Source organism: Chelatococcus sp. HY11 (assembly GCF_018398335.1).
Lineage (GTDB): Bacteria > Pseudomonadota > Alphaproteobacteria > Rhizobiales > Beijerinckiaceae > Chelatococcus.
Genome location: NZ_JAHBRX010000004.1, coordinates 1 through 57,110, shown reverse-complemented (window position 1 = coordinate 57,110; position 57,110 = coordinate 1). Strand labels below are relative to the sequence as shown.

Here is a 57,110-nt window from a genome sequence, read left to right as displayed (position 1 = left end):
ATTTCAAGGTGTCCTGCACCGACGGTGGTTGGGTCCCGGAGGCGGCCGCGTGGCCCGAGGTCACCGTCGATTGCGCAGTCGGTCAAATGCGCGCCTTTGACTTCGTGGCGGATAAACCTGGCGATTGGGCAATCCACTGCCACAAATCCCATCACACGATGAACGCGATGGGGCACGAACTCAGCACCTTCATTGGCGTGGATAAGCGCGAGATTGCCAAGAAGGTCAGAAAACTCGTTCCGGATTACATGCCTATGGGCACAGCGGGCATGGCCGACATGGGCGAAATGGAAATGCCGCTTCCTGACAACACCCTGCCGATGATGACCGGATGGGGTCAGTTTGGCTCTATCGAGATGGGGGGCATGTTCTCCGTCGTGAAGGTGCGCGAGGGCCTCGCCGCCCATGACTACAAGGATCCGGGATGGTTCAAGCACCCGGAAGGAACGGTGTCCTTCGAGTGGAAGGGCGAACCGAAGAAGGCGGAGCGCGCCCCCGCGTCGACGCCCGAAAGTAAAGCTGCCGCGTTCAACGTCGTAAAGCCCGGCAGAAAATCGTCCCACGGCAACCACTGAGTAGGAGCTTTCATGAAGACCCAGATAATCATTGCAGGGTTTGCAGCGCTGTTTCTCTCGACAAGCGCATTCGCGGACCCAGGCCATTCTCATGGCGACGATCGCGCCTATGGCGAGCCCGGAAACCCGAAACAGTCCGCCCGCATCGTTCAAGTCACCATGCGGGAGTCTGACGGAAAGATGGAGTTCATACCAAACCGAATTAATATTCGGCGGGGGGAGCAGGTCAAATTCCAGCTCCGTAACAACGGTGAGACAGATCACGAGCTCGTAATCGGCACCCTTGAGGAGAATCTCAAGCACGGGATCGAGATGCAGAAAAATCCCGATATGGAGCATGACGATCCGAACGCGAAAAGACTCGCCCCCAAGAAGACCGGGGAGATCCTTTGGAAGTTTACCAAGGCGGGAGAATTCGACTTCTCCTGCCTGATCCCGGGCCACCGGGAGTCCGGGATGTTCGGGACGATCATCGTCAATTAAGCGAACCAAAAACAGGAGATAATCTCATGCGCAAACTCTTACTCGGCCTTGCGGCCGCATCCCTTTCGACTGCGGTTTACGCGCAAGCTGTGCCCACCGACGGTCAAGTCACCAAGATCGACGCTCCGCAAAATAAGCTGACGCTGAAGCACGGTCCGATCAAGAACCTCGATATGGACGGCATGACCATGGTCTTCAACGTTGCAGATCCGGCGATGCTTAAGACAATTAAAGTCGGCGACAAGGTTAAGTTTGAAGCGGACCGTGTCAACGGTCGGCTCACGGTGACGAAGATCGAAAAGGCGAAATAGCGCCGTTTGACGCAGGGGGGCACAGTCGTGTCTCCCTGCATTGCTAGCGACGTAGGAAAACTACAGGAAGTGTCGCGAACTGCGGGTTATGTCATCGGCAACGCAAGCGATGCTTACGCCATCGTCACGGCACTGAGTTCAAACACCAGAATCAAGGAGAGTTCCCAACCAATAGGGATCCCTTTCTTAAATGGGCGAGGCCCGAATGAGCGACCGCTTTGAAAGAACCTTGTGCTTCATCGACGCCATTGAAAAAGCTCAATCCACAGAAGAGGCGGAACGCTGCCTGCTAGCGTTCGCCGCAGGATTGGGCTTCACGTCCATCTTCGGCGGGATCGTTCCTTTGAGGCCGATACCGCTGGCCGAGCTACCGTCCCGCATCATATTTCAGGCGCTTCCGAACCAATGGGCAGCGCGGTACAACGCCAGTGGCTACGTATTCCGCGATCCGGTGGTCACACATTTGCTTCACCAACGCACGCCCTTCACCTGGAAAGAGGCCTACGTGGCGTCACCTCAACCCGATGACGTCTACCTTATTGGCGGCGAAGCCTCGGAGTTTGGGCTGAAAGACGGCTACGTTGTTCCGATCTATACCCTCGAAGGGAGCCTGGCAGCAGTCTCGTTCGGCGGTCCGACTACCGTCACCGACGTGGCGGAATTGGCCTCACTGCATTTTGCAGCGAGCTACGCAGTCGGAAGTCATCTTCATCGGAAAGCTACCCGCAAACGCCTTACGCAGGCTCTCACTCCCCGCGAATACGACTGCCTGCTGTGGGCTGGTGAGGGAAAGACCGACTGGGAAATCTCAATGATCTTGGGAATCTCCCGATCGACCGTATTGAAACACGTCGCATCCGCGCGCCAGAAGCTCGGAGCCGCCAACAAGGCGCATGCCATAGCCACGGCTCTGCGTATCAAGCTCCTCGGGTAGCATGGGGCCACGCTAGCCGCGCGGCCGGCTCGCTTGCGAGATCGAGGGCACGGACGGGAGATAGCAAGTGCGGCGGCGTCACCTTTCGCTTTCTCCAAATGATCGATTGAGCGAACGAAGAGTGTCGAACGCTTCTTGCACCTCCGACCCCGGCGCCGCCCTTAATACATCAATCATAGAAACGAAGTCCTCGCTCTGGTCGGCCGCCGCCGCCGCCAATATCTCACGAACGTCACAGTTCTCGCCCACCGGCGCGGGCGGCTGCGCGCCAAGAGATAGTTCTTTGCGCTTTGGCTCTGCCGGATGGGTTGGAGCGCGGCGCGGTGTCAAAAGCAACGCCGGCTCGCCATCTGGCGGCGTCGCCTTTGCCTTGGAGGCCGGCTTCGATGGTGTCCGCCGCGACTTCGGCTTTGGCTTTAGCGTGCGCGCCGGCTCTACGGATGCGGGCTCACCATTGTCTTGGGCGGGTTCCGGAGCCGGATTGATTGCCCCCTGCAACGCCTCGTCGTGCCAAGCCGGCAATCGCGGCAACTCCGGCGGAGAGCCCTTGGCGCGTTCGAAGTATCGTCTATACGGCTTATCCAGATAGTGTCGGATCTTTGTGAGTTCGAAGGACGGTGAGTTCTTGACCATCAAGATCGAGAGGCGCGGGGACATTTCCCGCAATTCGAGAGGACTGCGTAGCGGCCGCGGCGTGTAATGCGGCGCCCAGACCCGGGGCGCAAAGATGCCCTGCCCCGGCCGCTGGATCGGCGTCTTATACACCTGTGTAGTCTCCCCCAGCATCTCCGACACGAACTCGGAAGTATCGAGATCGTTGATCTGGATGAACAGCTTGATCTGAGAGCCGGACACCGTGGTGATACGCGTGTTCCTGCCATAGAGCTCGTCCAACTGCGCGAGGTCCTGCATCACGATCGCCATCCGGAAGCCGTACCCGGCGCTGATCGTGATCTTTGAGATCAGCGAATCCATCCGGCCGACGTGGTAGAATTCGTCGAGCATCAGGAGAACCTGATACGGCTCGTCCTCCCCAGGGATCTTGACCATCAAGAGATCGTGGATCTGCTGGAACAAGATGCGAATGAGCGGCCGGAAGATTGAAAGCTCGGCGATCGTGCATCCGATGAAGATGGTCATCGGCGTGCGCCGCAGCTCCCGGATGTCGAAGTCCGAGGTTTCCGTCGCGGCCGAGATGAGACCGTTGTTCCAAAGGCTCATCGCCATGTTGACGTTGAAGACCGCGCTGTTGCGCGTCTCCGGCTCGAGCGCGATGTACTGGTTGAAGCTGTCGACCACCCAGGTCGGCAGGTGCTGCCGCTCGGTGCGGACGATCGCCCGCAACACCGTCGAGATGTCCTTGCCGGTGGTCGTCATCCGGGCCACCGTGCGCATATGCTGAGCGCCCTCGACGAGCGGCGAGGAGAGCACATAGCCGATCAGCGCGGAAAGCAGCAGCCGCCCGGCACCAGCCCAGGTATCGTCGGCTTTTTCCGGAATGACGAAGGAGGCAACGACAAGACAGTCGGTCGCCATGCGCTCGTCCCGGCGCACGAAATCAAGCGGATTGTAGCGATGTGTGTCGTTCGAGCCGGGCGAGAACATGAAGACCTTGTTGCCCATCGCCATGCGATGGTTGGCGAGGGCCTCGAAGTTCTCGCGCTTGGGATCGAAGAAGACCGCCGAGCCTTGCCACAAATAGCCGTTGGGCAGAACAAAGCCCGTTCCTTTTCCGGACCGCGATGGTCCGACCACGAGGATATGCGCAGGTTCGTCGGACCGGATGGTGGCGCCACTGAGCAATCCGAGCACGATGCCCCGCTTGGCGGTCAGGCCCTGCCTTGCGGCTTCCATCAGATGGCCGAAGCGAGCGGCACCATAGGGCATTTGTCTGCGATTGATGAAAGCGAAGAGTGCCCCCGCAAGACCTAGTGCGAGCACCGCGGCGGCGGCATAGCCGGCTCGGATAAACGCCTCGGTCCGCGTCGGAGGATAGAGCAGCCTGTCGTAGAAGTGACGCCAGGCCACCAGAAAGAAATCAGCCGAACGGTCGGCATTCTGCATCGCGAACAAGGCCCACCTGCTTGCGCCCTCGCTTGGAAACCGCTGTGGCGCCCAGCGGAGCGCGACCACGACCTCGTACGCCAGGCTCCACAACAACAAGAATGCCAGAAGGACGAGGAGCCCGACGCCGATCCGGAATGCGATGATGCGGCTCATCCGTCACCCCCCGTCGCCTGTTCACGCCGCCAGTCTGCCATCCGCGCGAAATAGATCTCCGATGTGCCCCGCCAGCCGCCAACCTTGGTCTGCTGAACGACGATTGGAAGGACTGATTTGATGTAGGCAATGATCTCGTCGCGGCGCAGACCAAGGCCTGCCTGCATGACCATCAGCGCCAGCTGTTCAAAGGCGCCGGCCGAGCTGTCGGCATGGACCGTCGTGATGCTGCCGGGATGTCCCGTGTTGATCGCTCTCAGAAACGAATAGGCCTCGGCGCCGCGGATCTCGCCGAGGAAAATGCGGTCCGGACGCAGGCGCATCGAGGCCTGCAGGAGCGTTTCGACCGTAACCCGCGCTTCGCCCTGGTCCCCCTTCGAGGCCACCAATGGAAGATAGTTCTTCTGGATCGGATTGACCTCGCGCGTGTCCTCGATCGTGATGATGCGCTCGTCCGCCGGTACTTCCTTAAGGATCGCGTTCAGAAACGTTGTCTTTCCGGAGCTTGTCCCTCCCGAAAGGAGGATCGAATATCGACTGACAACGGCCAGCTTTATGAAGTCCTCGATGCGACTGGCGTCGAGATGTTCGCACAAGCGGCGATCGACGTCGGACAAGGCCCCCTCTTCCGCCATCGCGACCTTGTCGAAGGATCCCATGCGGCGATAGTCGTCGAGCCGCATCTCCTTGATGACCTGCTTGCGGATGGCAAAGGCGCCTCCCGAGGTCGTGGCGGGTGGAATAACGCCCTGAAAGCGCTCGCCAGTCGGTAATGCTGCGGACAGGAGCGGATGCTCTTCATTGATGCTTTGCCCGGAATGACCCGCGACACGCTCGGCCAGGTGGCGGATCGCGTGCTCGGTCAACGCCGGCACGTCGTAACGCTCCATCGCCGACTGTCCGAACCGTTCGATCCAGACTTCGCCCGGCCCGTTGGCACAGATCTCTACGACCTGGTCGTCCTCGAGCCAAGGCCGGATCGGCTCCAGTGCACGATCAATGAAGACCGTCAGGCTTCGCGCCACTACGCTCACGCTTCAGCTCCCTGAGGGCTTCCCTGACCGGATCCGGATACAGCGCCGAGAAATCGAGATCGCGCCGCACGAACACGATGATGCGCGTGCCCTGGTCGAGGTAGATGGTCGGTGGAATGTTGATGGAGTTGCGCAGGGCCTCCTGGGCAATGTTGGTCAAGGTCTGAGAGATGTTCTGCGCGGCGATCTGACGGGCCTGCAACGAAAGCTGGTTCTGGTTCACACCAGTTTGGGTTTGCGTCACCACGCCCGTCACGGGATCGGTGGTGGTGATGACCGTGCCGTTGCCATAGCCGTCGGTGTTTTGCCCATAGGCGCTGAGGAACTGGGCTCCGCCGCCGACCAGCGACAACACGATCGCCGAGCCGAAGCGCTCGAGATAGTGATTGTCGACGAAACCAGCGTTGCCGGCCCGGCCGAGCTCGTCCGCGCCATTCGAGCCGAGTTGGACCGAGACGCCATCGGACCGCAGCATCCGGGTCCATACGATGAAGACGCGGGTCTGGCCCTGGGCGATGCCGGAGCGATACTCGCCGATTAAGCGGCTGCCGGAGGGGATAAGCACCCGCCGGCCGTCGAACGACCAGACGTTCTCGGTCACCACGGCGCGCACCATGCCGGGTAGGTCGCTTTGTACGGCCGTTTCCAGAACCCCGCGGATCAGTGTGCCTTGGGCCACGAGCGCGTCAATGCGGTTGTTCTTTGTGGCGCGGGCCACCTCGACGCCCGCAGCAGAGACGGAGGCAAGAAAACGCCGATTGGGATCGTCCTCGTTGCCTGCCGCGCCACGGGGCCCCTCCTCGCCGTTGGCAGCGGCGGCCGCCGAGGCGTTGTCTGCGATGACCTGCGGCGCTCGCAGCCGCTCCCAACGCCGCCGTTCCTCCTCCTGACGTTGCCGCTCGAGCTCCGCGAGCCGCCTCGCCTCGTCGTCGTTGGGCGGCGCCGCCGCAAGGGGCGGTTCCGGCGCCGGCGGGGGAGGCAAGGCGAGCGGCGGTGCGACTGGAGGTGCGGGTGGTGTGGCTTCGGGGGGCGCCGACGGCACGACGATCGTGCCTTGGTCGGTTTGCGGGCGGGGCGTCGAAAGCGACGGCGCGGGAAACTGCGTGGTGGTGAATTCTTCTTTGTCCGGCGTCGTCAACGTGGGGGTCCGGCGGGCCAGCGATCCGTAGATGAGCCAGGCAGCGATCACCACCGCGCCCAGCGGGATAACAATCTTCAAGAAACCGCCGAGAGCGGTGCGCCCCCTGGCGACAGAACTGGCGGCGGCCGCCTCGAGCTCCAGTGATCGATATTCGTCGGCCGTCGGCATGCGCGCTCAACCTCCCGAAGCGATGGCCGCGCCGACGCGTTGCGGCGCATAAGGCTCGAGGCCTGTCGGCTCACGCACATTGGTCAGGCGGCGGTTGAAGATGCAGGTCGATTCCTTGCCGTTGCGCAGGGTCCATTGCGGGGAAACCTTGTCGACAACGACATACGGTCCCTCGGTTCGGAAATTGACGAGGCTTTCATTGCGATCAGCATCGACGATGTAGATCGCCGGCGTTTCACCTTCGAACCGAAACCAGGTCTTTGTCCCGTCGTCGAAGACGGCGACCGGCTTGTTGGTTGATGATCCCTTATAGCCGTAGTTGCTGTTGGCATTCGCGATGTTCAGCGCTTTTAGATTCGGATTGGCCGCGCGCTCCTTGGCTTCGGCGAGGAGGCGGGCATTGACCTCGTCGTCGGGAAAACGGAAGCGCACGGCGTAGATCTGACTCGAGGGTGGGCGCGTGTTCGAACGCAGCAGGAAGGAGTAGACCCGCTTGTCGGTGACGACGTTGAGATTGGATTGGGCGTTCTTCTCCACAGGCTTGATGAAGATGATGTCGCCTTTTCGATTCGGCTCGACACGCCAGGCAATGGAATCGCCGAGCGCCAGCGTCTCGACCTTTTCGTCAGGCTGAAGCTGAATCATCGTCGACGTGCCATAAGTCGCGTCAATCGCGGTGACATTGTCGCGGCTGTAGACGACATCGCGCACGCGCGGGTCCAGCCGGCCCGGGCGTGGCGTCGATTCTGCGAACGCCACGCCCGCTGACAGCAACAGCGTGAGAAGGGCGGAAGCGTACGGCCGCATCATGGCTGCTGTCCTGCACTGCGCGGAGTCGGCGCCGATTCCTGGTCACGCCGATATTCCAGCACCTGGAAGCCGAGCGGATTGTCGAAGCGCCATTCGTTGCGCATTGGCACAGACGTATAACGAAAGCGCACCAGCGAAACCCAATGTCTGGTCACGATGTTGGTCGCGGACTTCTCGTCGGTCGAGAAGCGGACCAGCGCGGTGCGGTTGTTCGGGAAGGTCACCGACTTGATGGTGACGCTGACCTCGGTGTTGGTCCCATAGATCTTCACCGGGTTGTTGGGATTAGCCGGCGAGTGGATCTCCGTGAGCTCGCGGGCAGCGTCTCCGGCTGCGAGAAGCTGGGCGAGATCGAAATTGTCTTTCAGTGCCTTCGGATCGTAGGTCTCGCGTGCCTTGATGTAGCGGACGACATTGAACATCGTCACCGCCTCGTCCTGCGTCAGGGGTCCCTCCGCCGTCGGCCGCTTGACCTCGACGAACCCCGTGGTTTTGTCGACGACGACCATGTAGGGCTCGTAGGTCTTGAGCGGCACGAGGAGCGCCAGGACAGCCAGCGCGGTGACGGCGACTACAGTCATCACCGTGGCGACGATCCAGGCGAGGGCGCGCGAATTGCGATTGCGCCGGGCGATATCTTGCTCCCAGGTCGCGCCGTCGGCGTAGTAGCGCGGATCCACGCGGTCGGGCTCCGCGGCGGTCTCCGTCATGGCCGCCCTCCCCCGCTCTGCGCCGGCGGTGCGCCGGAGTTGCGGAGCTGGTCAGCAAGCCGACGAAACTCTGCGGATTGCGACCAGCGCGCAGAGCGGAGGCCGACACGCGCTCTCTGCCGGGAGGCCAATTCTTCGCGCCGTGATAGCGAGGCAGGGTTGAACGGGTTGCGAAGGGCGAGGCGCGCACGGTTGGCGGCCGCTCCCATCCGGTAACCCGAAGCGGTGGCCAGCACCGCGCCCAACCGGGGTGCGAAGATCGGAACGCCGCCAGCGATCGCAGCCGCCATGTTGTTGATCTGGCTCAGCAGCAGGATGCCGATGATGGCGAGCAGCACCACCGGGCCGATCGTCGCCCAGGTCGCCGACTTGCTGTTGGCAACGCCATTCAGCGTGTCGATCGATTGCTGGATCAGCGAGACATAGAAGGCGAGAAAGGCATAGACCAGCACCTGCACGAGGAAATACTGCACGAGCGAGCTCATCCAACCGCTGAAGAAACGCGACGTGACTCCGAACAGGAGCAGGATAATGAACAACGGTGCCAGCGCGAGCAGCAGCCACATGAACATCTTCGACAGAACGATCAAGAAGATGGCAAAACCGATCAAGATCGCCATGACCACATAGAACACGGCGGCGAAGATGTAGGGGCCCCAATTGGTGATGCCGGCATTCTGCAGAAATGCCTCCGTCGCGCTATTGGTAGTGTCCCACATATTCTGCAACGCCGACTGAACCGCGTTGACCGAGGTCAGATTCGCCGAAGTACCGGTGTTGTTGGCGGACGTGACCGCGCTGAGGAGCGCGTTGCCGATGGCCGAGGGGCCGTCATTCAAGACCGTATAGACGAAGGTCTGGAATTCGCCCCAGCGCGTCGCCAGGACATAAATCATCACCGCGCGAAACAGCCGGAAGGCGTGATCCGACGGGCCGCCACTGGCTGTGCCCTGCCAGATTCCAACACCCCAGAAGATCACGTATAGCGTCAGAAGCAGGCCGGCGACGCCGGTCGTCCCACCCGATGTCGCCGCGTTCGCGAGGGCCTGATAGGCCGTCGAAACGTAATTCTGGCCCAGCTGATCGACCGATTGCAGCAGCGAGGTGATATTGAAGTTGTTGGCCATCGGACTCCTCAGATCGGCCGCATCGGGCCGCAGGAATCGACGGCATGAATCGCGGCGCGAGCGGATGGCGCTGGGGGAAGTTGCGCATAGGCGAGTGGCGCGCCTCCCTCATCGGGCGAGCACGGCGCTTTCAAGGGCTTGTAAGCGCAGCCGCCGACCGCGAGCGCAAGCAGGAGACTGGTCGTGAGAGGGAGGATAATTCTCACCGCGTTGGCGCCTTGGGTTGGGTGAACGTCATGGCCCGTGACGCCGCTTCCGCGGCGCCGTCCTGCTTTGGCGTCGTCTCGGCCGCGCTCGTCGCGGCCGGCGTTGGTGCCTTCAGCGCGAAGCGCCCGATGGCAATGCCGGCGGCAAGGGCGACAACGGCTATCGCGATGACAATGGTCTTCGTCATCAGGGCCCCCAAATGTTGTGTTGCGCCATCCCGGAGCTTTCACGAGACGCCTCAGAGGCGAGACGCCCCTTACCTTACTGGGTGAACTTCATGGCGCGCGCCGCAGCCGACTCCGCCGCGATGCGATCGAGATTGGCCTGGTTCGCCGCGGCTGCTGCGTTGTTCGCAACACCGTTCAGCTCATTGATCGTCAAACCTGTTTGAACCTGGACCTGGGTGTTCTGATCGATGCTGCCTTTCAGATCCTGCGCCTGGCCGATCTGCTGGCCTCCCTGCTTGAAAGCGCTCGAACGCTGCTGCACCGCGCTCTGTGTCGAATTGATAAGGCCGGAGAGGGTAGCGGCGACGTTCACCGAACTCTTGTAAGCCGTGTCCACGGGATGGCTCTGCCCGCTGGTGAGACCGGTGATCGTCTGTACGAGCTGCAGGCCATTGATCAGCGTCGACACGATGTTCTGCGAATTCGAGCCCATGCCGGCGAAGGACAGCGCCCCGCCCGAGATCACCGATCCGAGGGAGGGCGCCTGCGCCATGGAGAAGCCGCCGCCGAGGGCCATTTGTGCGAGGGTTCCTTGCGCCTGGGACGAGCGATCGCCCGTCACCGCTTGCAGCGTCTTCTGGGTGAACTGCATGATCTGCTGATCGGCGGTCAGGATTTTCTGGGTGCTGGTTGCGATCTCCTGGGCCTTTTGCAGGTTGGCGTTGTCGATGACCGGGACTTGCGCCCACGCTGGCGACAATTGGGCGGTCACGATGACGGCGACGAGGGCAAGGATGGTGCGCATGAAAATCCTCCCTAGCGGGTGTCGTTGTTGATCGCGGCCAGCGCCGCGGCGACGTCGGCGACAGTCAAGCCCCCGGCCGACGCGCCGTTCGCCGGCGTGCTTTGCGCCTGTGCGAGGTAAAAGATGACGTTGCCCTCAGTGTCGACGTAGCGGGCGCTGACGCATCCAGGGTCGGGGTTCGTGCCTGGTGGCGTGGTCGAGCATCCCGTCGGCGTCCGGCAAGGGTCAGTCGGCGAGCCGGTCCCGATCATGCCCACGGGACAGACCGGACCGGAGGCGGGCCGTCCCCCCGTCGCCGCCCGCATGCCCCCGGCCGCCCGGCTCATGTCGCTCGTTCTGGCGAGGTTGAGCGCGTTCAGGGCGGTGACCCAAAGGTTCGTCGAATCAATGACGCCATTCCAGGCAAGGTTGTTCTGCAGCCGCGCCGCGCTGTTCATGTCCATCGCCGCCATCACGGTCGAGCCCGTGCCGACCTGCTGGCCCGCGACCTGAAACCCAGACTGCGCGGCGCCAAGCGTCGAGCGACTGGCATCGAGACCGGCAATCACATTGCCGCTCGACTGAAACAATGTCTGGCTGTTCAGCGCGCCGCCTTGCGCCCCAGGATCGGGAGCGGCGGGCATGTCCGGCGCATAGGAGCGAATGGCCTGGCTGCCGGCGCCCGCCTGCGGCTTCACGGTCGGATCGGTGACGTTGGCCTTCTTGCCCGTGGTCACCGCGCATTTGACGCCGCTATTGGCGTCCTTGCGCTGCGTCGTCACCGGTACGAGTTTGACCGTCGTGCTGGCTGTCAACGAATGTTGGCTAAGCTGTGCTGCGTCGTCGACCGGGATGGCCGCGTGCGCCTGGGTGGCCAAAGCCGCCGCGGCCGCCGCGAGAATGATCAGGATGGTCTTCATGAAGGGTCTCTCCCCAGGAAGATCGGCAGCCACACCGCTGGATCGTCGCCAACGCGCGCCCGCAGCGCGTCGAGCTCGGCCACGGTCTCGGTACGACCGGACAGCACCTTGATGAGGTCGGGCATGCTCGACAGGTTCAGCCGGGCCACGACGCTGTCCCGGCCGTGCTTGATCAGGAAGGACCGGCTTTCGGGCACGGTGCTGCGAATCCAGTCGACCTCGCGGCCCGAAAGGCGGAAAGCCTGACGATAGCTCTCGTCATCGGCTTTGGGATTCGGAAAGAAGATGTTCGTGCTGGTCTGCTCGATCAGCGTGTTGGACGCGCGTGAGCGGACGATATCGGCCGCAGATTGCGTGCCGAAGCCGATGATGCCGTTCTGCTTGCGGATCGTCTTCAGTTTATCGCGGATGAAGAAGGCAAAGACCTCGTCGTCGAGCAACCGCCAGCCTTCATCAAGAAAGATCATCACCGGATCGCCCGTGAGCAACTCCTCGGTGCGGTGGAAGATGTACATGAGCGCGGCGGTTCGGATGACAGGATCATCGAGAACCCGCGTCATGTCGAAACCGAAGATGCTCGAAATCGAGAACTGATCCTCATCATTGTTGAACAGCCATCCCCGCTGATCCGGACGCATCCAACTTTCCAAGCGTGCGAGGAGATCCCCCTCCCCCGCCCGGATGCGACCGCGCAGCAAGGTCGAAAAAGCCTTCAGCGTCCGCCCGTCCGGCCCGGCTGAAAGCGCTGCTCCGATTGCGTTTCGGATCACCTGCTCCTCGGACGCGCTGAGATCACCGCCCTTGGCCGGGCGCAGCATGAAAGCAAACAGTTGATACAGAAACTCACGGTTCGCAGCCGAGTCGGGCAACGACAGCGGATTGAATCCGGTGGGTTCGCCGGGGACGAGCGCTTCATACTGGCCACCGAGGGCGCGAATGAAGATCTCGGCGCCACGATCCTTGTCGACGAAGACGAGCTTGGGGCGTGGCTCGATGCGTTGCGTCTGCGCCGCGATGAACGACAGGAACACGGTCTTGCCCGACCCGGTCGGCCCAACCACGGTGAAATTGCCGATGTCACGGACGTGATGATTGTAATAGTACGCCGTCTGCGACGTGGTCTCGAAGACCGAGATTGCGGGCCCCCAGTGGTTGCCGTCGGGCCGCCCGCTCGGATAGTTGTGCAGCGAGGCGAAGCCGGCGAAGTTTTTCGACGAGATCACAGCCTTGCGGGCGATATAGGCGAAATTGCCCGGCAGCTGCGACCAGAACGCCGGCTCGCAGTTTAGGTCCTCGCGCACCCAGATCACCGACCGATCGGTCAGCGCGGCGCCGACCGCCGTCACCGCCGCGCCCACCTCGGCGAGATCGCGGCCGAGGCACATCACCGTCATATGGTGCTCGCCATAGATGGCCTCGGACGCCAGCAATTCGTCCCGGGCCTCGTCAAGGTGCTCGGCGACGATCGAACCGGCCTCGTCGGACATATCGACTTGCCGCGACACGCGGTCGATCTGTTTGGCGGCGACCGGTCGATCGACGATGGCGAAGGTCTGGGTGGCTATGAATTCGTGCGGAACCCGCAGGAGATTGTCGAACGAACCGGGACCGCTTTGCGCCGGATATTCCCGGATCGAGATCATCGCGCCGAACCGCGTGTCGTCACGGCTGGCGCCGCGGACCTCGATGGCGTTGCGGCCGAAGAAGAGGCGCTTCGTGGAGAGCGCGTCGGCGAGGTCCATCCGGGGCAGGTGCATCGGCCGCGGCAGGCCGCCGTTCAGGATCTGCACGAGGAATTCCAGCGGCTCGGAGAACCAGATGCCGCCCCGCCGCACGACGCCCAGTTGGCGCGCGCCGTAGGCGGACAGGTTCTCGCGAACGGCGGTCGCCGCGTCTCGCAACTCGTTGAGGGCGGTCTGAATGGCCACCGACTCGCCCGCCTCATCCTTGCGGCCGAGCGCCTTCGTCATCACGACGTCGAAGGTCCCGGCCTGGCCTTGGAGCGGACGGCGCACTATCGTGAGATAGATGTCGTTCACGAACATCCGGCGCTTCGACAGCGAGGCGTCGTAACGCTCGTCGATCTCGCGGCACAACGCATTGTCAAAGGTCGACGCGATCCGGGGTTGCACCTCGCGCCGGACGATGTGCGCCGCGAGCGCGAAGCGCGAGTTGGCGAGCGTGCGGACGATATCGTTGCGGCCGAGCAGACGGGCGTTGACCTCGCTCATGTCGGATGTCTCGAACGAATAGCCGTCGAGCTTCAGCACCGTGAGAACCAGGCCGTCACGCGTTTTCAGGATATGGTCGTCGACGTGCCGGGTATAGGGAACGTGCGACGCAACCGGCCGCTCGCGGCGGGAGACGGCGCCGAAGGTCAGCTCGTCGAGAAGGGCGCGAGTGACCATGATCGCCTCACGGAGCGTAGCTATCAGCGCCCCAGAAGGAGCGTGCGCGTGGCGGGCATTTTGTCGAGCGGACGAACAGGATCTCGAAGATCCGATCGTCGCGGAGGGTCATCACATAGCCGAATAGATGCAGCGGGATCGCGACCAGCAGCATGAAGAGATTGTGGGTGACTAGGAAGCACACGCTCGAGACCACCCCGTTGAACATGAAATACATGTACGGCACGCCCATCAGCGTCGGCGCTCGGGTGAGCGCCTTGACCAGCGGCGTGATGAGGGGATCGTCGAGCTCGGCTTCCGTCATTGGCCGACCGCCGACTGGAAGAATTGGACGATCTGCGCCGAGCCGAACACCAGGACGATGCCGAAAATGACGCTGCCGGCGATGCCCCAGGTCAGACGACCGGACCAGGCGAACAATCCGCAGGCGATGACGGCAAGCGTCGCCAGCGCGGTGGCGATCGGGCCTGTCAAAGCCTGAACCAACTGCGTCAGCGTCGATTGCACCGGCTGCAGCGTGCCGCCGGACTGTGCAGCGGCGCCAACGGCGCTGAGCGCAAGCAAGCTGAGAGCGAGCGGAGCGCGCGAGATCCAGCGTATCATCAAGTTCTCCCTGTCAATCGACGTGCATGACGAAGCCATCATTCCACTGCCTTCCCGCGCGTTGGCGCCCCGCGTCGGCCCTAGGAGCCATCTCGACGACATCCGGCTGTGCTGACGCGCGCGGGTCGCCGCCAGGAGTCGGCCAGCTGTTGAAGTCGTTGATGACCTGGGCGACGAAGCGCACCGTCTCAGGATAGGGAGGAACGCCGCGACTCTTGGCGACGGCTTCTTCGCCGGCGTTGTAAGCGGCGAGAACAAAGAACAAATTCTTGTATTTGTCCTGGAGGCTGCGCAGGAAGCGAATGCCGCCACGCACGTTATCGGCGGGATCGCAGAGGTCGACTTTGAACCGATCCGCGGTCTGTGGAAGCAACTGCATCAGGCCGAAGGCGCCCTTTTCCGACAGCGCGATCGAGTTGTAGCGGCTTTCGTTTTTCGCCACCGATTGGACGAAGTCGGGCGAGAACTTCTCTTCCGTCGCGATGCGCGCCACCAGAGCTCGCGCTTCGTCTGGCGCCATCGCCTGTGCGTTAGCACATGCGGTGTGCCCAGGCGCGGCGGCATCGAGGCGGAAACGCGAGGGGTCGAGCGGAAGGACCCGGCCGGACGCATCGACGGTCGCGACCCGCGGCAAGGTCGCGGCATCCTGGGCGTTCGCCCCAGCGCAAGCCACCGCCATCCCCAAAGCGATTACCGCGATTCGTCTCGCCATGCCTCCAGGCCCTCACTTTTCAATAGACAATATATTAGATGTTGTTACGTTGGCAACCGGTTAGTGAGCCACGTCCCCAGCTCCGATCCGGAGGGTTGGATGAACCGCTGCTTCGCCCTGCTCGCCCTTGTCGGCCTCGTTCCTGCGGTCGCCCCACCCGCCGTAGCGCAGGACGCCTCGTTCGGCTGCAAGGTGCTGCTCTGTGCGGCGGCCAGCAATCCGAGCTGGTCCGGCATTCCCTATTGCGTCCCGGTCATGCAGGAATTGTTTCGGCGGCTGGCACGCGGCGGCGGTTGGCCGTCCTGTTCTGAAGGGCACGCCAGCAACCCCGGCTATGAGCCCTACGAACCCTGTCCCTCCGGCCTGACGCCCGTCGCGGGATCGGCGGGCAGCGAAACCCCGCCGTCGCCCAACGGAGAGCTGTGCGCAGATCTCTCCAAGCCCGAGCGCACCTGCTCTGGAAGCGATGGCGGCTGTACCACCACATATCCGACGACGCCGCGCCAGCACCGGAAGGAGCCGTATTACGTCGACATCAGCTCGGCCAATGGCGTGCAGCGGTTCTACTTCTCGCTGCAGGGCTACTAGCATGGGCGGGGCATCGCTGTTCGCCGGGATTTTGGCCCTGCCACTCACCGCAACAGTGGTGACGGCTCAACCCGCGTCGTCCTGGTTTCCAGTTCCAGCGGACGCCATCTATCTGACAGGCGACAGCTGGTCGGACGGCGATCGGACCTACCGCCTTTATGGCGTCCAGGCCTGCCTGCGTGGCACGAGCTTCACGAATGGGCATGGCCTCAAGCGTGACTGCGGTGAGGCCTCGCTTGCCATGCTGGTCGCGCTGGTGCGCGATCTGAGACCGCAGTGCTATGATGCGGCCGAGTCGCCGCAACTGCGAACCGTTTTCGTGTTCTGCCTGGCCAGCCCGAACAAAGGGGCTGCAGCGGGTTCGCGCATCGATCTCGGCACCGCTTTGATCTCGACCGGATTTGCGTTCTCGGCATTGAAGCCGGACGGACAACCGGTCCATGCGCCGTACTTCGTGGCCCAACTCGTCGCGCAGCGATCCAAGGTTGGATTGTGGGCTTTTGCCGATGTTCCCGATCCGAACGCGATCATCCTGCGCGCCCTAAGGCAGCCCCTGGCCGCGCCCGGGACCGGGAGGTCCGACGGGAAAGAAGCGACGCCATAGGCATCAACATCCAGCACGAGGAGCGAGCATGCGAACCACAAATCTTTTCATCGTCCGCGGTTTTGTGGGACAGGCGCCGAAGGCGTTCAACAAGGCCGCCAAGGTCAATGTCGCGACCGATCGCGCTTGGACCGATACCAAGGGCGAACGACACGAAGAGACCGACTGGGTGACCGTCACCGTCCTCAATGAAAAGGCTGCGGCCTGGGTCATCGCCAACGTTGCGAAGGGCGATCCCGTCTATGCCGAATGTCGGATCGCCGACGGCTCCTATAAGAAGGACGGCGAGACGGTCTATACCACCGACATCATCGCCAACGTCTTCCACAAGCTCGACCTCGGTGCACGCGACGATGCGGCGGCATGACGGCTTGCTGCTCACGATCGCGCTCCTGGCAGTCGCTATAATGACCGCGGCTGATGCGCAGCCAGCCGATCGGAAGGACGGCGTCTATGCGCCGCAGGCGCCGCTTCAATCGCGGCCATTGCGGGTCGAAGTCATCGACGGTGTGCGTTTCCGCGATATTGAGACAGACGAAGTCTACCGACTCTACGGCATTGATACCTGCGCGCCCGGCCAAACCGCACGCCTGGGCAGACAGCCCTGGCCGTGCGGGACGATGGCTATCTCGTGGCTCGTTACGGCGACGCTGAATGCCTGGCTCGCCTGCAACACATTGCGGAAGGAGGCATCAGAACACCTGGTGCGTTGCGCCACGGCTGGCCATCCCGACATCGCCGCCGACATGCTCCGGGCCGGTGTTGCCGTGGCGCTTCCCGGCACGGAGCAGGATCCGCCCGTCCGGGTATACATCCGAGCCGAGCAGGATGCGCGGAAAGCCTTTCGCGGGCTTTGGTCGAGCACGTTCCAGATGCCGTGGGAGTGGCGTGCCAACCATCCGACGGCGCTGCCACTCGCACGCTCCGAGGCAACGCCATGAGCCGCGCCGCCGTTCTCATCATCCCCGTTCTGCTGCTGTCCTCCTGCGCTGCGCCGCAGCCATGGCCGGTCTCAGACTATGGGCCCCCCGCGCGTGAGACGCTCTACACGCCCGCCGTCGTCAAGCCCGGCCGTCTCGAATATGCTCCCGACCGTTCGACATTTGCGCCGATTTTGACCGAACGCTTTCCCTACCCGACCCAGCCGGAGGCCAATGCGGCTTATCAGAGGCTCCACGCTGGCGATGCCGCCGACGGCACCCCCTCGTCGGTATGGCTGTTCGGGTGCAAGCCAGGTGCGCTGGACGCGCAAACCGCCCGTGTGACCCGCTACCGCGGTCCCGTCGTTCACTGCGCTACGGATTTTCTGGACACCAGCGGTCGCCGTCTGCGCCGCGAGGCCGTGAATTTCTATTACCACGGCGACGTATGGAACATGCAGCCAATCGACCCGCCGCGCAGCGCGGTGCCCTGGCGCAACCGCGAGCGCTCGCCCACAGATTTCTGGAAGTGGTGGCCGGGGCGCGATCGCTACGAATAGCAGGCAGCACGATGCAGGCGGCAAACCGGTTGAGTCATTATATTAGATGTTATACGCAGCGCGTGTCGCCGGCTATTCGACCCGCTGCCGCTGTATTCCTGACGATGGAGCTCGCCGGGATGATGAACACTCCAACTTGGGCGCAAACGGTGACGCCGGACCCAGGGACGTGGCGGCCAATGGCCTATGCTGATCTACAGCGGCCCTCACGCGCGACCGCTACCTACACTGATATCTGGAAGGATGCGATCGAACGCAACAATGATGGCTATCGGCAACGCGGCGATCATCGCTTCGCGGGCGGTAACGCGCCCGTCACCGAAGCTCATTTCGTCATCTGGAGCCGCGGTCGTTCCGTTGTCCTAAGTATCCTCAACACGGCGATTGGATGCACGATCAAGACCGCGGTGCCGCAGGCGCGCGCGACGGTGAAGCTCTGCCCCATACGGATCGCGATTTACGAAGGGATTCAAGTCCACACGCTGGACGGCGGTTACGCTTGCTTTCTTGAGCTCGAGCCCGGCGCATCGCCCGATCCTACGGTGTCCGCCGCCTATGCGTCATATGACGTGCCGAAACGAACGCTGAAGACGGGCATGATCGTCAACCATAAGGCTGTCGATGGCTGCTCGCTGGATGTGCCGCTGGGCCGGCGCAATGCTGATTGAGGAGACACAAGGATGCGCTCTCACATGATTTGTCTGCTCGCCGCGGCGGGGCTGCTCGCCGCGGGGGCAGCGGCCGCGGCCGAAGTGGCTTTCACCTATAAGACCTCCTACCGGAACGTGAGCCAGGATCCCGACAAGATCTGGACCGGCGATGCGCTGGCAGCCGGCTCTTCCGGCACCGTGACCATTCACGAATATGAACTGCGCACCCCGCGCGGCGACTACTTGATCTCGCAGATATGGAACGACGACTGCGCGTCGGCGACCTGCCCCACGCGCCTCGTGCGCGTGGCACCGCACCAGCCGCCGGCCATCCTAGTCGACGACATGATGCATCAGATCGTCCCTCCCGATGATCCGCGCTTCGCCGGGCTGTCGAACTCGGGCCCGCAGGCCGCGTTTGCCGAGCATCCCTTTCTCCTTAGCGACGACGGCAAGACGCTGGTCAACGGAGACTTCAAGTTCGAGATCGGGTCGGTGAAGCCATGAGCCGCCCTCGCGCTGTCCAATCGGCTGTCTTCAACGCAGGCGTCGTACTTTGCCTGTCGGCGACGCTGGCGCTCGCGGGAGAATCCGCCGCGAGCCTGACCTCGGCCGGCATTCCGGCGAACTGCGCGAATTTTGCGGCCAAGGTCTCGAGCAGCGAGGGGAATTTCGGTTCTATCAACCAGGCGGGTTGCCTTGGGGCGTTCCAGTTCTGTCCGGGCACCTTCGAACGTTATTACAACGGCAATGCTCAAAGCTTTCTCAACGACCCCTCCGCGCAGGTCGCGGCCTGGACCCGATATCAGCAGGATGAGTGGTCAAAGGCGCAGAGCAACGGCATGACCTCGCTGATCGGGCAGCAGGTATGCTACGGCGGTCGCTGCGCCACGGTCGACCAGTCTGCGATCCTCATGGCCTGCCAGTTCGGCTGCGGCCCCCGCGGAAAGCTTGCAAACTATGCCGCGGGCGGCGACTGCAACGCCCGGAACGTCAAGGACGGCAATGGCGTCAGCGTCTGCAGTTATTTGATCCGTGGCGCCGGCTATGATGCCTCCTGTTTCACGGGAGACCAGTCGGCGGTTTGCCAACAAAGCCCGACTGGGCCGGGCGATTTCCCGACCTCCACCGGCATAGCCGCCAACCCGCCGACACCGTCGACAGCTTCAATCATCGTCAGCCCCACCGACGTCTAGATTGCCTGATGATCAATTCATCTCGGACGGATCGCGGATAATGAAGGGCGAGAAGAAATTAAGCTGATCTTCCGTCGACGTGCACAGATCGCCACCCCGATAATGGGCGTGAACCAGCGCCCAGAAGACGACTTCGTCGGATCTCCCGGCGAATAGCGCCTTCTGAAGCGTGCGCCCGATCAAAGTTACGGCGCGTAGATGATCGTAACGGGCATGCAGCTCGTGAGCAACGATCTTGGTATCGGCAGTTCGTATCACAAGCACTCCTCCATTTTATCTTCATCGCGTCACGCAGCCGACGGCCAGCACGCAGTTGGTAGAACCGGATCGGTGCACCCGCGTGCCGCTTGAATCGTCGTCAACGTTTCGCGATTGAATGACATGCGCAGCGCCACGACCTCGTCTCGGCCGACCCGTTTGGGAAACCCGAGCGGTCTCACAAAAAAGCGGAGCTGCATGGCGATCACCATAAGGCGCCAGTCGATCGCGACGGTGACGGTGTCGACCCGGTTCGCCGCCCCCCATTCGACGACGCCCTGCGCGAGCTCGAGGAAAGGACTATCGCCGCGCGGCCGCATTTCGCGGTGGCCTTGCGCCACACAAAAGCGCGTCCACTCGAAGATACGCGGGCCGCGGGGCGGTGCGCGCCGGCAAAGGTCCGTCAGCACGTTCGTCAGCAGGTGCGGACGGGTGGTCGGCAGCAGGCGCTGATAACCCACAATCTCTTCGCCGCGCAGGCAGATATGATGAACAGCATATGCGTCGTCGAACTGGTCACGCTCGCAACCATCGGGTTGACGCAGCTCCTCCCAGCCCTTCTCCTCGACGAAGACGCCGTGACGGAATCGGTGGGCGCGGTTCATCAGGGCGGGGTGCCGACTGACGTCCGAACCGGGGATGACCATGAGCATGTTGAACTCCTCGGCAATGAGAACAAGGCCGAGTTGCGCATGCTATCTGCCCACATTGTATGGGTACAAAGCTCCATTGAAATCGCGATTGGAAGCTCGTGCGGGACGACCCAAGGTCAAAAGCGGGCGATATTTCGGAAGCAATGGCACAGATTATCTCGCCGCGTATGCAATGCCGTAGGCAGGAACGCGAGCGAGCTCAGGAACAGATCTTGATCTGGGTTAAAGACCTGGCGCCTTCTCCTGTCAGTCTGACCTGCGCGCCTCGCGCATCTTCGAGTCAAGGAATGTGAAGCATGGCGTCAAACAGCCACCAAGACGACATGCCAGCGTCCCGCGGTGTCGAGGATCATGAAGCTGCAAAGCCTCACGACCGCGCCGTGCAGAGCGCTCTGGTCGAAGCCCAAAAGCAAATCCTTCAGTTCCTCCAGCGGCGCCTCGGCGATCGCGACGCGGCAGACGAGGTCTTGCAGCGCTTCTCACTGCGGGCACTCGAACGCGCATCTCAGCTCCACGATGTTCGAATGGTGCGCGGCTGGTTGGGCCGCATCCTCGCGACAACGATCGTCGACTACCAACGAGAGACGGCACGCCGCCGCCGCCGCGAAATCGTAGTCGATCAGGCTGAGGTCGAGAACCACCCCGTCGATGAGGAGCTCGACGCGGCGATCTGCAACTGTCTTTATCGCCTATTGCCGACGCTGAAAGCAGAATACGCCGACATCATCTGGCGCGCCGATATTCTCGGAGAACCGAGGAACCGTTTGGCGGAGAGTTTGGGGACGTCGTTGAACAATCTGACCGTGCGATTGCATCGCGGCCGACAGGCGTTGCGCAAACGTCTCGAAGAGATGTGCCGGACGTGTCCGGTGCATGGCTTCTTGGATTGCCATTGCGAAAAAGGCGAACAAACGCAAGCGTTCGCCGATGCCAAGGCCAAGACCACCCCATAACCCGGGGCGCTCGCCGATACTTCATGGCTGCACCCATACCGACCGCCGGCTGTGTGTCTGATCTGGCGCGATCAGGATCGCTCATGCACCGGTTCCAATTGAGAGCCAAGTAGGTCGCCTGCGACCTAAATCGTCGTTCTCAAGCGGGCCATCGAGGGACGAAACGCTCGCGTCATGAGGAACGAGACCCTTGTCGCGGCCATTCTCCCAGCGCGACGATCCAGAGGCCGAGCAGATTGGCCAGCGGCACGAATGCAAGAACCGACCAGAATGGTGAGTATCCAATCCGAGCGAGAATGCGCCCAATTGGGTAAAGCACCAAGGCTGCAAACACAACGAACGCGACCCAGTGCCAAGATGACCAGTAGCCGAGCATCATATACGAGTGGTCCATTATCGGAGCGTCCTTGGGGTGGTAACCTGCACGTTCATGGGCTGTCGGGTTACTCTGTTTTCGAGGGCGACCCACATGACGTGATCACGACGCGATCTGGCCGTTCGTCAGCGCCGCTTTGTCATAGGGAAATACGACATTCGGGTCGGGGAGGTCGCGCGCACGATCCTTTCCGCCGAATTCGAAACGCGTCAGAAGATCACGGATGACGTTAAGGCGGGCCTCCGATTTGTCGTCTGCGCGGACCATAGTCCACGGCGCGAAGGGCGTATGCGTTCTGGCCAGCATTTCATTGCGGGCTGTACTATAATCATCCCAGTGCTTTGTCGCAGCGTCGTCGATGGGACTGAGCTTCCACTGCTTCAGTGGGTCATCTCGTCGCTCTTTCAGCCGACGTTTCTGTTCACTCCGCGAGATATCCAAATAGTATTTGACAATGGTGACGCCGCAATGGGCGAGCAACTGCTCGAAGAGTGGTGCTGTCGTTAGGAATTCTTCATAGTCCTCGTCGCTGCAGAAGCCCATAACCCGCTCGACCCCGGCACGGTTGTACCAGCTGCGATTGAACAGCACGATCTCTCCGCCGGCAGGCAGGTTCGGAACCCAACGTTGAAAATACCAGGATCTCTGATCTCTGTCAGACGGCTTGCCCAAGGCGACAACACGCGTGTCGCGTGGGCTGAGATGCTCGACGATCCGCTTTATCGTTCCGTCCTTGCCGGAGGCGTCTCGTCCCTCAAAGAGCAGCAGAACCTTCTTGCCGGATTTAATGACATGCTTTTGGAGCCGCGACAGGTCAACCTGGAGCTCGCGAAGTGCTTTGCTCGCGGCGTCGCGCTTGTCCTTCTTACCCATTTACGAATCCTGCCATCTAGTCTGTCATGCATTCCGCCGTTGCAGGCGCTCAATTAGGCCTGGAAGGGATTTCAGGCCAAAGGTTCATTCCGGAAAGCGGTCTCCGCCAAACGGGTGACGGAATCGAGATCGTACAGGCCGCATACGGCGCGCTGTCCGCGTTACGCGGCTAGGCAATATCAACCCCCGCCGCAGCAGCTCGATCTTTTCGGTTGAACGCGCGCGGTGGAGGCTGAGCCACCCTGATCACCAGCGGATCCTGCCGTTGCCGCAGGTTGGGCGTCGCCTTCGTGAGACGCGCATGTGTCGCGGGCATGGGCTGTCCCACCTTCCGATCTCCTGTGGTCTCCGCAACAAGAGGCGGAAGTCGACGCGGCATGCGCGGGGGATTTGGTCTCGTCGACAGATTTCATCGCGATGGCTCCTGCTCCAAAGGCATGATGATAGAGGCGTTGCTGCTGCTTGCCCTTCGTGCGCATTCGCTTCACCATCCATGAAGCTAGCCATGTCAAGATGCGGCATCTTTAATCTCGATTAAGCATCAACGACCCTAGGCCCTTTAGTTGGTGCGCTCGGCCAAGTGGCTTCGATGGCTTCGTTGCTTTGCGTATTTGCGGGTTCCGGTGCGCGGCGTAGTTGCCTGGAGCCTGGTGAGGAGACCGATCATCAGCCTGACCGCCACGACCATGGTCCGAAGTGGACGGCTGCGGCCGGCGACGCACGCTCTGCAACTTCGGCTGGAGGCCATTGCTCAACTCAGTCGAACCTACGTCCACGGTCGGCGCTCGAGCCAGCCCATCGCCGTTTCGGGGTCCACGCCGGCGACCTCGATAAGTCGATCTGGGTTCAGTATTCGCAATCGACGATAGTGGAATTGAACGATACCCTCCTTGCGCATCGCGCTGAGCACGCGGTTGACGTGGACGAACGTGAGCCCCGTTGCATCACCGATCTGTTCCTGCGTCAGCGGGAGCGTCATCTCCTCTATATGATTGCCCGGCCATTGTGCGCGGTAGCGCGTGAACAGCTCGAGGAGCAGGTGCGCAACCCGCTCGCGGGCCGACCGCCGTCCGATGCTCGTCAGATGATCGAAGGCGAGGCTGCAATCGCGTGCCAGCGACCGCACCAGCCGCTGGCAGATCTCCGGTTCTGTGCGGGTATGGGCGGTCAGGACAGGGACAGGAATGACGGCTACGGTCACCTCCGTTAAGGCCTGCGCGCCGATCGTCGCGGGCCCTCGTCTTGACGGCAGAATCCCCAGGATCGCGCCCGGCAGCGCGAACTGAACGATCTGCCGTCGACCATCCTCCAACAGCGTATAAACAGCTACCCAGCCATCGAGCAGATTGAAAACCGATTTGCCTGTCCACCCTAGGCTGAACAGGTCGCGGCCGGCTTCGATTTTGCGATCGCCCGTGTGGTAGCCGGGAAGCAGACGATGTTGCTCGGTCGGCAAAGCTCCACCGGCCGACGTGCCTGCCGGCGCGCCGTCCTGCGCCTCCTGGCGCCCGCGACGCCGTATCAACTCATCGCCCCGCGCGCAGCTTCGGCGGCTCGCGTCAGCCAACGACAATTCACGTAACACCAGTCCATTCCGCTCGCGCTCGACGGTTCCCCAATCGTCGCGGCGGAGCGACCGGGCTGTCTTTTCTGTTAAAGACGCTCGATCCAAGCTCACATTACACCTCCCGGGCGCGAAGCCCGTTGCGGCAGCTGCTCACGCAGCCCAACAAATTCTTTGGCAGAAATGTCGCTGATGACCGTTGGCCCGTGCCAAGTCACTCAGTCGGGCGTAGCCGAACTCAGCCATGTCCCCAACGAAGCAGCGGGGTACAGGATGGCCAGGAAGCCCTAGAGGTCGCAAAAGCGCGGGACGGGAGGATCGCTTCCGAGTAAGACGAGCCGCGCAAGATCCTCGCGCGAGGGCAGCAGCGCAGAGGACTCCAGCCGAATGGTCAGGACATCTTGATCCTGTGGTGGCATCGGCAGATAACACATGGCGCACATGCTCTTGCAGCAGCGCACATCATGGAACAGGCAATCACTCTTCTGCGGCGCGGAAACGAGTACCGCCGATACGCTGGCGTCGCTCTGCGGCCTGACTTGGCCGGCATGACCCGCATGAGCCTGCGCCGATGCCCCTTGCGCAAGCAAGGACAGCGTGCAGAACATCAGCAAGGCCAGGATCCTGAGCATTCGCTCGCCCCTATAGGCTTTCCGTTGGCGGCCGCGCCGCAACCGCGCGCGCAGGATGAACCTTATCCCTCTTGCGCTGTTGAAAGAAGCCGACGGCTAATCTCCATCACATTCCAGGAAAACGCGTCTTGATTCAGATCAATCACGCGAACCTATCGGCCACGGAACGGCCCTTCCCTTGAAATCCCGTGCCCTTTCATGGCGTTGGTCGCTGTTCGATCGATGTTTGATCGAGATTAAAGTGCAAATGCCCCGGCCATGATCTCTAAATGCTCTAGGACGTGTCCTGCGGATCGGAAATGCCCACGATAGACCCGACACCGGCAGAACGAACGCGATGGGTCGCGCTGCTCGTCTCGCGCAGCCGGCAGAGAACCCTCCTGTGCCCGTTCTTCGCCAAATGCGATGGCCTGCTCCTGATCGACCCGCTCTCGCCGGCTCGAGAATTTCGACCGAATCGTGAGCGAACCAGCGAATCCACCTGTGAGCTCATCCTCTCAAGCGGAGCCACCAAGCTCGTCTGCGGGTTTATCGGCAGCGCCGAGCGGGAGCGCCTCGCCGCGTCCGGCATCGACATCCGCGTTGGTTCGTGCGCGCGATCGGTGGCAAGCCTGGTGCGCGAATTCAGTGCCTTGCCATCGGTCTCTTCGGTTCGGGGGGATGATGCCTCGCCGGCCGCCGCACCTTCTCGTGGCGCGAGGGGGCTTCGATACGCAACGACGAGCACAGCCTTGAAACCGCGCCGGTCCCGACGGACCGACAGACATTAGGTCGGCCGCCGCCTGCGGCTTCCGCGCGCCGGCGTCGCCGCTTTAACCGAGATTAAAGACTGGCTCGCTGGAGGCGCTCAAACGTTCGCAGGTGAGCAGACGCGCGATTTGCCAAACCGCTCACGGCAGCGGCCCTTCGTTTCCTCGGGAAGGACTATGCCCATCGTCATTTGGCAAGGTCACTAACCCGGCGAGGCCGTGATGCAACCACACACCGACCACCTGAACCAAGAGCCACAGCGGCCGAGCCGCTTCAGCGCGGCGAACATTGCACTCTACGGCTTTCTGGCGATCGCCGCATTCTACCTGATCACGGAACATAGCGCGCATCTTCTGGGCTGGCTGCCCTTTCTTCTCATCCTTGCATGCCCGCTCCTGCATGTGTTCATGCACGGCAAACACGGCGGGCATGGCGGTGACCAAAATACCCCGACGTCGCCACCTGGCCAATCCCCGCACCAGCATTGATGATCTCAGCGGAGCGCCCCGATGCACGACAGTATTCCAGCCTACGGTCTCTGGTCCCTCGTTGTTCTGAACTCGATCGTCTTCATTTTCTTCGCGTTCAGCTTCTTCAAGCCGGCGACGCCGCGGGACTGGCGCTCCTTTGGCGCCTTCAGCGCCTTCATCATCGCGCTCTTCACCGAGATGTACGGCTTTCCCCTGACGATCTATCTGCTCTCCGGCTGGCTGCAGTCGCGCTATCCCGGCGTCGACTGGTTCTCGCATGACGCCGGCCACCTGCTCGAAGAGCTGTTCGGCTGGCGCGCTAATCCCCACTTCGGTCCCTTCCATATCCTGAGCTTCGTCTTTATCGGCGGCGGCTTCATCCTGATCTCCGCCGGATGGAAGCCGCTGTATCAGGCGCAACGGCAGCACAAGCTGGCAACGACAGGCATCTACGCGCGGATCCGGCATCCGCAATATGTCGGCTTCGTCCTGGTTATGTTCGGCTTTCTGCTGCAGTGGCCGACGCTGCTGACGCTCGCGATGTTCCCTGTCCTGGTCTTCATGTATTGGCGACTTTCCAAGCACGAAGAACGCGAATCTGTCGCCGAATTTGGCGACGCCTATGCGCGCTATATGCGAGAAGTTCCGGCGTTCATTCCGCGTCTCTCGGCGCAGCGCGCCGATGCGAGAGGATGAGCGCAATTGTCGAACCGATAATCGACTCAACCATTTATGACTTCAGCGCTGCGTCTGTTCAATCCACGTTAAAGTCTGCTGCCCGTCCACGCGCATTCTAGTCCGGGTTTGCGTCAAATCGACTGAGAAAGCGCGGCCATGGATGCCCTTGTTTTCAAATCTCTTCGTCGTCTTATCAAAACCGGAAGTCTCACGATAACGACAGCCAATGGTATCGCCCGAACATTCGGTGACGGCTGCGGCTTCGCGGTTGCGATACGGTTCAGATCTGCCACGGCGCAGCGACGGGTCCTGCTCGATCCGGAACTGCACCTTGGCGAGGCCTTCGTCGACGGCGACCTCCTTGTCGAGCAGGGCACCATCACGCAGCTGCTCGAGTTGCTCTTGTCCCAGGATCGCACCGGCGCCCCGCCGATCGCGACAAAAATGCTGTCCGGCCTGCGCTTCGCCCTTCGGCGGCTGGCGCAAAAAAACGACCGCAAGCGATCCAGGCGAAACGTCGCCCATCACTATGACCTCAGCGGGAAGCTTTACAAAATCTTTCTCGACAGCGACATGCAATATAGTTGCGCCTACTTCGAAAACGCAGACATGTCCCTGGAAGAGGCGCAGCAGGCCAAGAAGCGCCATATCGCAGCAAAGCTGCGAGCCCGTCACAATGCGCGCATTCTTGACATTGGCTGCGGCTGGGGAGGTTTGGCACTCTACCTCGCTGACACGTTCAACGCCCGCGTCACCGGAATCACCCTCTCGGCCGAGCAGCTCGAATTCGCCAAGGCCCGCGCCGCTGCTGCTCTAGATCCGGGACGTCTCGACTTTCGGTCGCAGGACTACAGGGACGTGACCGAACGCTTCGATCGCATCGTCTCCGTGGGCATGTTCGAACATGTCGGCGTGAACAACTATGACGCCTTCTTCCGAAAATGCCGCGATTTGCTGGATGAGGATGGCGTGCTTCTGCTTCACTCGATCGGCCGCTCTGATGCGCCGGGCTACACCAACCCCTGGATCGCGAAGTATATCTTTCCAGGTGGATACATCCCGGCGCTTTCCGAGGTGCTGCCGGCGATCGAGCGGGCGGGCCTCGTCGTCACCGACATTGAAATCCTCCGCCTGCATTATGCGGAAACGCTCAGACACTGGCGCGAGCGATTTCTCGCCCGCCGCACTGAAGTGGTCGACCTGTTTGATGAGCGCTTCGCCCGCTTGTGGGAGTATTATCTCGGCGTCTCCGAACTCGCCTTTCGCTATCAAGGCATGATGGTGTTCCAGATACAGATCGCCAGACGGCAGAACGCCGTACCGCTCACCCGCAACTATATTCAGCAGGAAGAACACCGCTTGCAGGGCGTCATGATCGACCAGCCGGAATGCGAACGGATAGAGGAGGCCGCCTTCGCGGCGGTCAGCTGAAAAGCCGTGCCGCCGCAATGAGCCGGTCGCGTGCGCTCGCCAATCAGAGGGTCATTCTTGCGCCGACCGGCCGCTCATAATCCGAGCCAGTCGCACAACCCGCGCGGAATGCGACGGCTGAGGAGGAAAGCTGCGGTGATCGAGAAAACAGTGATGGCGCCGAAATGCCACAGCAGGACCATCGCTCCCGTGTCCAGGCTGTGAAACAGGTTCAACATGGTTGCGGGCAGGGAAAAGGCCGACAGAGCGGCAATCGCGATGATCGGTCCTCGCCACACAATGAGGCCGACCCGGCTGACGCCAACGAGGGCGAAGAAAACCGGCACGCCGACTGCCCCGATGATCAGCGGGCATTGCGGGCTGGTCTCGAAGGCCCAGGCACGCCAACCCTCACGGAAGAGGTCGACGGCAATGCTTGCTGACTCCGAGACGAGCCATAGCCCGCAAGCAACCAGCGGAACCAGAAGCCAGAGCCACGATCGGCCTGGGGTGCCCAGTATGAGCACCGTTACGAGACCTGTGACAAAGATCATCGCGGAGGTCGCGATAGAGGCGACGAACATCGCATCCGCCAATCGGGAGGCGAGATCGGCACGAAAAGGCTGCGCAAGTGCGAGCGGGGGCAAGACGATCGCGAGAACGGCAGCCATCGAGAGCCGATGGGTGCGGATCCGCCTTTCGATTTGCCAAGGCCGTAGGTCGGCGACAAGCCTTTCGATCAACCGTTCCGTTCGAAGTCGGTGCCATGTCATGGTCAGCCTCCAGACGAGGGCCTACCCATATCTTTCGTAATCAAGCAGCACTTTGTTACTAACGCGCTCTTGAGATCTCAGTCCGGACGAATCCGAATGGCGGCGGCGATCGCGCGCTGGCGTCGCTTGTGCCCGGTCTATTGAACGTGAGCGCTTGAGAAGGTCACCGACACTGGGCGCGAACGTGCCGGAACGATAACCGTGACGGCGATTTCATACCGATCGTTGCCCGGAAGGGTGATAAATCCCCCGTAGGTGACGGTGTTCTCTATCCTCATGGGATCGAGCTCTACGGTTTGTTGGCCGACATGACCAAGGCCGCCGATCGTCGCGGATACCCGCGCATTCTCGATGCGCGCAGCCGTTTGCGCATCGAACACCGCCACGACGATGTGTTGCTGATGGCGTCCCGTTCCGGCGCCGCCGTGCATCGTGCTTTCCGAGTGAGCGGTTGGATGTCCTCGAACGACCGCCGCCGGCACGAGGCCAAGATAGACCGCCAGGCCATCCGCTTGGCGATAGCCATCATCAGCGACCGCCGTGCCGATCGCCAACATCATTGCGACGATGACGCCACCAGCGCGCCGCAGCCACGCCCGCACAACCATCTGATCTGCTCCGATCACACTCACATCGCAAACTCGCGGCGGTCCAGAATCGCGGCGTCGGGACCCACAGTCCGACCTATTGGCCGCGTTTCCGCAACCACTCGCGCATCCGATCGATTTCGGCCTGCTGGCCCGCGATCATCTGCTCAGCCATGGCCTTTACCGGCTCGTCGGATCCGAACTGAAGAACCGCCCGCGCCATGTCGATCGCGGCCTGATGGTGCGGGATCATTCCCTTTACGAAAGCCACGTCCGGGTCTTTCGCCTGCATCGCTTCCATCATCGGCATGTGCATGCCCATCATCGCCCGCATGTAGGCCTGCGAGGCCGACGGTAACGCCGCCAGGCATGCCGACATGTGCTCGCCCATCATGCCTTTCATCATCCCCATCATCGCTGCGCATTGCTGCTGTGGCACCATTGCGGCGGGCGGTGAGGCCGGGGCACCCGCATCACCGTCGTGATGCGCGTCATGCTGCGCAAGGGCGAGCGTCGGCGCGAACAGGACCGCGAATGCGAGCATCGCTTTCAACTTGAATTGCATGAACAGGCCCTCCTCATATCGTTCGTTGTGCTGTTGCGGCCGCGCAACGCCAGGTGTCATTTACCGCTGAAGCGCTGGATAGCCCGCCACCTACTTTTCAATCCTTGAAGTACGGTAGAACGCGCCACCATGGCTGAACTTAACTTCGATCAAGGATCGATCAGCTTCGGCCCTCGACAGATGAGTCCAGTTACTCAACTGAGACAAGGTGTGGGACGCGCTCGCGCGGTCCTGCGCGTACTATGTCGAGCGGACATCAGGCGACCGAGGCGGGGCTGTCATTTGGCGCGTTGCGAGTGGGGCACGAACATAGGTGAAGAGCTGGTGACGAATGACCTTTCGCCGATTCGAGGCCGGAAGAACGGCGCTTATCACGGCCCGGAAGCAGCTTCTTTGCTCCCGTTATTCTCCGGACGCCTGGAGATCTGACAATGCGCATTGTCGTTGCACTTGGAGGGAATGCGCTGCTGCAGCGGGGACAGCCTATGAGTGCCGATGCTCAGCGCGCCAATGTGCGAAAGGCCGCCCTGGCGCTCACCGATCTCGCAAGCAGCCACGACATTGTCGTCGCTCATGGAAGTGGCCCGCAAGTGGGATTGCTCGCCCTGCAAGCCGCCGCATTGAAGGAGGTTCCGCCCTACCCCCTCGACGTCATCAGCGCTGAAAGCATCGGCATGATCGGCTACATGATCGAGCAGGAGCTCGCCAACGCCCTTCCGCCGGCGACCCGGCTGGCGACCTTGCTCACACACATCGAGGTAGAGCACGACGATCCCGCGTTCGGCCGGCCCGAGAAGCCGATCGGTCCGATTTATGCGGCCCAGGAGGCCGAACGAGCCCGCGCCGAGCATGGCTGGCCCATGGTTGAAGAGACGCCAGGCCGCTGGCGACGCGTTGTCCCTTCCCCGTTGCCGAAGCGGATCGTTCAGATCGAGGTCATCCGCATGCTGGTCACGGCCAAGGTCGTCACCATCTGCGTCGGCGGCGGCGGCATTCCAGTCATCCGCAAGCCCTCCGGCGACCTTCAGGGCGTCGAGGCCGTCATCGACAAGGATCGCGCTGCCGGACTGCTGGCCGCCGACCTCGCCGCCGATGCATTTCTGATGCTGACGGATGTCGATGCCGTTTATCTCGACTGGGGCACGGCTCAACAACGTCCCGTGCGACGTGCGCGACCCGATGAACTTTCGGCCCACCAGTTCCCACCCGGCTCCATGGGGCCGAAGGTGGAGGCCGCCTGCCAGTTCGCCGTGACGCCCGGCCGGATCGCGGGCATTGGACGCCTGGAAGACGCCCGGAAGATCCTCGAGGGCAAAGCCGGGACAACCATCACACTCGGATAGACGCCTTCGCTTCCCCTTCCTTCGAGATCCTGCCAGAGGCTTCGTCGGGCGCACCGAGGCGACGGACACGCTGAACTTGATCTGGATTAAAGATTTCAGGGCGTGTGGCGGCGAGGTTCGTGACAAGGACGTTGTCGCTCCAAGTTATGATCAGTGCGGCAGAGACACCTATTGCTCGCCATGGCCACGCTCTGGCCAGGCCATCTGACGGACGAGGACGAATGAGCTCACCGCATTCCCATCACGATCACCACGACCATCAGCAGCACACTAGTGCAAAATCCGGATCCGACGCCGGTCACGGCGGCGCCAAAATCGTTGCGGCTGCCGGGTCCAGCCATTCGGACCATGCTGGTCACGACCACGGAGCCATGGTCGCAGATTTCCGCCGTCGATTCTGGGTCACCCTGATCCTGACGCCTCCGGTGCTGGTGCTTTCGCCGATGATCCGGGATTGGCTCGGTCTCACGGATGTCCTGTCCTTCCCAGGTGACGGGCTGGTCCTCTTCGCGCTGTCGACCATCGCCTATCTCTACGGCGGCTGGCCGTTCTTAACCGGCTTCTTCTCCGAGCTCCGCAAGGGACAGCCCGGGATGATGACGCTCATCGCGATGGCGATCTCGGCGGCGTATTTCTTCTCGGCGGCGGTCACATTCGGTTTCCCGGGCGAGGCGTTCTACTGGGAGCTCGTCACGCTTATCGCCATCATGCTGCTCGGCCATTGGGTCGAGATGCGCTCGGTGATGGGTGCGTCGCGCGCATTGGAGGAGCTAGTCCGGCTGTTGCCTGACCACGCCACACGCATCGATCCCGACGGCACGACGCACGATGTATCGATCACGGATTTGAAGCCGGGTGACCGCGTCATCGTCCGCCCGGGCGCCAAGGTGCCGGTTGACGGAGAAATCGTCGAGGGATCGTCAGGCTTCAACGAAGCCATGCTGACGGGCGAATCGCGTCCCGTCACCAAGACGGTCGGTGCAACGGCGATCGGCGGGGCGATCAACGGCGCCAACGCCGTGACCATCAAAGTGACCAAGACAGGTGACGCGACCTATCTCGCCCAGGTCATCGATCTGGTGAAAAAAGCCCAGGCGACGCGTTCGCGGACACAGGATATCGCCAACAGGGCGGCCGCCTGGCTGACCTACATTGCCCTGGTCGTCGGCTTCGGAACGCTGTTCGTCTGGTGGCTTTGGCTCGGCGCGCCGCTTGAGTTCGCACTGGAACGCATGGTCACCGTGATGGTCGTGGCTTGCCCGCATGCCCTTGGGCTTGCCGTGCCGCTGGTGGTCGCCGTCAGCACATCGCTGAGCGCCAGCAACGGCCTACTCATCCGCGACCGCGCCGCGTTCGAGCGGGCACGCAATCTCGACGCTGTCGTGCTGGACAAGACCGGCACGCTGACGGAAGGCCGCTTCGGGGTTAGCGACATTGTCCTACTTGCTGATGGGGACGAGAACACGGAACTCACATTTGCCGCGGCAGCGGAAAATCAATCGGAACACCCTATCGCTCACGGCATCGTCGCCGAGGCCAAGCGCAGGAACCTGACCATTCCCAAGGCCAGCGAGGTGAGCAACATCACAGGCGAAGGCATTGTCGCGAAAGTCGATGGCCAAGACATCCGTATCGTCAGCCCCGGCCATCTCGCCCGGCAGGGCAAGCCCGTCACGCACGACAAGCTCAAGCAACTCGAAGCTCAGGGCAAGACGGTGGTAGCGCTGCTGAGGGATGGCGCACCGCGGGCACTCTTCGCACTCGCCGACATCGTCCGGCCGGAATCCAAGGACGCGATCTCCGAGCTGACGCGGCTTGGCATCAAGCCGGTTATGTTGACGGGCGATGCGAAGGGCGTCGCCGAGAGCGTCTCGAAGGAACTTGGCATCGCGGAGTATTTCGCAGAGGTGCTGCCCGACCAGAAGTCCGACAAGATCAAGGAACTGCAGGCCCGCGGGCTCTCGGTTGCGATGGTCGGTGATGGCGTCAATGATGCGCCAGCGCTGGTTCAGGCGGACCTCGGCGTCGCCATCGGTGCCGGCACGGATGTTGCGGTCGAGTCCGCGGATGTCGTGCTCGTGAAGAGCGATCCGCGCGACGTCGCGGCCATTCTGGGACTGTCCCGCGCCACCTACCGCAAGATGGTGCAGAACCTCATCTGGGCGACGGGTTACAACACCGTGGCGATTCCGATGGCCGCCGGGATTACCTTCGGCACCGGCTTCCTGATGACGCCGGCCGTCGCTGCGGTCTTCATGTCCGCCAGCACCATCATTGTCGCCATCAATGCGCAGTTCCTGCGCTTTTACCGCAGGCAAGGATAATGGGCTTCTGCAAACCGGCCATCCGAAAAGGATGGCCGGGGCTGTTAATCCTCCATCGGACGCAACCGAAAGGGGACAGACCAAGGTCTGGGTCCTGAGAAGCTGGCGCGAAGAACCGGCGGCGCTGCGGCGCCCGACCGTGAACCCTAATGGTCCGTCGAGGACAAGATGCTCAGCGCGGCGTGAGATCAGGAGCGCGTGCGGCACGCGCCATGTGTGAGGAGTTTCCGATGCCAGTCACTATCCCTGCGGAACGCCAGCAAGGCGCGCCACTGGCCCAATCCGGGACGGCGGCTCTTCCTGCATTGCTCTCCCCGCGCGCCGACATGCGCGATCCGGCGCCGTCCAGCCAAGCTGCGAGCACGCTGTTCGACCCCGCCGGGATATGGGCTTATCCGATCGACGCCTGGCAGCGCTCGGTCCTGTTTTGGGACGTGCTGAGAAAGCGGGCCAACACCATGCTGGAGCACGAGGAAGCCGGCATGCCGCCGGTGCTCACCTTCCAGTACGAAATGCTGCTGGATGCGAGGCGATTCGAACGCCCAGCGAATTATGCGCTCCTCCGGATCACGACCGCCGACACCGAGCACGCGGACGCATGCGTCGACGATTCCAAGCCCCCTGTCATCATCATGGATCCGCGCGCCGGACACGGGCCGGGCATCGGCGGCTTCAAGCGCGAATCCGAAATCGGCATGGCTCTGCACGAAGGGTTTCCGGTCTACTTCGTCAGCTTCTTTCCGGCGCCGAGCCCGCATCAAAGGCTCATCGATGTCCTCCATGCGATGCACCACTTTGTCGACGAGGTGATCGCGCGACATCCCGGCAAGAAGCCCGTGCTGTACGGAAATTGCCAGGCTGGGTGGGCCGCCATGCTGGTCGCTATTCATTGCCGAGCGCCAGTCGGCCCGATCGTCCTCAACGGCTCGCCCCTCTCCTATTGGGCAGGCGAGTCCGGGGCGAATCCCATGCGGCTCGCCGGCGGCCTGCTCGGCGGGAGCTGGCTCACGCACTTCGTTGGCGATCTTGGGGATGGCCGCTTTGACGGCGCCTGGCTCGTCCAGAACTTTGAAACACTCAAACCCGAGGCGGCGATCTGGGACAAATACGCAAGTCTCTACCTAGACGTCGATCATGAAGAGAAGCGGTTCCTCGAATTCGAGCGCTGGTGGAACGCGTGGTATAGCTTCAGCCGACAAGAGATGGTCGAGATCGTCGATCATCTCTTTATTGGCAACGAGCTTGAGCAGGGCACGCTTGAGCTCGGTGACGCGGTGAGGATCGATCTGCGTAGTCTGAAGAGCCCGCTGGTGATCTTTGCCTCCTACGGCGACAACATCACGCCGCCCCATCAGGCTCTGGCCTGGCTTAAGGCCGTCTACAAGACCACAGATGCTTTGAAGGAGGCAGGCCAGAGAATTGTCTTCATGACCGATCCCCGCGTGGGGCATCTAGGTATCTTCGTTTCAGCGTCGGTCGCGCGTTTGGAACACCGCGCCATCCTGGAGAGCCTCGATGACGTCGTGAACCTTCCGCCCGGCCTCTACGAGATGAAGATCTCCAACCCGACCAACGATCCTGACTGTCGCAAACCGCAATACAGCGTTTCCTTCGAAGAGCGGCGCGTCGAAGACTTGGCCTTCGACAATCCGCGGAAAGCCTTTGAACGCGTGCGACAATTGTCGCAGGCGAACGAGACGCTCTACAGCAACTTCGTCAGCCCGTGGGTTCAGGCCATGACCACGCCGTGGTCGGCCGAGGTGCTGCGATGGCTTCATCCGATGCGGACCAGCCGTTATATGCTCTCCGAAAAGTTTTCACCGTGGATGCATGTGATCGCAAGGCTTGCCGACGAAGTTCGCGCGAAGCGGCTTCCCGCGGCCATGGACAATCCCATGCGTGCTGCGGAGCGTACCTTGAGCGAACAGATGCAAGCAGCCATCGAGATGGCCCGCGAGACGCGGGACAGCGCACAGGAGCGGGCTTTTCGTGGGCTCTACGACTACTAGGTCTTGGGTCCGGCAGTTCGATAAATCGGATCGATGTTGAATCGATGTGGCTCTGATGTCCCGCCTTTGCAGGTATGCTCATCGGACACGTCCTTTCGTAGGGTCGGGACCACCGCCAGCAAAGGGCGGCATTCCACAACAGCCTGGCCAGGACGACGCGCGACGGCTCTCGCGTCAGCGAAGCGGACTCGCTATGGCTCTGATTGCTTTGAGGTCTGACCCGAAGCGGGCGATCGCGTCTTTGTTCCTCTCAAGCTCGCCATAGGAGAGGTAGGCGAAATCCAGATCGGCGATCCGGCTGAACGCCGGCCGGCGGAGCTGGGCACGGACGTCTGCCTCACGCGCGTCCGGCGCGACCAGGAACAGACCTGCGGTCGCGTGCAGGTCGCCGCCCGACAATGCCAAGTCAAGCATGCGGACGATTCCCGAGTAGATCGATGTCGAGTGTTCGACCTCGAAGGCGGCCGCGACGCCTCCGCCTTTGGAGAGCCACAGCACGTCGATCAGCCGGATCGAGTCCGCGCCAGGCGAAGTTGCGATGGCATCGGGTAACCGCTCTAGGCACCCTTGGCCTAAGGGAACGCCCTGATGAAGCCGGCCGCGATCGTTGGCGGCGATCCACACGTCATGGCCAAGCGCAAGACCGAGATCGCGCAACCATGCCTGAATCTCCGCATGGGTGCGATCGGTCTCGCCCTGCGCTGCCACCGCCTTGTCGAGGCGGCTTGCCTCAGCGCGCGCCTGCTCCAGCTGGCCCAGCCAGTCGCGGGCGGCAGAGCCCTCTTGATCGAGCGGCGGGGCGGGGTAACGCCCCGAGCCGACGTCGAACAAGAATCCGCCGATCGCGCCTAGGTCATTGGATAGAAGGTCGCGGTAGCAGTCGTTGAGATCGAGGATACCGGCGCGCATCGCCAGGAAGTGGTCCCATGAACCGAGCTTTACCTTGGCGCCGCTCACGGCGTTGTAGCCGTTGACGATGGCAGTGTTGAACGGCGGGATCAGGGTCGGATGCAGGAAGTAGAGAAGATTGGCGGCGGCAGGTCCCAATCCCTTGATCTTGCGCTGATCGATCGCCCGGATGTGACCTATGACCTCCTCGGCGGTGTCGCAACATGAGCAGTTGTCGAGCAATCGTCCGAACGCGCGTTGGTTTTCTGGACTTTCGTAGATGTCGGGGATGCGCAGCTTCGGCTTCCACAGCCAGGCATGGTCCGCACCTTTGAATATCTGGCGTTGCTCGGCGATCGAATGAACTACCGTTTCGAGCGACGAACCTCGATAGGCGACGCCGAAACGACCTGCTTCGATTTCGGCGACCACCACCTGCAGACCGCGCCGTATCGAGCGGAAGTTCTTCAGTCGCTCGTCCCACAAGAACCACGAGCGGTAGGTTGCGCCTGGGTCATCGCGCCAGCGTCGGATCAGCTCGCGCAACAGGTCGGCGTGAGGTACGGGAACAGACGATAACAAGGCTTCGGACATGGTGTCGGACGCTCTTCCCCGGTCAGGCTAGCGCCAGACATCGATTCTTGTACCTAGCATGGCTGATCGTCGTCTGGAGCACGAACAAACGACGATGTCGGCTAAAAGCTTGATGCGGATTAAAGACTTCGTTGAATCCCAAGTCTAGCTCGAAGCTTCGGTCGCTCGTCAAGCCCTTGGCGCCCCGCTGGTCGGCTCGCGCGCGACGTCTCGTCGAAGGGCGTGGATGAAATGGTGTCGAACGCTTTGCAGCTCAATTGGCTGTTCGCCCACCTAGAAATTGCAAGAGCCGCGTCAGGCGCAGAGCGCGACCGGTGTTCTCATACAAGATCGGCTCTGTGCCATGGCTGCAACTGAACCGGAGAGCCTCGGTTGGCGCGGGCTTTCGGCGGTGCTGGTGGCAATGTTCGCGATCACGGTCGGCTATGGCGTCGCTCTGCCGATCTTGCCTTTCCTGATCGAGCAGATCGCCGGCGCGAGCACGCCACAGGCCTTGTCATGGCATACGGGGCTACTGACGGGCGCGTACATCATCGCGATCTTCATCGGCGCTCCGATCTGGGGACGGATTTCCGATCGGTGCGGGCGCAAGCCGATCATCCTGGTCGGCCTTCTGGGTTTCGCGGTGACCACCGGATTCTTTGCCGTCACGGAAAGTCTCCCGCTTCTCTATCTCGGCCGCTTTCTCGGCGGCTTATTCGCCGCCGCTATCACACCTGTCGCCTATGCGCTCATCGGCGACTATGCGCCGTCGAAAGAATGGCGCGCCCATCGCTTCGCGCTGATCAATATAGCGGGCACCGCCGGCTTCTTCATCGGGCCTCTGCTCGGTGGGCTGGCGATGCGTGTCGCTGGCAGAGTCTGGATTTTCTCACCCGATCGCTCTCTTGCGATGCCGCTGCTCTCGGCGACAGGGCTGGCCGTGATCGCAGCCGTGTCGGTGGTGATCCTGCTTCCCTCGGGCTCGCGCCGCGACAACGTCGATGTGACGCCCGACACCGCGCAGATCGAACGGCCCGCCATGCTGCGGCTCCTCGCGATCGCGCTGGTGACGGCCCTCGCAATTGGCGTCTTCGAAGTCGGACTGGCGCTGCGCGGCAAGGACCTTGGTCTCGACGCTGCGCATATCGGCATCATGTTTGCCGAGTGCAGCCTGGTGATGGCGGTCGTGCAAGCCTTGGTATTCTCGCCTCTCATCAAGCCAGAGTTCACGCGCTGGTTCATTGCGCCTGGTTTGGCGACGCTTGCCATCGGGCTGGTCGTCGTTTCGGTCGTTAACACGTCTGTTTTGATGTCGGTTGCAGTCGCACTGGTGGCAGCGAGCGCCGGCCTGCTGTCGCCGGTCGCCACCTACTGGTCTTCCTTTGGCATTCCGACAAGCCAGGGCGCACAGCTCGGTCGCATGACTGCCGCTGCCAGTCTCGGCCAGGCCCTGGGATCGGTCGCAGGCGGCGCGCTGTTCAATTTGCCGGTCCTGCCCGATGCGAGCTTTCTCCTCGCTGCATTGCTCATCCTGGCCACACTGTTGGCCTGCATACGTCTGCCCCGCCTTCTCATGCCGGAACCGACAGCAAGTCGCTAGCTGCCGTCGAGTCCCATGCGGACAAGCCTCGACCCGCGCGTCGCACCCTCGAGGCCGATCGTCACGACGGGCGCGCGAGCATAGCTTTGAAGCGGTAAAGAGCAACCGACACGAACCCCGCGCCGAGCCCTGCCATGACCAGAAGATCGCGCCAGACGACATCACCGCCAGCACCCCGGTAAAGTACCGCTTGAGCGAAGCGCACGAAATGCGTGGACGGCGAAAGGTCCATAATCAGCTGCAGGGCGCGCGGCATGCTCTCGAACGGCGTGAAGGAGCCGGACAGCAGGAACATGAGCACGAAGACCGGGATGGAGAGCAGCGCGAATTGCGGCATGGAGTTCGCGACGGTGGCGAGGAGGATGCCGAGCGACGTCACAGCGAAGAGATAGATGGCCGTTCCGGCAAGAAACAGCTCGATCGAGCCGACGATCTGTGTGCGCAGGACAACCTCGACCACGACGTGAAGCGAGAACGCGGCTGCCAGCAATATGACCAGCCCGTTTGCCCAGATCTTGCCGGCGATGATCTCACTGGCGCTCACCGGCATAACCAGAAGATGCTCGATTGTGCCATGCTCCCGTTCCCGCATCACCGCGGCGCCGACCAGAATGATGGCGAGGATGGTGACATTGTTGATGACGCCCATGCTGGCCGTGAAGCTGATGGCTTCGAGGTTCGGGTTGAACATCGCGCGGATCACCGGCTTGACCGGGGCGAGCGTCTCGACGGGGGCCTGCTTGAGGAAGCGTGTTGTCTCCTGCGCGACGATCTCCTGGATATAGGCGGTGCCGACGCCGGCCTGTGAGATGCTGGTGGCATCGACATTGACCTGAACGGTCGGGTTGCGTCCGGCGAGAAAATCGGCTTCCAGACCATGCGGAATGTCGAGAACGAACGTGAAAGCGCCCTTGTCCATCAAGCCGTCGAGGCTCGAGCGGTCGATCTCGACCGCCGGCCGAAAATAGGGAGGCCGCAGCGCGTCCTTGATCCGGCCCGAGAGGGTCGAGCGATCGCCGTCGATGACGGCCACCTTGGCGTCATTGACGTCGGTTCGCATCGCTGTCGCTTCGGAATAGACAGCGAAGGTGAAGACGTAGCCGATGAGCACCACCATCACGACATCGCGCGACAGACTGGCGAATTCCTTGACGCCGAGACGGAAGGCGTTTTCGATCCAGCGCCGCATCGCTACGCCCCCTGCTTGCGGATCAAGAGCCGCGCCAGCAGCAGGAATCCAAGCGCGAACGCCGCCAGCACCAGAAGCTCGCGGGCGAACGCTGGCGTGTCGAGGCCCTTGGCGAACACGCCGAGGCTGATGGTCTGGAACCAAAGCGGCGGGAAGGAGAGGCCCATGATGCGGCCCGGCCCCTCGAGCGAGGAGGCCGGGATCAGGAAGCCCGAATAATGCGCTGCGGTCATCGCCGTCAGGATCGCGGTGCCGAAGATCGCGGCGACCTGGGTCGAGACGAAGGCGGACACGAGAAGCCCGAATGCCGTCGCGGCGTAGACATAGACCAGGGCCGCGAGCGAGAGCGCCAGCAGCGAGCCCTTCGGCACGACGCCCAGCACGCCACCGGCGAAAGCCAGCAGGCTGAGATAGCTCAGGACGCCGATCACAACATAAGGGAGCTGCTTGCCGAGCAGATACTCGCCGACCGTCGCCGGCGACGCATAGACATTCGCGATCGACCCCATCTCCTTCTCCCGCACGACCCCGAGGGCGGTCAGCATCGCCGGGAAGATGATGAGCAGCAGCATGATCGATCCCGGCGTGATCGCGAAGACGGAACGGAAATCCTGATTGTAACGAAAGCGCGGCTCCACCCGCAGCGTCTCGGCTGGCAGTCCGTTGCCGCGATTGGCGGCGCGCGCCAGCTCGCCAGCGTAGGTCTGAAGCGTTCCAAGAATGTAGGCGCGCGCGGTCTCGGCGGGGAAGGTATTGCCGCCGTCGAGCCAGAAGCCGACCTCGGGCCTGTGGCCCTGCAAAAGGTCGCGGCCGAAGCCGGGTGGGACGTCGATGGCGAATTTCAGCTCGCCGGCGCGCAGTCGCCGGTCGATCTCGACATCGTCGTTCAGACGTGCCTGCTCGACGAAGTACCGCGAGTTCGAGAACTGGTCGAGAAACGCCCGGCTTTCCAAAGATTGGTCACGGTCGAGCGCCGCGTAACGCAAACCTTCGATATCAAACGATATCCCGTAGCCGAACGCCGCCATCAGCAGCAGCGGACCGATCAGCGCGAAGGCCAGCCGGATGCGATCCCGGCTGAGCTCGAGCGCCTCCCGGCGTGCAAACGTCCAGATCCGCTTCATCGAAGCAAGGCGCGGCGTTTGCGCCACCTCGGCATTGCTATTCAGCCTCACTAAGGTCGGCTCGACCACGCCAACCGCTTCATCATTCACGGACGGCTCGCCAGCACCCGTACCCGCCGCATCTTCCAAATAGGCGACGAAGGCATCCTCCAGGCTTGCGGCCTCACGTGCGGCCTGGAGCTCACGTGGCGCGCCGACCGCCAGCACGCGGCCCGCATGCATGAGAGAGACGCGGTCGCAGCGCTCGGCCTCGTTCATGAAATGCGTCGAGATGAAGATCGTCACCCCGTCGCGGCGCGACATCTCGAGCAGAAGGCTCCAGAAGCGGTCGCGAGCCGCCGGATCGACGCCCGAGGTGGGCTCGTCCAGGATCAGGACGTCCGGCCGGTGCAGGCATGCCGCCGCCAGTTGAAGGCGTTGGCGCATGCCCAAGGGCAAGGCGTCCGGCAGCGTCTCGGCGACCTTGCCGAGCTCGAAGCGTGACAAGGCCTCATCCACCCGCTCACGCAGCACCTTGCCGCCGATGCCGCACAGTCGTCCGTGCAGCTCGAGATTGCCGCGCACGGTCAGCTCTTCGTAAAGCGAAAAAGATTGCGAGACGTAGCCGATCCGCGTCCTCGTCGAGATGTCGCGCGCATCGACCGCCTTGCCCAGGAGCTCGGCATGACCTTCGGTCGCCGGAAGCAGCCCGGTCAACATCTTCATCGTCGTCGTCTTGCCGCAGCCATTGGAGCCGAGGAAGCCGAAGATCTCGCCGCGCTCGATGCGAAAGCTGACATGATCGACCGCGGTGAAATCGCCAAAGCGCATGGTCAGGCCTTCGGCCACGATGGCCGGCGGTCCGCCGTCGGGTTCGAGATGCGGCACGGACGGCGCCGCGCGCGCCCCGCGCCGTTCCGGACGCTGTAGCTCGATATAGGCCTGTTCGAGAGTGGTGGCGCCGGCGCGCGCAAGCAGTTCTGCCTGGCTCCCGTCCGCAATGATCGCGCCATCGTCGATTGCCACGATGCGATCAAAGGCGCCAGCCTCCTCCATGTACGCGGTCGCCACGATCACCGTCATGGTCGGCCTCTCGGCCTGGATACGTCCGATCAACGTCCAGAACTGGCGGCGGGACAACGGGTCGATGCCGGTCGTCGGTTCGTCCAGAATGAGGAGATCGGGATCATGAACCAGCGCGCAACACAGCCCGAGCTTCTGCTTCATCCCGCCGGAGAGCTTTCCCGCCGGGCGATCGGCGAACGGAAACAGCCCGGTGACCCGCATGAGCTCGTCGATGCGCCGACGCCGACTATCGTCCGGCTGGCTGTACAGCCGGGCGAAGAAGTCGATGTTCTCGTAGACCGACAAGGTCGGGTAGAGATTGCGTCCGAGCCCTTGCGGCATATAGGCGATGCGGGGCGCGGCCTCGCGGCGGTGCGCCGCCGAAGCCATGTCGCCGCCCAGCACATTGACCGAACCGCGCTGAATGCGGCGAACCCCCGCGATCAAGCCGAGCAAGGTCGACTTGCCGACCCCGTCCGGCCCGACGATGGCGAGCTTGCACCCTCGCGGAATGGTCAGAGCCAGACTGCGAAGAGCGATCACCTTTCCATAGGCATGTTGGACGCCCGACAGGCTGACGGCTGTGGCGGGCTCAGCCTCCATCGGGCAGCCTCGGCGCAAGTTCGGTTGGCCAAAGCGCGTCTGGGGTCACCGGAACATAGGCGTTGCCGGTCATCCCCGCCTTGACATAGCCCCGCTCGGAGGCGACCAGCGCCGGGTCGAGATGCAGCTTGACGCGATACATCAGCTTCTCGCGCTCATTCGCCGTCTCGACGAATTTCGGTGTGAACTGCGCGTCGGCCGAAACGAACGACACGATCGCCGGCAAGATGTAGCCGCCCGGGCCGTCCAGCAGGAGGCGCGCCTGCGCGCCAACCGCCACACGACCGGCCGAGGCCGTCGGAAGATAGATCGTCATATGGGCGTCCGAGAGGTCGAAGACCGTCAATATGCGCCCCCCGGCGCCGACGACCTCGCCGGTTCGGGCGAGACGGTACTCGACGCGACCGGATACCGGGGCCTTCAACGCCATGTCGGCAATGGCGGCTTCGATCTGGCTGACCTGCGCCTCGGCAACCTCCACCGAGGCCTTGGCGTCCTCGACGGCGGCTTTAGCGGTCTGCAGAGACGCTCTTGAAATGTCGCGTTGCGCCGTGCGGCGATCGAGCTCGGCCTGGGTCGAAGTGTTCGTTCGCATGAGGTCGACGACACGCTGGAGTTCGATTTGCGCAAGATTGAGTTCAGCCTCGCGCAGGGCAACACTCGCTTGCGCGCTGGCGACGCTCTGATGGCTGCGATGGACGGCGGCGCGCGCGGCCGTCAACTGGGCCTGGATCTCGCTCGTATCGAGCCGGGCAAGCAAGTCGCCCTTGTTGACGTTCGCGCCCTCGTTGACCAGGACTTCAGCCAGTCGCCCGGCATATTTGCTGGTGATGTCGACCCGCTCGACCTCGATCCTTCCATTCACTCGGGCCAGGCCTGCCGGAACCCGGTTCTGCGTACCGAGCCAATAGACATAGCCGCCGCCCGCGGCGGTTGCGACCAAGACGGCGATGACGACAAGAGGCGATCTGCGCACTTTATGGTCCCTTGAACAGCATGCGCCGGCTCGGCAGGGAGCCGACAGCGTTTGATCCGCATCATTCGACGAGAGCGAGCCCCGGCCGGCCCGACGCCTCGCGCGAGAGACCGGCGGTCAGCTTGGCCAGCTCATCAGGCCCCAGCGTTTCGCGCGCGAGGAGTTCGCGCGCGCTGCTATCCAGCACGGAACGGTTGCGCTCGAGGATCGCGCGTGCCTTCTGGAAGGCGCGGTCGATCAGGTCTTTCACCATGTGATCGATGGCCTCGGCCGTCTCATCACTATAGGTGCGCGGCCGCCAGACCGGGGTCTGTCCGACGAGGAAGCTGCCGGTCTCCGGTTCGTAAGCGACCTGTCCCAGCTCCTTCGACATGCCGAACCGGACCACCATGTTGCGTGCGATGTCCGTCGCCTTGACGAGATCGTCCGCCGCGCCTGTCGAAATCTCCTCGAACACCAGGCTTTCGGCGGCCCGACCGCCAAGCAGCACCGCCATGCGATCTTGCAGTTCGGATTGGCTCATCAGGAAGCGATCCTCGGTCGGCCGCTGGAGCGTGTAGCCGAGCGCAGCAATGCCGCGCGGGATGATCGAGACCTTCTGCACCACGTCGGTCTGGGGAAGCGCCATGGCGACGAGCGCATGCCCCATCTCGTGATGGGCGACGATCTGGCGCTCGCGTGGAATGAGAATCCGGCTTTTCTTCTCCAGGCCGGCGACGATGCGTTCCACGGCCTGCGTGAAATCGTCGAGCACGGTGGCGCTCGCGCCGCGGCGCGTGGCCACAAGCGCGGCCTCGTTGACCAGATTGGCGAGATCGGCGCCGGTGAAGCCGGGCGTGAGCGCCGCGACCGCCGCGACGTCGAGTTCGGGCGCCACGCTGATCTTCTTCAGATGCACGTTCAGTATGTCGATCCGGCCCTGACGATCGGGGCGGTCGACCAGAACCTGGCGATCGAAGCGACCTGCGCGCAGCAACGCGGGATCGAGAATCTCTGGCCGGTTCGTCGCGGCGAGAACGATAATGCCGACGCTCGGGTCGAAGCCATCCATCTCGGCGAGCAGCTGATTGAGCGTCTGCTCCTTCTCGTCATGTCCACCGCCCGGCATATCGACGCCGCGGGCGCGACCGAGCGCATCGAGTTCGTCGATGAAGACGATGGCCGGGGCCTGCGCGCGCGCCTGCTGGAACAGGTCGCGCACGCGCGAAGCGCCGACGCCGACGAACATCTCGACGAATTCGGAACCGGTAATCGAAAAGAAGCGAACCCCCGATTCCCCGGCGACGGCACGCGCCAGCAGCGTCTTGCCGGTTCCGGGCGGACCGACGAGAAGCAGGCCCTTGGGAATGCGCGCGCCGAGCCGGCCATAGGTTGCCGGGTCCTTTAGGAAGCCGACGACTTCGGCGAGCTCTTGCTTGGCTTCATCGACGCCCGCGACATCGGCGAAGGTCACCTTTACAGACCTCTCGCCATAGACTTTCGCCCGGCTGCGCCCGATGCCCATCAGGCCGCCATGCTGTCCGGCCATCATCGGCCGCAGCAAAAACATCCAGATCAACACGAACATCGCAGCCGGCATCAGCCAGGAGAGCAGGTTTTCGAAGAGGCCCGGCGCGGGTTTGCCCGAGAACGATATATTGCGCTTGGTCAGCAGGTCGGCGATCTGCGGATCGACGCGAGCCGTGGAGAAATGCTGGGGCGCGTCCTTCTCGACCGGCGACTTGTAAGCGCCGGTGATCTCCGTCGGTCCGACCACCAGGTCGGTGACGGCGTCCTTTTCGATCAGGCTCTGGAATTCGCTGTACGGAATGACCTTGATGTGGCCTTGACCGACAAGCAGATCCCGGATCAGCAGAACGGCGAAGAAGACGGCAATAAAGTACAGGATGTCGAACTTGAAGACCCGCTTTGTCGACGCTTTGTTCTCATTCTCCATCAGCTGCATTCCCGTACTTCTCGCGCGCGCGACGGCCAATGCGGTTCATGTCATCAGCCAGGTACGTCATGGATCGCCGCGTCTATTGAGCGTCAGGATCAACAAGGTTCTTTGCTAAAAGGCACTTGAAGCCTGCTTGGTCGCCAAAATGCGCGCCCGGGAGGGCCAGAACTTTAACTCAGATCAAGATTGAGTCCGGAAAGCTGTTGGCCGGTGCCCTTGAGTATGCCCTTTGCGCATGTCCGGAAATACCGTTCCAGCGCGCAGACCGGCTCGACACCAAGGGCAAGAACTTAATCTCGATTAAAGAATCGAGCTTCCGTGCAGGCTTTATCGGGGACCTGTCTTCGCCTTTGGGCAAGAAATCATGAGCTGACCGCGCGTCCGTCTGCACGCCGGAACGAGACTGCGAAAGAATGATGATGCCTCCTGCCCCAGCCCAGATGACTTCCGTCCCCGTCATCATTGCTCTCCCCGGCAATGAAGCATTTGCGCAAGCACTTGCGAACGCTGGCGCCGGCGAGCTGGGGGAGATCGAAACGCGCAACTTTCCGGATGGCGAGAGCTATGTGCGCCTCGCCGGCGACGTCGCAGCAAAATCGGTTCTTCTGGTCTCGACGCTCGCTCGCCCCGATGAAGGCTTTCTCCGGCTCATCTTTCTCGCTGACGCGGCCCGATCGCTCGGCGCCACCGCGGTGACGTTGATCGCTCCCTATCTGGCTTATATGCGGCAGGATCGGCGTTTCCGGCCGGGTGAGGCCATCACCTCGCGAACCTTCGCGCGCCTGATTTCGTCCAGCTTCGACCGGCTCGTCACCGTCGATCCGCACCTGCACCGCTATCCGGCGCTTTCCGCGCTCTACAAAATCCCGGCGCTGACGCTGCACGCGGCGCCGCTCCTGGCGGAGTGGATCGCCGCCTCGGTTGCCAGTCCGCTGATCATCGGTCCGGACGAGGAAAGCGAGCAATGGGTGTCTGCCATCGCCGCAAAGATCGGCGCGCCGCATGCGGTGCTGCGCAAGATCCGGCATGGCGACCGCGACGTCGAGATCGCGTTTCCCGACCTCTCTTCATGGAGCGGGCTGCAGCCCGTCCTGGTCGACGACATCGCCTCCTCCGGCAACACGCTCATCCAAGCGGCGCGCAAGCTGCCGCCGCTTGGATTCCCACGTCCCGACGTCGCTGTCGTGCACGGCATCTTCGCTGGGGATTCCTATACGCGTCTGGCGCCGCTCTGCGGCAGGATCGTGTCCACCGATTCGGTCAGTCACCCGACCAACGCGATCGGACTCTCGCAGCTGATCGCCGACGCGATCGCGGCTGCCGACGCGCCCGATCCCGAACTCGTCCGTCATCGACGCCCACCCGAGGCGGTCGACGACGTCGAACGCGCTGGTATCGATTCCTTCCCTGCGAGCGATCCTCCGCCCTGGACCGGCGGGGTCGGATGAACCGGCCAACAGCCGTGAAGCAAATCAATCCTTGAAGGCAGCAAACGCATGGCCGCGACGACGTCCTCAGCATTCGAACATTGGCGCGCCGGCTACGGCCCGATCACGCATACCGACGAGACCATCGAGCGCATTCGCTCACTCGCGCAGTCGCCAAAGCTGGACCCTGACGCGCTCTACCGCCTGCTCGCCGCCGCCGACCGGCTGGCGTCTGCCGCGATGTGGACGGTCGTTCACATGACCTATGCCAAGTGCGTCGACCTCTCCGGCGCGCCGCTGCCGGCCGAGGCTTTCAAGGCTGCTCCGGAAGGTCATACCGGCGGATCGCTAAACATGGTGCCGGCCTTTGTCGGCTATCTCACGGCGAACGCACTCTCGGCCACCACCCGCTCCTGGGTGATGGGCCAGGGCCATTGCGTCGCCGCGATCGAGGCGCTCAACGCGCTGACCGGCGATGTTTCGGATGCGCAGAAAGGGCGCTATGACCGCAGCGAGAAGGGGCTTTCCCAGCTTGCGGCCGACTTCTATTCCTACGCGATCGACGCCCAAGGCCGTCCGGCGGTGCCGATCGGCAGCCATGCCGGACCGAACACGGCCGGCGCCATCTCCGAGGGCGGGTATCTCGGCTTCGCCGAGGTCCAATATGTGCATGCCCCGCTACCGGGAGAAAGCCTGGTCGCCTTCTTGAGCGATGGCGCCTTCGAGGAGCAGCGCGGCTCTGACTGGACGCCGCGCTGGTGGCGGGCCGAGGACTGCGGTCTCGTCGTGCCGGTCATGATCCTCAACGGCCGAAGGATTGAGGAGCGGGCGCAGATTGCGCAGCAGGGCGGTGCGGCCTGGCTCGCCGATCATCTCAGGCTCAACGGCTTCGATCCGTTCGAGATCGACGGTCGCGATCCCGCGGCCTTCGTCTGGGCGATCCTGACGGCGGAGGAACGCCTTGGGCGCTTTTCCGCCGATCCCGATCGCGCCTATCCGACCCCCATGCCCTACGTCATCGCCGAGACCGTGAAGGGGTTCGGCTTCCCTGGCGCAGGCACCAATGCCGCGCACAACCTGCCTCTGGCAGCAAACCCTTCGCGAAACGAAGCTGCGCGCAGCGCCTTCAACGCCGCGGCGAAAGACCTGTTCGTCCCACCTGGCGACATCGAGGCGGCGGTCGCAGCCGTAGCGGTCCACGAGCGGCAGAACCGGCCAGCGGAGAGCCTTCACCCTCTGGCGGTCCGCCATCCGCCGGCGCCGGAACTCCCCGCCCCCCACTGGACGGAAGCCGGCTCACCGGCGGACTGCGCTATGCACGCGCTCGATCGCTGGTTTGTACGGCTCGTCGACGCCAATCCTGCTCTGCGCGTGCGTGTCGGCAACCCCGACGAGTTGAGCTCCAATCATATGGGCGCGACCCTCGAGCGCCTGCGCCATCGCGTCAATTCGCCGGAGACGGGCGTCGCCGAAGCACGCAACGGCAGCGTGATCACGGCGCTCAACGAGGAGGCGGTCGCCGCCGCGGCCCTTGCGAACAAAGGCGGGATCAACCTCATCGTCAGCTACGAAGCATTCGCGATGAAGATGCTGGGTGGCTTGCGTCAGGAGATTATCTTCGCGCGCCACCAACGCACCGTGGGCCAGAACCCAGGCTGGATTTCCGTGCCGCTCGTCGTCACCTCGCATACGTGGGAGAATTCCAAGAACGAGCAGTCGCATCAGGACCCGACCGTCGGCGAGGCTCTGCTCGGCGAGATGTCGGACACAGCGCGTGTGCTGTTTCCCGTTGACGCCAACAGCGCCGTCGCCACCATGGCTTCGGTGTTCGAAGGGCGCGGCCAGGTCGCCTGCGTGATCGTCTCCAAGCGCGACATGCCGCACCGCTTCGACGGCGCGGCCGCCGTCCGTTTTGTCGCCGACGGCGCTGCCCACATCGCAGGACAGGTTGACGGCGCCGAGTTGCAGATCGTTGCGATCGGGGCCTACCAGCTCGAAGAGGCGCTCAAGGCGGCGCACCGCCTGAAAGAGCATGGACGGCGGGTGGTGGTGACGGCGATCAGCGAGCCCGGTCGCTTCCGGATCCCGCGCGATCCGATCGAGGCGCGTTTTGTGGCGTCCGACGAGGAGCTCGTGCGCCTCTTCCCGGTCGATGTCCCGCGCCTGATCGTCTCGCACACACGGCCCGAGCCGATGCTCGGCCTGCTGCGACGGCTCGACAGCGGTCCGAAACACACTGTGGCCCGCGGCTATATCAGCCGGGGCGGCACGCTGGATACCGCGGGCCTGCTGTTCGCCAATCGCTGCAGTTGGGCGCATCTGATCGATGCCGCCGCACCTTTGGCCGGATGGTCGCGCAACGAATTCCTGACAGTCGCCGAACGCAATGCCATCGATGGGAAAGGCTCGCCCGCCGATCTCATCCCTCCTACCAAATGAAGGACGCCATGCTGACACTTACTTCCCTCGGCGGCGCAGGCACCGTCACCGGCTCGAAACATCTGCTCGCCAACGGCGACAAACGCATCCTGATCGACTGCGGACTGTTTCAGGGCCTCAAAAATCTGCGCGAGCTGAACTGGGAGCCGCTGCCGATCGACCCATCGAGCATCGACGCCGTTATCCTGACGCACGCCCATCTCGACCATTCTGGGTATCTTCCCAAGCTTGTGCGCGACGGCTTCAAAGGAACGATCTATTCGACGGGGGCGACCCGGGACGTCGCGGAGCTTATCCTCAAGGACAGTGGTCACCTGCAGGAAAAGGATGCGGAGTACGCCAACCGAAAGGGCTTTTCGAAGCACAAGCCGGCGCTCGCCCTCTACGGCATCCGTGACGCTGAGCGCAGCCTCGAATTCTTCTCGACCGTCCCCTTCGACAAAACGGTCAAGCTCTCGTTCGGCGCGACGCTGACTTTCCGCCATGCCGGTCACATCCTTGGGGCCGCCACCGCCGAGATCGAATGGGGCGGACGCCGTGTCGCCTTCTCCGGCGATCTCGGCCGCTATGACGATCCGGTTCTTCCCGATCCCGTGCCGGTGCCGGAGGCGGACTATGTGTTGGTCGAATCGACCTACGGCAACCGTGTGCACGATCCTGCCGATCCCACCGAAGCGCTCGGCGCCGTCGTCGAGCGAACGGTCGCGCGCGGCGGGACGGTCGTCGTTCCCGCCTTCGCCGTGGGCCGCGCGCAATCGCTCCTTTACCATCTCTGGAAGCTCAAAAGGGCTGGGCGCCTGGCGAAGGTGCCTGTCTATCTTGACAGTCCGATGGCAATCGACGCCACCGACCTCCTCCACGCCCATCGCGGGGACCACCGTCTGACGCCGGAGCAATGCAAGGAAGTCTGCGCGATTGCGACCTACACCCGCGACGTCGACGGCTCGAAGGGCATCACGGCAAGCCCCTACCCCAAGGTGGTGATCTCGGCGAGCGGCATGGCGACCGGCGGGCGCGTCCTCCACCACCTGAAGGCGTTCGCTCCACACGCCCGCAACACGATCCTGTTCTCCGGTTTCCAGGCAGCCGGCACCCGCGGCCGGGCCATGCTGCAAGGCGCGCAGGAGACCAAGATCCACGGCGAATGGATTCCGGTTCGCGCTGCGGTCGAGGAACTGTCGATGCTGTCAGCCCATGCCGATTCGAACGAGCTGATGCGATGGCTTTCGGGCTTCCGGCGACCGCCGTCACGTGTGTTCATCGTGCATGGTGAAGACGAAGGCGCGGAAGCCCTGCGCGTTCGCATCGACCGCGAGCTCAAGTGGAACGCCGTCGTTCCCCGTCAGAACCAGAAGTTCGATCTATGACGTCGACCGACATGGCCATTCCCGCTCAACCGACGCTGCGGGTGCGACGCATCCATCTGCACACCCAGCATCAGGCTGTCGTCGTCATGCGCACCGATTGCCACGTCTGCCGGTCGGAGGGACTGTCGGCGCGCTCGCAGGTGCTCGTGTCCAACGGGAATGGCGAGGTGCAGGCGACGCTGTTTCAGGTCGATGGTGACGGGCTCATCGCCATCGACGAGGTCGGCCTTTCCGAGGCCGCGTGGGAACGGCTTGGCCTGACCGACGGTGATGTGGTCCGGGTCAGCCATGCGCCAGCGATTGACTCCCTGGCGAGCGTGCGTCAGCGCATCTACGGCAATCGGCTCGACTCCCGAGCCTTTTCCGAGATCCTGCGCGACGTGGTCGCCGGCCGCTACACGGAGGTCCACCTTGCGGCCTTTCTGACCGCCAGTGCTGCCCTCCCCCTCGACGAGAACGAAACCGCCGACCTGACCGGCGCTATGGTGGACGTCGGCGAACGGATGCGCTGGGACGCGCCGATCGTGGTCGACAAGCATTGCGTCGGCGGCCTCCCCGGCAACAGGACAACGCCGATCGTGGTCGCGATCGTCGCGGCAAACGGCCTGCTCATGCCCAAGACCTCGTCACGTGCCATCACCTCTCCGGCCGGCACCGCCGACACGATGGAGACGCTGGCTCCGGTGGAACTCGACATCGCGACATTGAGGCGCGTCGTTGAACGTGAAGGCGGCTGTATCGCCTGGGGCGGCGCCGTGCATCTGAGCCCGGCCGACGATATCTTCGTGCGCGTCGAGCGCGAGCTCGATATCGACACCGAAGGCCAGCTGATCGCCTCCGTCCTGTCCAAGAAGATCGCAGCGGGGTCAACCCATGTCGTGATCGACATTCCGGTCGGCGCCACCGCGAAGGTGCGCGGCGAGGACGCGGCTGGCCGCCTTGCGCAGCGCCTGAGCGCGGTTGCGACACGCTTCGATCTTGCAACGACCTGCGTCCAGACCGACGGCGCCCAGCCTGTTGGGCGCGGCATCGGACCGGCTCTCGAGGCCCATGACGTGCTTGCCGTGCTGAACAACGCGCCGACGGCGCCCGACGATCTGCGTCGTCGCGCCGCCGCGCTGGCCGGAGCCGCGCTCGAGATCGGCGGCAAGGCGGAGAAGGGAGAGGGTGTCAATCTCGCGCTGGCTACCCTTGCGAGCGGCAGGGCCTGGTCGAAATTCGAGGCGATCTGCCAGGCGCAGGGCGGCCTTCGTGTGCCGCCGAAGGCGGCCTACGCCCATCCGTTGACGGCACCGCACGCCGGCCGCGTGGTTCATATCAACAACCGCAAGCTCTCCCGGCTCGCCAAGCTCGCGGGCGCGCCGGAAGCGAAGGCGGCGGGCGTTCACATGGAGGTCAGGCTCGGCGACGAGATCGACCGCGGCCAGCCGCTTCTCCATGTCCACGCCGAGACAACAGGCGAGCTCGCCTATGCGCTCGACTATGCCGCACGCTCAGGCGACATCGTTGAGGTCGAGGCTTGAGGACGCTGTTGCCCGGATGGATGCGCGGCGCGGATCGCCCGGACGGATTTCCTCTCGCGCATCGACTCATGCATTGGCTGGTGCTGGTCCTGTGTCTTGTCCAGGTGCCGACCGCCTGGGCAATACAGCGCACCCACATGGCGCACCTGTTCATGAAGCCGCGTCCCATCGACCTGTTTCTGCATCAGGTGCATGCCTGGAGCGGTTGGGCCATTCTTGGTCTCGCGCTGGCGCAGCTTCTGCTGCGCTTCACATACGGCCGTCCGGCGCCTGTTCCGGGCTTGTCGCCGTTGGAGCGCATGTCGGCCAAAGCCATGCACGCCGCCCTCTATGCCGTGCTGATCGCACTGCCGATCACCGGAACGATCGCCATGTATCTGACGTTTCGGATCGCCCCGGTTCACAGCGTCCTTAGCTGGACGCTACTCGTTCTTGTTCTCCTGCATGCCTGCGCCGCGCTTTGGCACCACTTCTGGCGCTGCGACGATGTCCTGTGGCGGATGATCCGCAAAGCGCGATGATGCACGTCTCCCATTATGGTCACCGGCCGTCGGGAGACTCGCGATGGAAATCTTGATCACGAAGTTCGGCCTCGCCCTGGCTATTGGTCTGCTCGTCGGCCTCGAGCGCGGCTGGCGCGAGCGCGACGCCCCGGACGGTGCCAGGACGGCCGGTATCCGTACCTATGCGATCACCGGCTTGCTGGGCGGCGTGTTCGCGGCGCTTTCCCGCAGTCTCGAGGCGCCTTCGGTGCTCATTGCGGGTCTGATCGCCTTCACGGCGGTCTTCGCGTGGTTCAAGAGCCGCGAAGCCACTCAGGATGCCGATTTCAGCGTGACCGGCGTTGTCGCGGCGCTGGGCGTGTTCGTGCTCGGAGCTCTGGCGGTTACGGGGGATCACCGCGCAGCTGCCGCCGGAGGAACCGCACTCGCCGTCCTGCTCGCCAGTCGCGATCTGCTGCATGGCCTTCTCAGGCGCATCTCCTGGATCGAGTTGCGCGCAGCGCTGGTGCTGGCGGTGATGACGGCGATCATTCTGCCGCTCCTCCCTGCGCAGGCGATCGATCCGTGGGGCGGCTTCAATCCGCAACAGATCTGGCTGTTCACAGTGCTGACGGCTGCCATCTCGTTCCTCGGCTATATTGCCGTCCGCCTGTTCGGAGCCACACGTGGAGTGCTAGTGGGCGGATTGGCGGGGGCAGTGGTGTCGTCGACGGCGGTCACGCTGGCGCTCGCGCGTACGGCAACAGCAGGCGGCAATCCCTGGCCGCTGGCCGGAGCCGCCACGCTCGCCGCGGCTGTCTCGGTGCTGCGTGTTGCCGGCATCGTCGCGATCGTCTCACCATCAGTGCTCGGCGTCGCAGGTCTTGCCATTCTTGCCGCGGTGCTGACTTTCGTAATGTGTGGCGGGGTGTTCCTGTCGCGCGGTGCAGTTCCAAGCGACGCCGGGCAAATGCCACGCAACCCGTTCGAATTGTGGGCACTGCTGGCCTTTGCGATTCTTTTTGCGGTGGTATCGACCATAAGTGCTGCAGTTTCGGTCGGGAACACCGGCGGCATGGTGGTCACGTCGGCGATCACCGGCACCTTCGATATCGACGTTGCCGTGCTGAGCGCATTACGGCTTCTCGGCGTCTCAGCCGATAGAGAGACCGTGGGGCACGCCGTGCTGATCGCGCTTGCAACCAATGCCGCCGGCCGGCTCATCGTCGCTGCAGCGACCGGGCCAGTGCGTTTCTGGCTTCCTCTCGCGCTCGCCTCCGTAGTGGCAGGTGCCGTCGGCTTTGCGGCCTTCGTTACGCTGCCGCATCTCGGCTAGTCCACGCCGTTGCCAACACCGGTCAATACAGAACGTCATACCGTCCCGCGGTCTGTGACCACTCTCGTCTCAGCCAGGAATGTCACGGCTTGCCGGTCGCACCGAGGCTGCGGCCGCCGGCAGCGCTTTTCTTCAGATAACGCTCGAATGCCGACAGCGTGACATCTGACACGTGGTGCTCAATGCCTTCGGCATCCGCTTCAGCGGACTCCTGCGGTACGCCGACCGCGATCAATAATTCTACGACGAGACGGTGCCTTCGCCGAACCCGGTCGGCCAGGGCAATTCCGGCTTCGGTCAGAAACACGCCCCGATAAGGACGCGATACAGCCAACCCCTCACGCCTCAGCCTAGCTATCGTCTTCGTGGCGGTGGGGTGCGTAACCCCGAGTATTCGGGCGATGTCGGTTGTTCTAGCCTCGCCGTGCTCTTTCAACAGGTCGGCGATCAGCTCGACGTAGTCCTCCAAGAGCGTCATCGATCGCGCCGCTCTGGCTTTCTCAAACCGCTCAGCCTGCCGTGGATCATCACGGTCCGATGAGTCACTCCGTCGTCGTATTTGTGCCGCGGTCACTGAGGTCGCTTTCTGATTGAGCGGATGGTCCAAGTCCGCAGCCATGTGAATCGCAGCGACATTATACGCCTCGCCCCGCCCGCCGTTAAAGTCGATTGACGAAAATGTAGCTTTGGCTATATTTCGAAGCAGAGGTAACGAAAGGCTTCGAAATGTCCTCTCTCCTCTCATTGCAGACCGTGACACAGCGCACCATTGCGGCCATCGAAGAGGCGCTGGCGGGTCGGCGTCGAGGGCCCACCACGGCCCTGCTATTTGCCGGTCCGGCTGTTGTCACATCGATCGCCTACATGGACCCCGGCAATTTTGCCACCAACATTCAAGCCGGTGCCAAATACGGCTACACGTTGCTGTGGGTTGTCCTGATGGCGAATCTCATCGCCATGCTGTTTCAGGCGCTTTCGGCCAAGCTCGGCATCGTGACCGGGCGCAATCTTGCGGAAATGTGCCGAGAATACTTTCCCGTCCCTATCGTGATCGCGATGTGGATCATAAGCGAAATCGCTGCCATGGCCACAGATCTTGCCGAGTTTCTCGGCGGGGCGCTCGGCCTGTCTCTTCTCGCCCACATGCCGCTCCTTGCGGGCATGCTGGTCACAGCGGTCGTGACTTATGGAATCCTGCTTTTCGAGAAGCACGGCTTCCGTCCGATGGAGTTGATCATAGGCAGCCTCGTTGCGGTCATTGGGCTGTGTTACCTCGTCGAAATGTTCATCGCGCCGGTTGACTGGACGGCGGCCTCATACAGTGCGCTATTGCCGCACATTCCGGATCGTGAGGCGCTGATCATCTCGGTCGGCATCATAGGCGCGACCGTCATGCCCCACGCTCTTTATCTTCACTCGGGATTGACCCAACAGCGCGCACCTGTGGCCGGTGAATCGGAGCGACGCAAGCTCTTGAAGTTTTCGAACATCGAGGTTGTGCTGGCGCTCGCCGCCGCGGGTCTCGTCAACATGGCCATGGTCATGATGGCATCCAGCGCCTTTCATAACGGACACAGCGATGTCGCCGAAATCGAAAGCGCGTATCATACTTTGACGCCGCTCTTGGGCTTTGCCGCCGCGGCGGTGTTCCTGGTGTCGCTGATCGCATCCGGGATCTCGAGTTCTGTCGTCGGCACAATGGCCGGTCAGATGATCATGCAAGGGTTTGTCCAATTTCGGATCCCGCTGTGGGCACGCCGCGTCGTGACGATGGTTCCGGCTTTTGTCGTCGTCGCGCTCGGGGTGAATGCCACGAACGCGCTCGTTGTCAGCCAGGTCATCTTGAGCATTGCGCTGCCGGTGCCGATGATCGCGCTGGTGATCTTCACGCGGCGCCCGGATATCATGGGTCCATACGTCAATACGCGGCTCATCGGAGCCATGGCGATTGTTGGAACTGTTATTGTGCTGCTTCTTAACGTGGTACTGCTGACGCAGATTTTCGGAGTAGGCGTCTCGGGCACTTCAGCCGGATGACATTGCCGTATCGATGTGCCCGCCAAAAGCCGCATACCTCGCGTGCAGGATCGGCGCGTGGCGTTTCCGACCGGCAGAATTATCTCAGGTCTTCCGATCTCGGCGTGTGGCGATGGTCGCGCCGACGTGAAAGATGCGGCCTGATCGACTTTTCGCCTGTTCGCGATGCCAGCACGTGGGGACGTTCCGTCTGCTTCGCTCTCCGGGCGGACGATGACAGCCCAGGCTCGCGCGTTGTTTCAACGATGTATTGATTCCGATCAAGTCGTTGCTCAAATCTGCTGCTATATGGGAGATATGAACCTGACGCACACGAAGCCGTCGCGGCGCTTGGCAGGGATGATGAGAACGGTGCTTGTCGCCGCCCTTACCTTCGCCTTGCTCGGTATGTCGATGGCCAGTGCAGACGTGACGTCCTGCGCGAGCGCAGTCCACTCGGTCGAACGCTCCGTACGCAATGATGTTGCAAGCGACGCTGCCGAGTTTCATTCGTCGACAAGCGCCGTCGGC

The 57,110-nt window shown here is 62.8% G+C and carries 55 protein-coding genes (1 of these 55 running past the window's edge); 28 read left to right on the top strand and 27 right to left on the bottom strand.

The window, feature by feature from the left end:
- The 4 genes from KIO74_RS30655 to KIO74_RS30640 form a co-directional block, all read left to right on the top strand.
- Positions 1–575, top strand: partial view of a multicopper oxidase family protein gene (locus KIO74_RS30655; protein ID WP_034462690.1) — the 3' end only. It extends 820 nt beyond the left edge of the window; the window shows 575 of its 1,395 coding nt (coding positions 821–1,395); the start codon falls outside the window, past its left edge; it ends in the stop codon at positions 573–575.
- A 12-nt stretch (positions 576–587) separates the two neighbouring features.
- Entirely contained in the window at positions 588–1,058 is a 471-nt protein-coding gene (locus KIO74_RS30650) for a cupredoxin domain-containing protein (RefSeq protein ID WP_034462689.1), read from the top strand.
- Between the two features lie 26 nt (positions 1,059–1,084).
- The gene (locus KIO74_RS30645) at positions 1,085–1,369 is read left to right on the top strand and encodes a copper-binding protein (protein ID WP_034462688.1); all 285 of its coding nucleotides are present in this window, start codon (positions 1,085–1,087) and stop codon (positions 1,367–1,369) included.
- Between the two features lie 205 nt (positions 1,370–1,574).
- Entirely contained in the window at positions 1,575–2,303 is a 729-nt protein-coding gene (locus KIO74_RS30640; protein ID WP_213339585.1) for a helix-turn-helix transcriptional regulator, read from the top strand.
- A 78-nt stretch (positions 2,304–2,381) separates the two neighbouring features.
- On the opposite strand, the gene KIO74_RS30635 is transcribed toward KIO74_RS30640, so the two are convergent.
- From KIO74_RS30635 to KIO74_RS30575, 13 genes are all read right to left on the bottom strand, one after another.
- Positions 2,382–4,523, bottom strand: coding sequence for a type IV secretory system conjugative DNA transfer family protein (locus KIO74_RS30635; RefSeq protein ID WP_034462687.1), 2,142 nt, complete (start codon positions 4,521–4,523; stop codon positions 2,382–2,384).
- Complete coding sequence (gene virB11, locus KIO74_RS30630) at positions 4,520–5,557, bottom strand: P-type DNA transfer ATPase VirB11 (protein WP_034462686.1); 1,038 nt, start codon at positions 5,555–5,557, stop codon at positions 4,520–4,522. Before virB11 ends, KIO74_RS30635 begins: the two co-directional genes overlap by 4 nt.
- Positions 5,520–6,866, bottom strand: a complete 1,347-nt coding sequence (gene virB10 / locus KIO74_RS30625) for a type IV secretion system protein VirB10 (RefSeq protein ID WP_213339583.1) — start codon at positions 6,864–6,866, stop codon at positions 5,520–5,522. Before virB10 ends, virB11 begins: the two co-directional genes overlap by 38 nt.
- A 6-nt stretch (positions 6,867–6,872) precedes the next feature.
- Entirely contained in the window at positions 6,873–7,676 is an 804-nt protein-coding gene (gene virB9, locus KIO74_RS30620; RefSeq protein ID WP_213339581.1) for a P-type conjugative transfer protein VirB9, read from the bottom strand.
- Positions 7,673–8,386, bottom strand: coding sequence for a VirB8 family type IV secretion system protein (locus tag KIO74_RS30615; protein ID WP_213339579.1), 714 nt, complete (start codon positions 8,384–8,386; stop codon positions 7,673–7,675). Before KIO74_RS30615 ends, virB9 begins: the two co-directional genes overlap by 4 nt.
- Positions 8,383–9,513, bottom strand: coding sequence for a TrbL/VirB6 family protein (locus KIO74_RS30610; protein WP_034462683.1), 1,131 nt, complete (start codon positions 9,511–9,513; stop codon positions 8,383–8,385). The genes KIO74_RS30615 and KIO74_RS30610 overlap by 4 nt, the downstream gene beginning before the upstream one ends.
- 202 nt (positions 9,514–9,715) lie before the next feature.
- On the bottom strand, positions 9,716–9,907 hold the full coding sequence (locus KIO74_RS30605) for a hypothetical protein (RefSeq protein WP_034462682.1): 192 nt from the start codon (positions 9,905–9,907) through the stop codon (positions 9,716–9,718).
- Positions 9,908–9,981: 74 nt separating this feature from the next.
- Positions 9,982–10,692 (bottom strand): type IV secretion system protein, encoded by a 711-nt coding sequence (locus tag KIO74_RS30600; RefSeq protein WP_034462681.1) that lies wholly within the window; start codon positions 10,690–10,692, stop codon positions 9,982–9,984.
- Positions 10,693–10,703: 11 nt separating this feature from the next.
- Positions 10,704–11,591, bottom strand: coding sequence for a hypothetical protein (locus KIO74_RS30595; RefSeq protein WP_034462680.1), 888 nt, complete (start codon positions 11,589–11,591; stop codon positions 10,704–10,706).
- Positions 11,588–13,999, bottom strand: a complete 2,412-nt coding sequence (locus KIO74_RS30590) for a VirB4 family type IV secretion/conjugal transfer ATPase (RefSeq protein WP_213339577.1) — start codon at positions 13,997–13,999, stop codon at positions 11,588–11,590. The genes KIO74_RS30595 and KIO74_RS30590 overlap by 4 nt, the downstream gene beginning before the upstream one ends.
- Before the next feature lie 7 nt (positions 14,000–14,006).
- On the bottom strand, positions 14,007–14,303 hold the full coding sequence (locus tag KIO74_RS30585; protein ID WP_034462678.1) for a VirB3 family type IV secretion system protein: 297 nt from the start codon (positions 14,301–14,303) through the stop codon (positions 14,007–14,009).
- Positions 14,300–14,602: a TrbC/VirB2 family type IV secretion system protein gene (locus KIO74_RS30580; protein WP_034462677.1), complete on the bottom strand. Its 303-nt coding sequence runs from the start codon at positions 14,600–14,602 to the stop codon at positions 14,300–14,302. Before KIO74_RS30580 ends, KIO74_RS30585 begins: the two co-directional genes overlap by 4 nt.
- 13 nt (positions 14,603–14,615) lie before the next feature.
- Positions 14,616–15,095 (bottom strand): lytic transglycosylase domain-containing protein, encoded by a 480-nt coding sequence (locus KIO74_RS30575; RefSeq protein ID WP_291980124.1) that lies wholly within the window; start codon positions 15,093–15,095, stop codon positions 14,616–14,618.
- A 318-nt stretch (positions 15,096–15,413) separates the two neighbouring features.
- Here KIO74_RS30575 and KIO74_RS30570 point away from each other — a divergent pair, with 318 nt between their 5' ends.
- From KIO74_RS30570 to KIO74_RS30535, 8 genes are read left to right on the top strand one after another with little or no spacing between them, the layout of a single operon-like run.
- On the top strand, positions 15,414–15,902 hold the full coding sequence (locus tag KIO74_RS30570; protein WP_034462675.1) for a hypothetical protein: 489 nt from the start codon (positions 15,414–15,416) through the stop codon (positions 15,900–15,902).
- Between the two features lies 1 nt (position 15,903).
- Positions 15,904–16,506: a thermonuclease family protein gene (locus KIO74_RS30565; protein ID WP_034462674.1), complete on the top strand. Its 603-nt coding sequence runs from the start codon at positions 15,904–15,906 to the stop codon at positions 16,504–16,506.
- Positions 16,507–16,534: 28 nt separating this feature from the next.
- Positions 16,535–16,873, top strand: coding sequence for a single-stranded DNA-binding protein (locus tag KIO74_RS30560; protein ID WP_034462673.1), 339 nt, complete (start codon positions 16,535–16,537; stop codon positions 16,871–16,873).
- Between the two features lie 40 nt (positions 16,874–16,913).
- Positions 16,914–17,447: a nuclease gene (locus KIO74_RS30555; RefSeq protein ID WP_051443757.1), complete on the top strand. Its 534-nt coding sequence runs from the start codon at positions 16,914–16,916 to the stop codon at positions 17,445–17,447.
- A complete protein-coding gene (locus KIO74_RS30550) occupies positions 17,444–17,986 on the top strand; it encodes a hypothetical protein (RefSeq protein ID WP_034462671.1) in 543 nt (180 codons plus the stop codon). Before KIO74_RS30555 ends, KIO74_RS30550 begins: the two co-directional genes overlap by 4 nt.
- 11 nt (positions 17,987–17,997) lie before the next feature.
- Positions 17,998–18,654, top strand: coding sequence for a hypothetical protein (locus KIO74_RS30545; protein WP_034462670.1), 657 nt, complete (start codon positions 17,998–18,000; stop codon positions 18,652–18,654).
- A gap of 24 nt (positions 18,655–18,678) precedes the next feature.
- Positions 18,679–19,143 carry a hypothetical protein gene (locus KIO74_RS30540; protein ID WP_249731671.1) on the top strand — a complete coding sequence of 155 codons (465 nt, stop codon included), beginning with the start codon at positions 18,679–18,681 and terminating at the stop codon, positions 19,141–19,143.
- Positions 19,140–19,832, top strand: coding sequence for a hypothetical protein (locus tag KIO74_RS30535; protein ID WP_034462668.1), 693 nt, complete (start codon positions 19,140–19,142; stop codon positions 19,830–19,832). The genes KIO74_RS30540 and KIO74_RS30535 overlap by 4 nt, the downstream gene beginning before the upstream one ends.
- Positions 19,833–19,844: 12 nt before the next feature.
- On the opposite strand, the gene KIO74_RS30530 is transcribed toward KIO74_RS30535, so the two are convergent.
- Entirely contained in the window at positions 19,845–20,090 is a 246-nt protein-coding gene (locus KIO74_RS30530; RefSeq protein WP_034462736.1) for a hypothetical protein, read from the bottom strand.
- A 29-nt stretch (positions 20,091–20,119) separates the two neighbouring features.
- Positions 20,120–20,743 carry an acyl-homoserine-lactone synthase gene (locus KIO74_RS30525; RefSeq protein WP_213339575.1) on the bottom strand — a complete coding sequence of 208 codons (624 nt, stop codon included), beginning with the start codon at positions 20,741–20,743 and terminating at the stop codon, positions 20,120–20,122.
- Positions 20,744–21,039: 296 nt separating this feature from the next.
- On the opposite strand from KIO74_RS30525, the gene KIO74_RS30520 reads away from it, so the two are divergent.
- Positions 21,040–21,696 carry an RNA polymerase sigma factor gene (locus KIO74_RS30520; protein WP_081739991.1) on the top strand — a complete coding sequence of 219 codons (657 nt, stop codon included), beginning with the start codon at positions 21,040–21,042 and terminating at the stop codon, positions 21,694–21,696.
- Positions 21,697–22,174: 478 nt separating this feature from the next.
- On the opposite strand, the gene ppk2 is transcribed toward KIO74_RS30520, so the two are convergent.
- From ppk2 to KIO74_RS30505, 3 genes are all read right to left on the bottom strand, one after another.
- On the bottom strand, positions 22,175–22,945 hold the full coding sequence (gene ppk2 / locus KIO74_RS30515; protein WP_034462666.1) for a polyphosphate kinase 2: 771 nt from the start codon (positions 22,943–22,945) through the stop codon (positions 22,175–22,177).
- A gap of 766 nt (positions 22,946–23,711) precedes the next feature.
- Positions 23,712–24,530 (bottom strand): Crp/Fnr family transcriptional regulator, encoded by an 819-nt coding sequence (locus tag KIO74_RS30510; protein ID WP_291980129.1) that lies wholly within the window; start codon positions 24,528–24,530, stop codon positions 23,712–23,714.
- Positions 24,531–24,796: 266 nt separating this feature from the next.
- Positions 24,797–25,141, bottom strand: coding sequence for a hypothetical protein (locus KIO74_RS30505; RefSeq protein ID WP_034462665.1), 345 nt, complete (start codon positions 25,139–25,141; stop codon positions 24,797–24,799).
- 971 nt (positions 25,142–26,112) lie between these two features.
- On the opposite strand from KIO74_RS30505, the gene KIO74_RS30500 reads away from it, so the two are divergent.
- From KIO74_RS30500 to KIO74_RS30490, 3 genes are all read left to right on the top strand, one after another.
- On the top strand, positions 26,113–26,379 hold the full coding sequence (locus tag KIO74_RS30500) for a DUF2933 domain-containing protein (RefSeq protein WP_034462664.1): 267 nt from the start codon (positions 26,113–26,115) through the stop codon (positions 26,377–26,379).
- Positions 26,380–26,400: 21 nt separating this feature from the next.
- Positions 26,401–27,057 carry a methyltransferase family protein gene (locus tag KIO74_RS30495; protein WP_213339574.1) on the top strand — a complete coding sequence of 219 codons (657 nt, stop codon included), beginning with the start codon at positions 26,401–26,403 and terminating at the stop codon, positions 27,055–27,057.
- A 138-nt stretch (positions 27,058–27,195) separates the two neighbouring features.
- The gene (locus KIO74_RS30490) at positions 27,196–28,470 is read left to right on the top strand and encodes a cyclopropane fatty acid synthase (protein ID WP_034462662.1); all 1,275 of its coding nucleotides are present in this window, start codon (positions 27,196–27,198) and stop codon (positions 28,468–28,470) included.
- Positions 28,471–28,544: 74 nt separating this feature from the next.
- Here the strand turns inward: KIO74_RS30490 and KIO74_RS30485 are convergent, their stop codons facing one another.
- From KIO74_RS30485 to copM, 3 genes are all read right to left on the bottom strand, one after another.
- Positions 28,545–29,222: an NrsF family protein gene (locus KIO74_RS30485; RefSeq protein WP_213339572.1), complete on the bottom strand. Its 678-nt coding sequence runs from the start codon at positions 29,220–29,222 to the stop codon at positions 28,545–28,547.
- Positions 29,223–29,359: 137 nt separating this feature from the next.
- Positions 29,360–29,830: a hypothetical protein gene (locus KIO74_RS30480; RefSeq protein WP_191321162.1), complete on the bottom strand. Its 471-nt coding sequence runs from the start codon at positions 29,828–29,830 to the stop codon at positions 29,360–29,362.
- A 76-nt stretch (positions 29,831–29,906) separates the two neighbouring features.
- Positions 29,907–30,374, bottom strand: coding sequence for a CopM family metallochaperone (gene copM / locus KIO74_RS30475; protein ID WP_213339571.1), 468 nt, complete (start codon positions 30,372–30,374; stop codon positions 29,907–29,909).
- A 431-nt stretch (positions 30,375–30,805) separates the two neighbouring features.
- Between copM and arcC the strand changes: the two genes are divergently transcribed.
- From arcC to KIO74_RS30460, 3 genes are all read left to right on the top strand, one after another.
- Positions 30,806–31,717, top strand: a complete 912-nt coding sequence (gene arcC / locus KIO74_RS30470; protein ID WP_191321163.1) for a carbamate kinase — start codon at positions 30,806–30,808, stop codon at positions 31,715–31,717.
- Between the two features lie 371 nt (positions 31,718–32,088).
- Positions 32,089–34,041, top strand: a complete 1,953-nt coding sequence (locus tag KIO74_RS30465) for a heavy metal translocating P-type ATPase (protein ID WP_249731670.1) — start codon at positions 32,089–32,091, stop codon at positions 34,039–34,041.
- 326 nt (positions 34,042–34,367) lie between these two features.
- Positions 34,368–36,050, top strand: coding sequence for a DUF3141 domain-containing protein (locus tag KIO74_RS30460; RefSeq protein ID WP_206538678.1), 1,683 nt, complete (start codon positions 34,368–34,370; stop codon positions 36,048–36,050).
- A 174-nt stretch (positions 36,051–36,224) separates the two neighbouring features.
- Here the strand turns inward: KIO74_RS30460 and KIO74_RS30455 are convergent, their stop codons facing one another.
- On the bottom strand, positions 36,225–37,532 hold the full coding sequence (locus KIO74_RS30455) for a type II restriction enzyme NmeDI-related protein (RefSeq protein WP_051443750.1): 1,308 nt from the start codon (positions 37,530–37,532) through the stop codon (positions 36,225–36,227).
- A 343-nt stretch (positions 37,533–37,875) separates the two neighbouring features.
- Here KIO74_RS30455 and KIO74_RS30450 point away from each other — a divergent pair, with 343 nt between their 5' ends.
- Positions 37,876–39,114: an MFS transporter gene (locus KIO74_RS30450; RefSeq protein ID WP_034462658.1), complete on the top strand. Its 1,239-nt coding sequence runs from the start codon at positions 37,876–37,878 to the stop codon at positions 39,112–39,114.
- 61 nt (positions 39,115–39,175) lie between these two features.
- On the opposite strand, the gene KIO74_RS30445 is transcribed toward KIO74_RS30450, so the two are convergent.
- From KIO74_RS30445 to ftsH, 4 genes are all read right to left on the bottom strand, one after another.
- Positions 39,176–40,303 carry an ABC transporter permease gene (locus KIO74_RS30445; protein WP_034462657.1) on the bottom strand — a complete coding sequence of 376 codons (1,128 nt, stop codon included), beginning with the start codon at positions 40,301–40,303 and terminating at the stop codon, positions 39,176–39,178.
- 2 nt (positions 40,304–40,305) lie between these two features.
- Entirely contained in the window at positions 40,306–43,074 is a 2,769-nt protein-coding gene (gene rbbA / locus KIO74_RS30440; protein WP_213339570.1) for a ribosome-associated ATPase/putative transporter RbbA, read from the bottom strand.
- Positions 43,064–44,050, bottom strand: a complete 987-nt coding sequence (locus KIO74_RS30435; RefSeq protein ID WP_213339569.1) for an HlyD family secretion protein — start codon at positions 44,048–44,050, stop codon at positions 43,064–43,066. The genes rbbA and KIO74_RS30435 overlap by 11 nt, the downstream gene beginning before the upstream one ends.
- Positions 44,051–44,111: 61 nt before the next feature.
- The gene (gene ftsH, locus KIO74_RS30430) at positions 44,112–45,986 is read right to left on the bottom strand and encodes an ATP-dependent zinc metalloprotease FtsH (RefSeq protein ID WP_213339568.1); all 1,875 of its coding nucleotides are present in this window, start codon (positions 45,984–45,986) and stop codon (positions 44,112–44,114) included.
- A gap of 416 nt (positions 45,987–46,402) precedes the next feature.
- Here ftsH and KIO74_RS30425 point away from each other — a divergent pair, with 416 nt between their 5' ends.
- The 6 genes from KIO74_RS30425 to KIO74_RS30400 are packed head-to-tail and all read left to right on the top strand — an operon-like array spanning position 46,403 to position 54,563.
- A complete protein-coding gene (locus tag KIO74_RS30425) occupies positions 46,403–47,437 on the top strand; it encodes a ribose-phosphate pyrophosphokinase (protein ID WP_244643265.1) in 1,035 nt (344 codons plus the stop codon).
- A gap of 48 nt (positions 47,438–47,485) precedes the next feature.
- Positions 47,486–49,855 carry a phosphoketolase family protein gene (locus tag KIO74_RS30420; RefSeq protein WP_191321014.1) on the top strand — a complete coding sequence of 790 codons (2,370 nt, stop codon included), beginning with the start codon at positions 47,486–47,488 and terminating at the stop codon, positions 49,853–49,855.
- A gap of 8 nt (positions 49,856–49,863) precedes the next feature.
- On the top strand, positions 49,864–51,222 hold the full coding sequence (locus tag KIO74_RS30415; protein ID WP_213339567.1) for an MBL fold metallo-hydrolase RNA specificity domain-containing protein: 1,359 nt from the start codon (positions 49,864–49,866) through the stop codon (positions 51,220–51,222).
- Positions 51,219–52,745, top strand: coding sequence for a thymidine phosphorylase family protein (locus KIO74_RS30410; RefSeq protein ID WP_210319918.1), 1,527 nt, complete (start codon positions 51,219–51,221; stop codon positions 52,743–52,745). The genes KIO74_RS30415 and KIO74_RS30410 overlap by 4 nt, the downstream gene beginning before the upstream one ends.
- A complete protein-coding gene (locus KIO74_RS30405) occupies positions 52,742–53,266 on the top strand; it encodes a cytochrome b (RefSeq protein ID WP_213339565.1) in 525 nt (174 codons plus the stop codon). Before KIO74_RS30410 ends, KIO74_RS30405 begins: the two co-directional genes overlap by 4 nt.
- Before the next feature lie 43 nt (positions 53,267–53,309).
- Positions 53,310–54,563 (top strand): MgtC/SapB family protein, encoded by a 1,254-nt coding sequence (locus tag KIO74_RS30400; protein WP_191321011.1) that lies wholly within the window; start codon positions 53,310–53,312, stop codon positions 54,561–54,563.
- Positions 54,564–54,645: 82 nt separating this feature from the next.
- On the opposite strand, the gene mntR is transcribed toward KIO74_RS30400, so the two are convergent.
- Positions 54,646–55,137 (bottom strand): manganese-binding transcriptional regulator MntR, encoded by a 492-nt coding sequence (gene mntR, locus KIO74_RS30395; protein ID WP_244643267.1) that lies wholly within the window; start codon positions 55,135–55,137, stop codon positions 54,646–54,648.
- Between the two features lie 152 nt (positions 55,138–55,289).
- Here mntR and KIO74_RS30390 point away from each other — a divergent pair, with 152 nt between their 5' ends.
- Both KIO74_RS30390 and KIO74_RS30385 read left to right on the top strand, forming a co-directional pair.
- Positions 55,290–56,600 (top strand): Nramp family divalent metal transporter, encoded by a 1,311-nt coding sequence (locus tag KIO74_RS30390; protein WP_191321009.1) that lies wholly within the window; start codon positions 55,290–55,292, stop codon positions 56,598–56,600.
- Positions 56,601–56,813: 213 nt separating this feature from the next.
- On the top strand, positions 56,814–57,110 hold a 297-nt coding region (locus tag KIO74_RS30385; RefSeq protein WP_213339563.1), incomplete at its 3' end, for a hypothetical protein.

Coding starts and splice junctions, on each gene's coding strand:
- KIO74_RS30650 (WP_034462689.1), top strand. CDS start 588: ATGAAGACCCAGATAATCATTGCAGGGTTTGCAGCGCTGTTTCTCTCG.
- KIO74_RS30645 (WP_034462688.1), top strand. CDS start 1,085: ATGCGCAAACTCTTACTCGGCCTTGCGGCCGCATCCCTTTCGACTGCG.
- KIO74_RS30640 (WP_213339585.1), top strand. CDS start 1,575: ATGAGCGACCGCTTTGAAAGAACCTTGTGCTTCATCGACGCCATTGAA.
- KIO74_RS30635 (WP_034462687.1), bottom strand. CDS start 4,523: ATGAGCCGCATCATCGCATTCCGGATCGGCGTCGGGCTCCTCGTCCTT.
- virB10 (WP_213339583.1), bottom strand. CDS start 6,866: ATGCCGACGGCCGACGAATATCGATCACTGGAGCTCGAGGCGGCCGCC.
- virB9 (WP_213339581.1), bottom strand. CDS start 7,676: ATGATGCGGCCGTACGCTTCCGCCCTTCTCACGCTGTTGCTGTCAGCG.
- KIO74_RS30615 (WP_213339579.1), bottom strand. CDS start 8,386: ATGACGGAGACCGCCGCGGAGCCCGACCGCGTGGATCCGCGCTACTAC.
- KIO74_RS30610 (WP_034462683.1), bottom strand. CDS start 9,513: ATGGCCAACAACTTCAATATCACCTCGCTGCTGCAATCGGTCGATCAG.
- KIO74_RS30605 (WP_034462682.1), bottom strand. CDS start 9,907: ATGACGAAGACCATTGTCATCGCGATAGCCGTTGTCGCCCTTGCCGCC.
- KIO74_RS30600 (WP_034462681.1), bottom strand. CDS start 10,692: ATGCGCACCATCCTTGCCCTCGTCGCCGTCATCGTGACCGCCCAATTG.
- KIO74_RS30595 (WP_034462680.1), bottom strand. CDS start 11,591: ATGAAGACCATCCTGATCATTCTCGCGGCGGCCGCGGCGGCTTTGGCC.
- KIO74_RS30590 (WP_213339577.1), bottom strand. CDS start 13,999: ATGGTCACTCGCGCCCTTCTCGACGAGCTGACCTTCGGCGCCGTCTCC.
- KIO74_RS30585 (WP_034462678.1), bottom strand. CDS start 14,303: ATGACGGAAGCCGAGCTCGACGATCCCCTCATCACGCCGCTGGTCAAG.
- KIO74_RS30580 (WP_034462677.1), bottom strand. CDS start 14,602: ATGATACGCTGGATCTCGCGCGCTCCGCTCGCTCTCAGCTTGCTTGCG.
- KIO74_RS30570 (WP_034462675.1), top strand. CDS start 15,414: ATGAACCGCTGCTTCGCCCTGCTCGCCCTTGTCGGCCTCGTTCCTGCG.
- KIO74_RS30565 (WP_034462674.1), top strand. CDS start 15,904: ATGGGCGGGGCATCGCTGTTCGCCGGGATTTTGGCCCTGCCACTCACC.
- KIO74_RS30560 (WP_034462673.1), top strand. CDS start 16,535: ATGCGAACCACAAATCTTTTCATCGTCCGCGGTTTTGTGGGACAGGCG.
- KIO74_RS30555 (WP_051443757.1), top strand. CDS start 16,914: ATGACCGCGGCTGATGCGCAGCCAGCCGATCGGAAGGACGGCGTCTAT.
- KIO74_RS30550 (WP_034462671.1), top strand. CDS start 17,444: ATGAGCCGCGCCGCCGTTCTCATCATCCCCGTTCTGCTGCTGTCCTCC.
- KIO74_RS30545 (WP_034462670.1), top strand. CDS start 17,998: ATGCAGGCGGCAAACCGGTTGAGTCATTATATTAGATGTTATACGCAG.
- KIO74_RS30540 (WP_249731671.1), top strand. CDS start 18,679: ATGATTTGTCTGCTCGCCGCGGCGGGGCTGCTCGCCGCGGGGGCAGCG.
- KIO74_RS30535 (WP_034462668.1), top strand. CDS start 19,140: ATGAGCCGCCCTCGCGCTGTCCAATCGGCTGTCTTCAACGCAGGCGTC.
- KIO74_RS30525 (WP_213339575.1), bottom strand. CDS start 20,743: ATGCTCATGGTCATCCCCGGTTCGGACGTCAGTCGGCACCCCGCCCTG.
- KIO74_RS30520 (WP_081739991.1), top strand. CDS start 21,040: ATGGCGTCAAACAGCCACCAAGACGACATGCCAGCGTCCCGCGGTGTC.
- ppk2 (WP_034462666.1), bottom strand. CDS start 22,945: ATGGGTAAGAAGGACAAGCGCGACGCCGCGAGCAAAGCACTTCGCGAG.
- KIO74_RS30505 (WP_034462665.1), bottom strand. CDS start 25,141: ATGCTCAGGATCCTGGCCTTGCTGATGTTCTGCACGCTGTCCTTGCTT.
- KIO74_RS30500 (WP_034462664.1), top strand. CDS start 26,113: ATGCAACCACACACCGACCACCTGAACCAAGAGCCACAGCGGCCGAGC.
- KIO74_RS30495 (WP_213339574.1), top strand. CDS start 26,401: ATGCACGACAGTATTCCAGCCTACGGTCTCTGGTCCCTCGTTGTTCTG.
- KIO74_RS30490 (WP_034462662.1), top strand. CDS start 27,196: ATGGATGCCCTTGTTTTCAAATCTCTTCGTCGTCTTATCAAAACCGGA.
- KIO74_RS30485 (WP_213339572.1), bottom strand. CDS start 29,222: ATGACATGGCACCGACTTCGAACGGAACGGTTGATCGAAAGGCTTGTC.
- KIO74_RS30480 (WP_191321162.1), bottom strand. CDS start 29,830: ATGGTTGTGCGGGCGTGGCTGCGGCGCGCTGGTGGCGTCATCGTCGCA.
- copM (WP_213339571.1), bottom strand. CDS start 30,374: ATGCAATTCAAGTTGAAAGCGATGCTCGCATTCGCGGTCCTGTTCGCG.
- arcC (WP_191321163.1), top strand. CDS start 30,806: ATGCGCATTGTCGTTGCACTTGGAGGGAATGCGCTGCTGCAGCGGGGA.
- KIO74_RS30465 (WP_249731670.1), top strand. CDS start 32,089: ATGGTCGCAGATTTCCGCCGTCGATTCTGGGTCACCCTGATCCTGACG.
- KIO74_RS30460 (WP_206538678.1), top strand. CDS start 34,368: ATGCGCGATCCGGCGCCGTCCAGCCAAGCTGCGAGCACGCTGTTCGAC.
- KIO74_RS30455 (WP_051443750.1), bottom strand. CDS start 37,532: ATGTCCGAAGCCTTGTTATCGTCTGTTCCCGTACCTCACGCCGACCTG.
- KIO74_RS30450 (WP_034462658.1), top strand. CDS start 37,876: ATGGCTGCAACTGAACCGGAGAGCCTCGGTTGGCGCGGGCTTTCGGCG.
- KIO74_RS30445 (WP_034462657.1), bottom strand. CDS start 40,303: ATGCGGCGCTGGATCGAAAACGCCTTCCGTCTCGGCGTCAAGGAATTC.
- rbbA (WP_213339570.1), bottom strand. CDS start 43,074: ATGGAGGCTGAGCCCGCCACAGCCGTCAGCCTGTCGGGCGTCCAACAT.
- ftsH (WP_213339568.1), bottom strand. CDS start 45,986: ATGGAGAATGAGAACAAAGCGTCGACAAAGCGGGTCTTCAAGTTCGAC.
- KIO74_RS30425 (WP_244643265.1), top strand. CDS start 46,403: ATGATGATGCCTCCTGCCCCAGCCCAGATGACTTCCGTCCCCGTCATC.
- KIO74_RS30420 (WP_191321014.1), top strand. CDS start 47,486: ATGGCCGCGACGACGTCCTCAGCATTCGAACATTGGCGCGCCGGCTAC.
- KIO74_RS30415 (WP_213339567.1), top strand. CDS start 49,864: ATGCTGACACTTACTTCCCTCGGCGGCGCAGGCACCGTCACCGGCTCG.
- KIO74_RS30410 (WP_210319918.1), top strand. CDS start 51,219: ATGACGTCGACCGACATGGCCATTCCCGCTCAACCGACGCTGCGGGTG.
- KIO74_RS30400 (WP_191321011.1), top strand. CDS start 53,310: ATGGAAATCTTGATCACGAAGTTCGGCCTCGCCCTGGCTATTGGTCTG.
- KIO74_RS30390 (WP_191321009.1), top strand. CDS start 55,290: ATGTCCTCTCTCCTCTCATTGCAGACCGTGACACAGCGCACCATTGCG.